Origin of the sequence: Halorubrum xinjiangense, assembly GCF_900102375.1 — an archaeon.
Taxonomy (GTDB): domain Archaea; phylum Halobacteriota; class Halobacteria; order Halobacteriales; family Haloferacaceae; genus Halorubrum; species Halorubrum xinjiangense.
Window position 1 is genome coordinate 53,088 of sequence record NZ_FNBO01000011.1, and the last position, 57,671, is coordinate 110,758.

Annotated in this window: 52 protein-coding genes and 1 pseudogene; 19 read left to right on the forward strand and 34 right to left on the reverse strand. The window is 52.7% G+C overall.

Translation table 11 applies throughout. The features are described 5' to 3' along the window. Positions 1–221: 221 nt before the first annotated feature. Complete coding sequence (gene fer / locus F3H13_RS12420; RefSeq protein WP_149799335.1) at positions 222–611, forward strand: ferredoxin Fer; 390 nt, start codon at positions 222–224, stop codon at positions 609–611. A 382-nt stretch (positions 612–993) separates the two neighbouring features. Here fer and F3H13_RS12425 read toward each other — a convergent pair whose 3' ends face one another. Continuing rightward, positions 994–1,902, reverse strand: coding sequence for an ADP-ribosylglycohydrolase family protein (locus F3H13_RS12425; protein ID WP_149799336.1), 909 nt, complete (start codon positions 1,900–1,902; stop codon positions 994–996). A 201-nt stretch (positions 1,903–2,103) separates the two neighbouring features. On the opposite strand from F3H13_RS12425, the gene F3H13_RS16395 reads away from it, so the two are divergent. Next, positions 2,104–2,319 carry a hypothetical protein gene (locus F3H13_RS16395; protein ID WP_149799337.1) on the forward strand — a complete coding sequence of 72 codons (216 nt, stop codon included), beginning with the start codon at positions 2,104–2,106 and terminating at the stop codon, positions 2,317–2,319. Between the two features lie 23 nt (positions 2,320–2,342). Here F3H13_RS16395 and F3H13_RS12435 read toward each other — a convergent pair whose 3' ends face one another. After that, a complete protein-coding gene (locus F3H13_RS12435) occupies positions 2,343–2,639 on the reverse strand; it encodes an AbrB/MazE/SpoVT family DNA-binding domain-containing protein (protein WP_149799338.1) in 297 nt (98 codons plus the stop codon). Between the two features lie 43 nt (positions 2,640–2,682). On the opposite strand from F3H13_RS12435, the gene F3H13_RS12440 reads away from it, so the two are divergent. Further along, on the forward strand, positions 2,683–2,877 hold the full coding sequence (locus F3H13_RS12440) for a hypothetical protein (RefSeq protein WP_149799339.1): 195 nt from the start codon (positions 2,683–2,685) through the stop codon (positions 2,875–2,877). Positions 2,878–2,957: 80 nt separating this feature from the next. On the opposite strand, the gene F3H13_RS12445 is transcribed toward F3H13_RS12440, so the two are convergent. From F3H13_RS12445 to F3H13_RS12455, 3 genes are all read right to left on the reverse strand, one after another. Further along, the gene (locus F3H13_RS12445; protein WP_149799340.1) at positions 2,958–3,581 is read right to left on the reverse strand and encodes a peptide-methionine (S)-S-oxide reductase MsrA; all 624 of its coding nucleotides are present in this window, start codon (positions 3,579–3,581) and stop codon (positions 2,958–2,960) included. Positions 3,582–3,875: 294 nt separating this feature from the next. Beyond that, positions 3,876–4,280 (reverse strand): HVO_A0114 family putative DNA-binding protein, encoded by a 405-nt coding sequence (locus F3H13_RS12450; protein ID WP_149799341.1) that lies wholly within the window; start codon positions 4,278–4,280, stop codon positions 3,876–3,878. Positions 4,281–4,303: 23 nt separating this feature from the next. Next, entirely contained in the window at positions 4,304–4,609 is a 306-nt protein-coding gene (locus F3H13_RS12455) for a toxin-antitoxin system TumE family protein (protein WP_149799342.1), read from the reverse strand. Positions 4,610–4,818: 209 nt separating this feature from the next. Here F3H13_RS12455 and F3H13_RS12460 point away from each other — a divergent pair, with 209 nt between their 5' ends. After that, positions 4,819–5,136 carry a hypothetical protein gene (locus tag F3H13_RS12460; protein WP_149799343.1) on the forward strand — a complete coding sequence of 106 codons (318 nt, stop codon included), beginning with the start codon at positions 4,819–4,821 and terminating at the stop codon, positions 5,134–5,136. 222 nt (positions 5,137–5,358) lie between these two features. Here the strand turns inward: F3H13_RS12460 and F3H13_RS12465 are convergent, their stop codons facing one another. The 8 genes from F3H13_RS12465 to F3H13_RS16405 all read right to left on the reverse strand — a co-directional run bounded on the left by F3H13_RS12465 (position 5,359) and on the right by F3H13_RS16405 (position 13,376). Next, a complete protein-coding gene (locus tag F3H13_RS12465) occupies positions 5,359–5,655 on the reverse strand; it encodes a DUF3006 domain-containing protein (protein WP_149799344.1) in 297 nt (98 codons plus the stop codon). Beyond that, positions 5,655–7,073 carry a lamin tail domain-containing protein gene (locus tag F3H13_RS12470; protein ID WP_149799345.1) on the reverse strand — a complete coding sequence of 473 codons (1,419 nt, stop codon included), beginning with the start codon at positions 7,071–7,073 and terminating at the stop codon, positions 5,655–5,657. Before F3H13_RS12470 ends, F3H13_RS12465 begins: the two co-directional genes overlap by 1 nt. An 80-nt stretch (positions 7,074–7,153) precedes the next feature. Beyond that, positions 7,154–7,999 carry a hypothetical protein gene (locus tag F3H13_RS12475; RefSeq protein WP_149799346.1) on the reverse strand — a complete coding sequence of 282 codons (846 nt, stop codon included), beginning with the start codon at positions 7,997–7,999 and terminating at the stop codon, positions 7,154–7,156. A 260-nt stretch (positions 8,000–8,259) separates the two neighbouring features. Then, positions 8,260–9,102 carry a uracil-DNA glycosylase family protein gene (locus F3H13_RS12480; RefSeq protein ID WP_188128063.1) on the reverse strand — a complete coding sequence of 281 codons (843 nt, stop codon included), beginning with the start codon at positions 9,100–9,102 and terminating at the stop codon, positions 8,260–8,262. A gap of 96 nt (positions 9,103–9,198) precedes the next feature. Further along, a complete protein-coding gene (locus F3H13_RS16400; RefSeq protein ID WP_094579826.1) occupies positions 9,199–9,387 on the reverse strand; it encodes a hypothetical protein in 189 nt (62 codons plus the stop codon). 375 nt (positions 9,388–9,762) lie between these two features. Beyond that, positions 9,763–9,981, reverse strand: coding sequence for an exodeoxyribonuclease VII small subunit (locus tag F3H13_RS12490; protein ID WP_149799348.1), 219 nt, complete (start codon positions 9,979–9,981; stop codon positions 9,763–9,765). 33 nt (positions 9,982–10,014) lie between these two features. Then, the gene (xseA, locus tag F3H13_RS12495; RefSeq protein ID WP_149799349.1) at positions 10,015–11,388 is read right to left on the reverse strand and encodes an exodeoxyribonuclease VII large subunit; all 1,374 of its coding nucleotides are present in this window, start codon (positions 11,386–11,388) and stop codon (positions 10,015–10,017) included. A 197-nt stretch (positions 11,389–11,585) separates the two neighbouring features. Then, entirely contained in the window at positions 11,586–13,376 is a 1,791-nt protein-coding gene (locus F3H13_RS16405) for a PGF-CTERM sorting domain-containing protein (protein ID WP_223174421.1), read from the reverse strand. Positions 13,377–13,777: 401 nt separating this feature from the next. On the opposite strand from F3H13_RS16405, the gene F3H13_RS12505 reads away from it, so the two are divergent. Further along, the gene (locus tag F3H13_RS12505; protein WP_223174423.1) at positions 13,778–14,977 is read left to right on the forward strand and encodes a glycosyltransferase; all 1,200 of its coding nucleotides are present in this window, start codon (positions 13,778–13,780) and stop codon (positions 14,975–14,977) included. A gap of 132 nt (positions 14,978–15,109) precedes the next feature. Then, positions 15,110–15,907 carry a glycoside hydrolase family 16 protein gene (locus F3H13_RS12510; protein ID WP_188128064.1) on the forward strand — a complete coding sequence of 266 codons (798 nt, stop codon included), beginning with the start codon at positions 15,110–15,112 and terminating at the stop codon, positions 15,905–15,907. A 158-nt stretch (positions 15,908–16,065) separates the two neighbouring features. Here F3H13_RS12510 and F3H13_RS12515 read toward each other — a convergent pair whose 3' ends face one another. The 8 genes from F3H13_RS12515 to F3H13_RS12555 form a co-directional block, all read right to left on the reverse strand. Next, complete coding sequence (locus F3H13_RS12515) at positions 16,066–16,257, reverse strand: hypothetical protein (protein WP_149799351.1); 192 nt, start codon at positions 16,255–16,257, stop codon at positions 16,066–16,068. 257 nt (positions 16,258–16,514) lie between these two features. After that, positions 16,515–17,612 (reverse strand): HNH endonuclease, encoded by a 1,098-nt coding sequence (locus F3H13_RS12520; RefSeq protein WP_149799352.1) that lies wholly within the window; start codon positions 17,610–17,612, stop codon positions 16,515–16,517. A gap of 126 nt (positions 17,613–17,738) precedes the next feature. After that, positions 17,739–18,398 carry a 3'-5' exonuclease family protein gene (locus tag F3H13_RS12525; RefSeq protein ID WP_149799353.1) on the reverse strand — a complete coding sequence of 220 codons (660 nt, stop codon included), beginning with the start codon at positions 18,396–18,398 and terminating at the stop codon, positions 17,739–17,741. Beyond that, a complete protein-coding gene (locus F3H13_RS12530; RefSeq protein WP_149799354.1) occupies positions 18,398–19,342 on the reverse strand; it encodes a hypothetical protein in 945 nt (314 codons plus the stop codon). Before F3H13_RS12530 ends, F3H13_RS12525 begins: the two co-directional genes overlap by 1 nt. 595 nt (positions 19,343–19,937) lie before the next feature. Then, entirely contained in the window at positions 19,938–20,765 is an 828-nt protein-coding gene (locus F3H13_RS12535) for a hypothetical protein (RefSeq protein ID WP_149799355.1), read from the reverse strand. Further along, complete coding sequence (locus tag F3H13_RS12540; protein WP_149799356.1) at positions 20,765–21,685, reverse strand: hypothetical protein; 921 nt, start codon at positions 21,683–21,685, stop codon at positions 20,765–20,767. The genes F3H13_RS12535 and F3H13_RS12540 overlap by 1 nt, the downstream gene beginning before the upstream one ends. Then, entirely contained in the window at positions 21,685–22,281 is a 597-nt protein-coding gene (locus F3H13_RS12545; protein ID WP_149799357.1) for a hypothetical protein, read from the reverse strand. Before F3H13_RS12545 ends, F3H13_RS12540 begins: the two co-directional genes overlap by 1 nt. Before the next feature lie 458 nt (positions 22,282–22,739). Next, the gene (locus F3H13_RS12555; RefSeq protein ID WP_149799359.1) at positions 22,740–24,209 is read right to left on the reverse strand and encodes an ATP-binding protein; all 1,470 of its coding nucleotides are present in this window, start codon (positions 24,207–24,209) and stop codon (positions 22,740–22,742) included. A 238-nt stretch (positions 24,210–24,447) separates the two neighbouring features. On the opposite strand from F3H13_RS12555, the gene F3H13_RS12560 reads away from it, so the two are divergent. Next, positions 24,448–25,470 carry a hypothetical protein gene (locus F3H13_RS12560; RefSeq protein WP_149799360.1) on the forward strand — a complete coding sequence of 341 codons (1,023 nt, stop codon included), beginning with the start codon at positions 24,448–24,450 and terminating at the stop codon, positions 25,468–25,470. A gap of 1 nt (position 25,471) precedes the next feature. Here the strand turns inward: F3H13_RS12560 and F3H13_RS12565 are convergent, their stop codons facing one another. The 6 genes from F3H13_RS12565 to F3H13_RS12590 all read right to left on the reverse strand — a co-directional run bounded on the left by F3H13_RS12565 (position 25,472) and on the right by F3H13_RS12590 (position 32,333). Next, entirely contained in the window at positions 25,472–26,578 is a 1,107-nt protein-coding gene (locus F3H13_RS12565) for a hypothetical protein (RefSeq protein ID WP_149799361.1), read from the reverse strand. An 81-nt stretch (positions 26,579–26,659) separates the two neighbouring features. After that, positions 26,660–27,067 carry a hypothetical protein gene (locus F3H13_RS12570; protein WP_149799362.1) on the reverse strand — a complete coding sequence of 136 codons (408 nt, stop codon included), beginning with the start codon at positions 27,065–27,067 and terminating at the stop codon, positions 26,660–26,662. After that, a complete protein-coding gene (locus F3H13_RS12575) occupies positions 27,060–29,003 on the reverse strand; it encodes a chromosome segregation protein (protein ID WP_262488608.1) in 1,944 nt (647 codons plus the stop codon). Before F3H13_RS12575 ends, F3H13_RS12570 begins: the two co-directional genes overlap by 8 nt. Positions 29,004–29,028: 25 nt before the next feature. Further along, positions 29,029–29,211 (reverse strand): hypothetical protein, encoded by a 183-nt coding sequence (locus F3H13_RS12580; protein ID WP_149799364.1) that lies wholly within the window; start codon positions 29,209–29,211, stop codon positions 29,029–29,031. 47 nt (positions 29,212–29,258) lie between these two features. Next, positions 29,259–31,280, reverse strand: a complete 2,022-nt coding sequence (locus F3H13_RS12585) for a DEAD/DEAH box helicase family protein (RefSeq protein WP_149799365.1) — start codon at positions 31,278–31,280, stop codon at positions 29,259–29,261. A gap of 186 nt (positions 31,281–31,466) precedes the next feature. After that, positions 31,467–32,333 (reverse strand): DNA adenine methylase, encoded by an 867-nt coding sequence (locus F3H13_RS12590; protein WP_149799366.1) that lies wholly within the window; start codon positions 32,331–32,333, stop codon positions 31,467–31,469. Between the two features lie 141 nt (positions 32,334–32,474). Between F3H13_RS12590 and F3H13_RS12595 the strand changes: the two genes are divergently transcribed. Then, complete coding sequence (locus tag F3H13_RS12595; protein ID WP_149799367.1) at positions 32,475–32,675, forward strand: hypothetical protein; 201 nt, start codon at positions 32,475–32,477, stop codon at positions 32,673–32,675. Between the two features lie 8 nt (positions 32,676–32,683). Here the strand turns inward: F3H13_RS12595 and F3H13_RS12600 are convergent, their stop codons facing one another. The 3 genes from F3H13_RS12600 to F3H13_RS12610 all read right to left on the reverse strand — a co-directional run bounded on the left by F3H13_RS12600 (position 32,684) and on the right by F3H13_RS12610 (position 38,736). Beyond that, positions 32,684–34,228 (reverse strand): DNA-methyltransferase, encoded by a 1,545-nt coding sequence (locus F3H13_RS12600; RefSeq protein ID WP_149799368.1) that lies wholly within the window; start codon positions 34,226–34,228, stop codon positions 32,684–32,686. Between the two features lie 128 nt (positions 34,229–34,356). Then, positions 34,357–37,263, reverse strand: a complete 2,907-nt coding sequence (locus F3H13_RS12605) for a DNA methyltransferase (protein ID WP_149799369.1) — start codon at positions 37,261–37,263, stop codon at positions 34,357–34,359. A 234-nt stretch (positions 37,264–37,497) separates the two neighbouring features. Continuing rightward, on the reverse strand, positions 37,498–38,736 hold the full coding sequence (locus F3H13_RS12610; protein WP_149799370.1) for a hypothetical protein: 1,239 nt from the start codon (positions 38,734–38,736) through the stop codon (positions 37,498–37,500). A 242-nt stretch (positions 38,737–38,978) separates the two neighbouring features. On the opposite strand from F3H13_RS12610, the gene F3H13_RS12615 reads away from it, so the two are divergent. The 5 genes from F3H13_RS12615 (at position 38,979) to F3H13_RS12635 (ending at position 42,988) form a co-directional block, all read left to right on the forward strand. After that, positions 38,979–39,581, forward strand: a complete 603-nt coding sequence (locus tag F3H13_RS12615; RefSeq protein WP_188128065.1) for a metalloprotease family protein — start codon at positions 38,979–38,981, stop codon at positions 39,579–39,581. A gap of 232 nt (positions 39,582–39,813) precedes the next feature. Then, positions 39,814–40,275 (forward strand): 6-pyruvoyl trahydropterin synthase family protein, encoded by a 462-nt coding sequence (locus tag F3H13_RS12620; protein ID WP_149799372.1) that lies wholly within the window; start codon positions 39,814–39,816, stop codon positions 40,273–40,275. Continuing rightward, positions 40,275–41,051: a 7-carboxy-7-deazaguanine synthase QueE gene (locus tag F3H13_RS12625; protein WP_149799373.1), complete on the forward strand. Its 777-nt coding sequence runs from the start codon at positions 40,275–40,277 to the stop codon at positions 41,049–41,051. Before F3H13_RS12620 ends, F3H13_RS12625 begins: the two co-directional genes overlap by 1 nt. A gap of 94 nt (positions 41,052–41,145) precedes the next feature. Next, on the forward strand, positions 41,146–41,835 hold the full coding sequence (gene queC, locus F3H13_RS12630; protein WP_149799374.1) for a 7-cyano-7-deazaguanine synthase QueC: 690 nt from the start codon (positions 41,146–41,148) through the stop codon (positions 41,833–41,835). A 280-nt stretch (positions 41,836–42,115) separates the two neighbouring features. Continuing rightward, positions 42,116–42,988 carry a hypothetical protein gene (locus tag F3H13_RS12635; protein ID WP_149799375.1) on the forward strand — a complete coding sequence of 291 codons (873 nt, stop codon included), beginning with the start codon at positions 42,116–42,118 and terminating at the stop codon, positions 42,986–42,988. 124 nt (positions 42,989–43,112) lie between these two features. On the opposite strand, the gene F3H13_RS12640 is transcribed toward F3H13_RS12635, so the two are convergent. After that, on the reverse strand, positions 43,113–44,348 hold the full coding sequence (locus F3H13_RS12640; RefSeq protein WP_149799376.1) for a competence protein CoiA family protein: 1,236 nt from the start codon (positions 44,346–44,348) through the stop codon (positions 43,113–43,115). Between the two features lie 102 nt (positions 44,349–44,450). Continuing rightward, positions 44,451–45,167, reverse strand: a complete 717-nt coding sequence (locus tag F3H13_RS12645; RefSeq protein WP_149799377.1) for a hypothetical protein — start codon at positions 45,165–45,167, stop codon at positions 44,451–44,453. A gap of 142 nt (positions 45,168–45,309) precedes the next feature. On the opposite strand from F3H13_RS12645, the gene F3H13_RS12650 reads away from it, so the two are divergent. Continuing rightward, complete coding sequence (locus tag F3H13_RS12650; protein ID WP_149799378.1) at positions 45,310–46,674, forward strand: hypothetical protein; 1,365 nt, start codon at positions 45,310–45,312, stop codon at positions 46,672–46,674. Between the two features lie 78 nt (positions 46,675–46,752). On the opposite strand, the gene F3H13_RS12655 is transcribed toward F3H13_RS12650, so the two are convergent. After that, positions 46,753–49,185 (reverse strand): MBL fold metallo-hydrolase, encoded by a 2,433-nt coding sequence (locus tag F3H13_RS12655; protein WP_149799379.1) that lies wholly within the window; start codon positions 49,183–49,185, stop codon positions 46,753–46,755. A 271-nt stretch (positions 49,186–49,456) separates the two neighbouring features. Between F3H13_RS12655 and F3H13_RS12660 the strand changes: the two genes are divergently transcribed. The 5 genes and pseudogenes from F3H13_RS12660 to F3H13_RS16410 all read left to right on the forward strand — a co-directional run. After that, a complete protein-coding gene (locus tag F3H13_RS12660; protein ID WP_188128066.1) occupies positions 49,457–50,650 on the forward strand; it encodes a DNA repair exonuclease in 1,194 nt (397 codons plus the stop codon). Further along, positions 50,647–53,955 carry an AAA family ATPase gene (locus tag F3H13_RS12665; RefSeq protein WP_149799381.1) on the forward strand — a complete coding sequence of 1,103 codons (3,309 nt, stop codon included), beginning with the start codon at positions 50,647–50,649 and terminating at the stop codon, positions 53,953–53,955. The genes F3H13_RS12660 and F3H13_RS12665 overlap by 4 nt, the downstream gene beginning before the upstream one ends. Further along, complete coding sequence (locus tag F3H13_RS12670; RefSeq protein WP_149799382.1) at positions 53,956–55,236, forward strand: DNA double-strand break repair nuclease NurA; 1,281 nt, start codon at positions 53,956–53,958, stop codon at positions 55,234–55,236. Beyond that, positions 55,229–57,112, forward strand: coding sequence for an ATP-binding protein (locus F3H13_RS12675; RefSeq protein ID WP_149799383.1), 1,884 nt, complete (start codon positions 55,229–55,231; stop codon positions 57,110–57,112). The genes F3H13_RS12670 and F3H13_RS12675 overlap by 8 nt, the downstream gene beginning before the upstream one ends. Before the next feature lie 5 nt (positions 57,113–57,117). Beyond that, positions 57,118–57,222: pseudogene (locus F3H13_RS16410) on the forward strand (7-cyano-7-deazaguanine synthase QueC); the annotation flags it as partial. Positions 57,223–57,244: 22 nt separating this feature from the next. On the opposite strand, the gene F3H13_RS12685 reads toward F3H13_RS16410, so the two are convergent. Next, the gene (locus F3H13_RS12685; RefSeq protein WP_149799384.1) at positions 57,245–57,598 is read right to left on the reverse strand and encodes a hypothetical protein; all 354 of its coding nucleotides are present in this window, start codon (positions 57,596–57,598) and stop codon (positions 57,245–57,247) included. Between the last annotated feature and the right edge of the window lie 73 nt (positions 57,599–57,671).

Genomic DNA, 57,671 nt, shown 5'->3' on the forward strand with positions numbered 1-57,671 from the left:
GCGCCGTACGCTATTTATTGTTACCCACCCCGTATCAGTCATGATAACCGTCTGTCACGCGAGCGGCCGCGGGTCGCCGGGTGGACGGGAACGATCCGAGCGTTCGACGCCGCGAAACTCGTCTGATCGGGCCGAATTTGTTCGGTCGTCGGCGCCCGTTCTCGAAGCGATCGGGTGGGGAACAGCAAAGCCTAATGAGGTGGGCTTCAAACCATCAGGTGATGCCCACAGTAGAATACCTCAACTACGAAGTGCTCGACGACCACGGCTGGTCGATGGACGACGACAACCTCTTCGAGGAGGCCGCAGACGCCGGCCTCGACGCCGAAGACTACGGTACCCTCGAAGTGAATCAGGGCGAGTACATCCTCGAATCGGCCGAGGCGCAGGGCTACGACTGGCCCTTCTCGTGCCGTGCCGGCGCGTGCGCGAACTGCGCCTCCATCGTCAAGGAAGGCGACATCGAGATGGACATGCAACAGATCCTCTCCGACGAGGAGGTCGAAGAGAAGAACGTCCGCCTCACCTGTATCGGCAGCCCGGCAACCGACGAGGTCAAGATCGTCTACAACGCGAAACACCTCGACTACCTGCAGAACCGCGTCATCTAAGCAGCAGCGTAAAACCCTCGTTAAACAATCGCGGCTCTTCGGAATCAGCTTTGATTTCGTATCCGCGACATTCACACTATAGAGCCGATCTGTAGCAGGTTCTCTAATCACTAGAGAACTCGGAGCAGAACTTTCTTTTGTAATCCACGACGTTTGGTCACCCTTGAGTCGATGTCAGATGCTCGCGCCCCAGCTTCCGATGTACTTGTACCTCCGCTCCGCTCACCCGAGATGTAGTCTCAACACAAAATCCTTTGAATAGCGCCACATCTCCCGGAAGTACACGCCGACACAGAGTGAACTACCCTTCTTTTCTCGGCAGCTACCACTAGCTCATTGAGATAGGTGTTTGATATCCGACTCGCTGATACCTACCCAGAATTCACTCTGCTTCCACAAGTTGTGTTGCCAGCGATTCGAGTTCCCCAACTTCATCGATCGCACTCAGCCACCGATCCGGAAGCTGTGACGCCCCGAACCGCGCACCTGCGACCGCACCCGCAATCGCGCCGATCGTGTCGGTATCTCCACCGCGATTGACCGCAGTCACGATTGCTTCCTCGGCATTCTCTGCGAATAACCCATCGTGGAGCGCCGTCTGTAGCGAGTGAACGACGTACCCTGACGTCTCCAACGTATCGAGAGAGTCACCACGAGCGAGCGGTTGAAGCGCCGTCACAAGCTCACCAGGCGCGTCTGAACCGACGCTGTCAAGCGCGTCCTGTAACGGCGTGTCTGTACCTTCAAGAAGGCCTGCCACCGTGAGGTTCAGCACCGCGCAGCCGTACGTACACCGCGGGTCAGCGTGCGTGATCTGCGAGGACTGGCGGCTCACCTCCACGAGTCGTTCCCGGTCTGTCGCGTACGGAATGGCGAGCGGCGCGCATCGCATCACACTCCCGTTGCCCGCATTCTGGCCTTCAGGGCTCGTCTCCCAGACGTGCTGGCCTGCTTCGTCCCACTCGTCACCGTGTTTCAGTCGGCTGAGCGACTTCATCGTCATCCGTCCGATGTCGAACGGGTTACTGTCATACCACGCGACGAACCGCTCGGCAATGTCTGCCGGATCGAACTCGTGTTGCTCAACGAGACTCCGCGCAATACACAGCGCTTGCTCGGTGTCGTCTGTGATCGTCCCAGCGGGCTGGTTCCACGTTCCGTGCCCAATCATCTCGTCGAGCTGCCCGTGCTCAGCCCGAATCTCGGACGCAGACACAAACTCAACCGGCCGGCCAAGCGCATCTCCACAGGCGATCCCACAGAGAACACCACGAGCTCGATCGGTATCCATACGTCACACTACATGATCCTCGACGAAAAGTGTCGGGTGAGAAGTACTGCTTCGGTTGTCTCTGTATCGCAGCTGAAGGTTCTGGTGGACTCCGACTACAGCGGTCCCATTTCGGCGTCTGCGATCGGGTCAGATAGCTTTCTCAACAGAAACCGGAATCGGAATTCAAATGGCCGAATGGTTGTAACACGGGATGTCCGAATGTCAGAAGATAGCAGTTCTACCCACGTACCCAGCCAGCCCGTTGTCGTCCAAGAAGATACCCATCAAAACGAAATTCCGGAGAATATCGACTCAGAGCTGTATTCGGCAGATAGCCCCACTAACTCGTTCCATGAGTTCACAATCGAGCGTGGGGATGAGCTTGTTGAAGCACTTCGCAATAACGGCTACACAGTAGAATTCAGAGACCAGTAACGTCTCGACATCCAAGATGGACGTCATCTATCTTGCTCTGATAGCCCACCCTTCTCATCGGTCTTCTGTTTGTCTCGATCTCGCTCGTCACAGAGTTCCATCGTGGCTGATCTCTCTTCTTTTTCGCTCTCAGACGCAAGTCCACCGCGAATATCGGACGGGCGCTTGACCGATTGAATCACCACCTCTCCTTCCTCAGTTTCAATAAACCGGACTCGTCCCGGCGTGTCGATGTTGAGCTTCTCACGAAAGTCTTGGGGGATCGTCACCTCCCCCTGGCTCGTGACAGTGAAGACCGTTGCGTCGTGAGAATCGCTCATGAGTACTGAAATTGGTTTAGTGCTACTTTGATCTTTGGCCCTGTTGGAATTCTTTCTCGTCGTACAAGAGGAATTGTCAGACGACGATTTCCAAGATTCCGCGAGCTATTATGGTATCGAGGACATCGTGACGGAACTCATAGAACTTCTTCGCTCAGAAGGAGAGACCGCATCGGACAACACACCACGATGGGAAGAGTTCGAGACACTGGCTTCCGAGTACGAGGTAGCTCTCTGAGCTAGGAATCAACGTTCCTCGTCCGCGCTCCGCCAGCAGTTCTGTGAACTTGTGAGTCTCATGGGGGACGACCTGACAGTCTAGGCTGTCCCGCGATCGGTTGTCGGAAGTTCCTCGTCAATGCCGACATCGTGCCCAGCGGCGTACCCGTTCAGCTTGGCAGCGATTGGCGACTCACGCAACTCGTCGTCGCCGTATCCCGCCGTCTCAAACGCGTCCATGAGCGAGGAGACGGACCGCAGCTTGTACTTCTGGTGATAATCCTCAGCAGGATAGAAGCGTGAGAGCTGCTCGATGCGTGTTCCGATCCCATCGGCAGTGAGCCCTCGCGTCGTGAGAAATTCGTCGAGGACTGCTCGTTGGTCTTCCGTCCCAGCGAACACGATGTTCTGATACTGTGTTTTTCTGGTCTGGTGCTGCGGATTGTGTGATTCAAACACCCGATTCAGAAGGTCTCGATACGCTACCGTGTCGGGATCGAACTCAACTTGGAACACTTCCGTGTGGTCGCCTAACGCGTGATACGTCGGATCGTGTTTTGTACCGCCGGCGTAGCCGACCCGGGTACGAACGACGCCGTCCATCGCACCGAACTGGGCATCAGGTCCCCAGAAGCAGCCGATTCCGAACGTCGCCGTGGCAGTCTCCGCACTATCCATCGCACGGCGGTCGTACTCGCGTATCTGTGTTTGTGTGAGCGTCATTGGAGTCACCAGCCTCGAGAGTCGCCGGAGCGCGGGTCGTGGATCCCACCGCATCTATCACCAGTTAGGCTCGCAGCCGTATATGCTGAGCGTCGATATCCATGCGCAGTCGGCAGCGAAAAGACACTCTCGGCGTCGTGAGCTGCTGTGGAGTGCGGTCGACGGTTCGGGTCATCGAATACTCGACCTACTGAGTTTGCCCATCTCCTAATTGTACTAAGTTAGCTCGCGGCCGATCTGGTGAGATACGGGAAGGAAGCAGCGACGATTGACCAACCCGGGTGCGGGTGGCCGTTAGGGCGCTGCCGCGCCGATGTCCCCGTTAGATCTCGCAAAGGGAATGTCGATTTCGAGGCCGTCGTAGGTCAGTTTCGGTTTCTTCGCGTGACCTGCTCCGCCACCTTCGAACTCGATAACGCCGATATCGTCGAGTTCAGAGAGGTTTCGGTGAACCTGTTTGTAGTCCCGGTCCACCAGTTCGGCAGCTTCGCGGATACTTTCGGGTTCGTGTTCAGATATTGCCTCTAACAACTCCAAGTTCTTCGGACTGAGGAGTCGGCTGAGTTCAGCGTACGAGCCGAAGTTCAGTACCGGCTGGGCGTCGTCGAGATCCTCACCCTCCTGAGCGGCCTTGATGCGACTGCGCGTGCGCTGATCGAGGCGGTCGCGTTCGCCGACGGTGACTTTGAGTGTGGGCATGGTATGTCTCTCCCGGAGGCGTCCTACTCTGACCAGTCCCACGAAACGGGAGTCATTTCTTCAACGTCACGCTTGAAGCGGTCGTAAAGCGTCAGCATTTCTGGGAACTGAATGATTTCGACATCGTCCCCGATGTGGCGCTCGTGACCTTTCCTCCGTTCGTGAGCGTTGTCGTAGCGGAGGATGGTGTCGCCACCGACTTCCCCGAGGTGTAGACCGTAGTCCCACCCGCTCGGGTACTTCTCATCCTCCGTCTGCCGGATGGTCACACTGACAACGTAGCCATCTTTGACATCCTTCCAATCTTCGATGGTGGTGTAGGACGCCATCCGTCATCCTATGTTATCACCTCCATATGTATAAGCCTATGGACCCCACGACATAGGTATAGTCGGCTCAGACAGGTTCAGGTGGTTCTGTTGAGCCCTGAAAAGGTGATCTGTTTTGCTCCGATCTGGTCAATACAGAGGACGCACGGATTGTTTTGTGTAGTTGTTTCACCGACAATTCTTAGTTACGGGATATGTTATTAGCCCACATGTTCGATCTGTTCGGCGGCGACGATGACCATGATGATCGTGTAGAGTCCCAGGCAGACTTGTTCAGAGATCTCGGCTATTCAGACATTCGAGCCGATCACACATCAGAATACCCGGACCCAAAGAAACGAAACGGCCGGATCCCCGATGTGACCGCTGATAATCCGTTTGGGCGTGACCCTGTAGTTGAAATCGATACTGGGAAAGATACCTCAAAAAGAGACCAGCGTCAACTTAATGATCTCTCATCAGGACTTGATCCGAATGAGACTCTAATTCAGGTTGACGAAGATGATCGGCTTGTTGACGGCTGGTAAGACCATCTGAATACTCGCGCGATTAGCAGTCTTTAGCCACCGGCTGTTTCACCATATTGTATATCTGAAGAATAGATTTCAACAGAGCCGCTCACTCATATTGTTGGGTTCCGTGACGAACCGCTGTATATGCCGCGTGGAGCGCGTCGAATAGGGTGGGATCGTGTTATCATCTCCACACACTTCGGTGACTCGAAAACACCAGAACTCGGTCAACCCTGGTCAGGTATCGTCATCAGACGGTGGTCGTTTTGACAGTCGATCGAACCGATCTTGCGCTGCCGAGGATCGTTCCGCTGTCTCTTCAGGCTCGTATACTGCTTCCTCAATATCTCCATCACGAAGCGTTACTGTGAGGATTGCGTCGGCGTGCTGCGCATCTGTAGGAAACTGTGCTGCGTCGATCACAGCGTTCCCAACTTCGTCTCCATCGCGTTCGAAAAACACGGTTGCGTAGCCGTCTTCGACGCTGTCGATAACAGCCGTGTACGTGCCGTCAGGTAGCTCAACTGGCGACATTAGTATTGCTCCTCCACGACACGCTCACCATCATCTGTTGTGACTATCACTGTATCGCCATTATTGTTCCATATTGGAGAGCCCGACCCCCAGTACAGTTCGGTTTCCGTATTGGTCCCGCTCCCAGTTCGAAGCGTTAGGGTTGCTTCTGGGCCGATCGTGACGTCATCAGGGATCGTGTAGGTGTGCCCAGCGTCATCAGCGACGGTCCATCCGGAGACATCAAGCGGGTCGTCTCCCGTGTTCTCGAAGACGATGTACTCGTCATTGAGGTTCTCCCGATCATCGCCTTCTGCATCGGCGTTGATTTCTGCGACTGCGAGCGTCACGTTCTCAGTCGACGTCTCGTCATCATCGTCTTCTGTAGAATCGTCACTCCCGCCCGAATCAATCGCCCCAGTCCCAGCTCCGCCAAGCCGGTCGCGTTCAGTCACTGTGCCGGTCGTCCCTGGTTCGACAGCATCCCCATCACGAAGCGCACCGGGGTCTGTCGGGGCAGCCACCTGGGTTTGAACGGAGACTGCGCTCCCGTCGCTCACAAGCACGATGTCACCGTGCGTCGCGGTCCAATACGTCGGGATCGACCGATCCGACAATCGCTGTAGCACCTCATCGTTCGGGTGCTCGTACTGCGAATCATACGCGCTTGACACCACGACTGCTTCCGGCTGTACCGCATCAAGGAACGCTTCACTCGATGAGCTCGCAGAGCCGTGGTGTCCGGCTTTCAGCACCGTGGATTGTAACTGCTCGCCGTACCTCTCAACGAGGTATGCTTCCTGGTCGTCTTCGGCATCACCAGACAACAGAAAGCTTGTCTCTCCGTACGTGAGCTTCAACACGATGCTGTTCTCGTTGCGCCCTTCATTCTCTAGATACGGCTCCGGTGGCCCTAACACATCAACGGTGACCGCACCGAACGCAAGCGAGTCACCTTCTCGTGTCTCGTACAGCGTCACATCGTGCTCCTCGATCGCATCAAGGTACTCCCCGTACGTTTGTGTGCTCGCGGCGATCCCGGGATCGTACACCGCACCGACCCCGTCTGCCTCCGTCTCGTAGTAGTCGATGATCGCTGCGTTCCCACCAATGTGGTCAGCATCGTTGTGTGACGTGACGAGATGGTCGATCCGCGTGATGTCGTGGCGTTGTAGATAGTCGATGACGTACTCGCCGTCATCGTTGTAGTGTCCGGTATCAACGAGCATCGTCTCCCCATCCGGCTCGATAATGAGCGTGCTCACTGATTGCCCGACATTGATATAGTGGACTTCGACGGTCCCGTTTGTCGTCGCTACAGATTCTGTGTTATTCTCTGGTGTGGACTCTCCTGGTGTCGAATCACCAGGGGCCGTACCCGCACAACCAGCGAGCACGACCATTACCCCGACGACAACCAACAGCACCCCGCGTCTCATACACACCAGTCTGGCGGAAGCGTGTTGAGCGTTCGGATGGCGTACTCATCGTCGAATCAACCCGCACAGTCTGTGGAGCTCTAGTTTCGGTCACCCAGTGCTCTCCTGCCCCAGATGACTCCAAGCGTCACCAGCATCCCAGTCGTGAATCCTGTGCCATGCGCAACGACGTTCACGAAGCGACGGCTCGCATCGAGTTCAACTTGGAATAGCACAGCAATCAGGGCCACCACGACAACCCATCCGACACCCACACGCACCCCCGCATCACGACCGTGGGCCCAGGCACGTCGCACCCGTTGAATCAGAGGTCTGTGATGCGCCCCGATTCCGAACAGAATTACACTCGTCACCCCAAGGGCGATTCCCGCGATTTCCGGCAGCACATCGGATGTGACCGACAGCACGGTGAGTGACGCAACTGTTACTGTCCCTACCGTGACCATGCCAGCCGCATACCCGTACCACGCCGTCACTGATCCAAGCAGTACCACGTACAACATCCCACCAAACGCGCTCACCACCCCAGAAAATCCGCTTGCCGTCGTCACCTCCGCAACGACTTCCCACTGAAGCAGGAGGACCCAGTAATCAACGAGCTTCGTCACTGGCGGCGCAACCACAACGCACCCAGCGGTAGCGAGCCAAAACGTGCGTCGACGTCCTCGCTTGGCGAGCAGTGCGTATATCGAACCGACCACAACAGCGTACCACGCAACGTTCGACACGAGGTGCGACCAACTGTCGTGGACCGCTGCCGCTGTCCATGCTGACACCAGCGACGGCTCCCCATACGTGAACACAAGCTCTGTCCGGAGTGACTCAGGGAACAACAGATGGATCGCAACAAGGAGACCACCCACCCCAGCCAGTATCGTCGCCTCTACCGACTGTTTGAGTGTAGATACAGGTGGGACTCCACTCATTGCCGTGGCGTAGCCGAGTCAGATGGAAAAACATCAAGAAGTGGCTCTGTTGAAATCCTCAACCGGTGATATGTTCTTAGCGTTCTGCTGAATACAGAGCGCAAATCTTGTACGATGCTAGCCGTTTGAGACAAGTTGATCCTAGTCAGTGTAGGGAGTATACACCTCAACGGGAGACTGCCTATCGAAAATCCACTAGACACGCTGTGACCGATTCAGAGCGTGTGTGTGAAATTTAGCGATGATCCGTCGCTTGTCTGTTACAGTAAGTTCTCTATCCTCTGTCTCAGGAGGTTAAAATACGCTTCACGGGCAGCACTTCCATTGAAATCTCCTAGGTCCTTGATTTTCCCCTGTTCAGCATACGAATTGAGTATCGGCTCTATCAACGCCGACTTCTGAAACTGATTAAATCGAACATTCGTATTAGTTGGATGGATAGCTGGGATCAATGTCCAATCCGGTGTCTCAAACTTGTCAAAAAACCCTTCCTCAAGTTTTGGAGCGTTTGATTTTGGAGGTAACGAGTCAAATCGTGAGAATACTGCCTTGGTTGCTGGACTACCAAGGGTCACAACTATCTTCGGTTTGATCAGTTTCAACTCCTCTGATAGATACTCAGTGCAGTGATCTGCTGCTTCGGAATAGTCGCCTTCGTCCGGCAAAAAAGGTTCGTCTAAGTCATCGTATGTCTCGTGACACTTTTTAGCGTTAGTAAGATAATATTTGTAAGACGGGGAATCACTTGGCTCCTTTAGAGGCGCTTTTTTACCTACTGCTATCTCAAGAAGATGGTCACTGAACATAGCAGAATTGTCTCTTGGGAATTCAGATGGACTCCAATCTCTGGTGGCCATTCGTTTCTTAGCCTCTGTTAATGATATCCCTTCTCTATGCCACTCAGTAGGTGGTTTATCTGTATTTGTGCCAGGTTCTTTACCAATGAAAACAACATCTGCATCGAGGTTACCTTCCCGGCTTGCAGCAAAAAAGGGGCGACTAAATCCGCCTGTTGCCCAGTGTGGACAGGTCTTACAGGGCTGTTGACTTTGGTGCCAATTTGACTCTATTTGTTGGAGATACGAGTGTAAGTCTTCACTCATTATCATTGGCAAGTAAGTCAATACAAAAATAAGTGGCTCTGTTGAAATCCTCAACAGTTGATATTTTCACAACTCTGATCGCTCAGTACCGGATCTCTATGGATCGATGTGGTGTACCGCTTCAGGAGACAGGAGTCGGTCGGTGGGCAACGCAACCCACCCGTTCGGGAGAACACGAACCTTGCCTTGGTGAAGCACCTTCTCTTGTTCTAAATCCCCATACACGGTCGCGTTTTCGTAATCAACTAAGAGTTGATCCGGGAGTTCATCAGGTACGAAGACCATATTTGACGGACCGTTCCTGCGAGCATAGTTCTTGTCACAAGCCGAGATACGGTCGCTTTGGGGCTCGCATCAACCGGCTGTTTCATGCGAAAAAATATTTGAAGAATAGGATTTCAACAAAGCCAAATAAGTATTCATCATAGTATACCATTTTAATAAGAAGCAGAATCAGTAAAACCGGTGATGAATACATCCTCTGTATCTCGCACACTGACCCTCTCAGTTCTTAAGAATTTCAACAGAGCCAAAGAAGTCTGTCAGGCCCGGCTATCTGAATTCTATCCTCCGTAGGATACCACCGGCACGATCTTGGGGGTTATGGTACAGACTCGTGAGAACTGTTCAGTCCTGTCTCACGCGAGGTCGTATACGAGGTCACTCCGCAGTCTCCCCATCGAGTTCGTCGCTGTCGATCTCGATGATGTCACCGTCACCGACATCAAGCGTATCTCGAAGCACCGTAAGCTTCTCATCTGCCTCCTCACGCAGTTCTTTGGCCGTCTCGAGTCCGACTTCACCGTCTTCAAGCGTTTCAGCGATTTCTTCAAGGCGATCAATTGTGCCGCCAATATCGACGTCGTCGTGCTGACTCATACCTGTGTGATTACCGCCCAGCCTTTTCAACCCTCAGAGAACACCCACGGCGAGTGCCAGCAACGTAAGCCCCAGCACGACAAGCAATACAATAACGGCAACTCGGAGGCGTCGAGCCTCACTCTGCCCGGCTTGTACGCGGGCGTCGGTTTCGATCTCGCGGTACCCATCCTCGATTCGAGCTTCGAGCGCCCCCAGCTCACGGGCAACGCGTGTCTGATACGCCGTGTCGATCCGCGATTCGAGCCCCGCTACTCGACGCTGCGCGGCCCGAACAGTCACCGCATCCGTCTCCACAGCATGTTCGAGGGCCTGGTACGCGTCATTCAGTTGGGTTTCGATCGCAGTCAGCCGCGACGTGACAAGCGCCTCGTACGCGACCGTGATCCGGTGTTCAAGATCAGCGGTGCGCTGCCGTGTCGCCTCCCGAGCCTGCGCTCGCTGTTGAAGCGTTTGGAGCCCAGCGTCAAGCCGTTGGGTGAGTGCCGCCACGCGGTCGGTGACGACCGAGGTGTAGGCACGATCCACTCGGTGTTCAATATCGGCGACGCGCTGGCGAACTGAAGCGAGGTCCGGGGCGACCGCCACACCAGCGTCGGTTGGCGTCATCGACCGGTGATCCGCTACCGCCTCCGCAAGTGTCTCGTCATCTTCGTGCCCAACCGCAACGACCGTCGGTGTCGCACAATCAGCGATCGCTCGAACGACCGGTTCCTCATTGAAACACCACAGATCCGCGTCAGCGCCCCCACCACGCGTCACCACAATCACATCGATTGCCGAGTCCTGCTCTAGTCGTCGCACCGCAGTAACGAGTGAGGCGACTGCGGCCTCGCCTTGGACTGTCGCGCCACAGACTGTGATCGGAACCCCCGGATGTCGCGCCCGGACCGCTTCCTCGAAGTCACGGCGAGCGGACCCAGACAGCGACGTCACAACCCCGATATGGCGCGGATACTCCGGGAGCCGTTGGGTCGCCTCCTCATCAAGCAATCCATCTTCCGCCAGCTCGGCCCGAAGCGCAGCGAGATTCTCTGACCGGTCTGACTCACCGACCGGCCAGAAGTTCTTCACCGCGAGCTGTGTGCGGCCATCATCGTGATAGAAATCAACGGTTGCGCGAACAATCGTCTCAGTTCCTTCCTCCAACTCATGGGTAACCGCCTCGCGCTGGTGGGCCCACATGATACACGAAATGGTAGCGTCGTCGTCTAAATCGCGCAAATCGAAGAACGTCCCGAAGTCATACCGGTTAATGTCTGAGACCTCACCGACGACATATGACGGAAGCCGATCCTGCGCCGCATCCAACACCGACCCAATCTCTGCGTTCAGATCCCCAACTGACCACACATTCCCTTCCGGAACTGATGGATCCTCTGGGCGCGGATCGTGCGTATCGGCCATCTGGTCTGCGGTTTCATCTCTCACGGCTTGAGTCTGGCTCTCTTCTGCAGATCTCTCTCGGAGTAGAGTTGCGTGTTCGCTGATGTAGTCAACTTAGGACCGCCCGGGTCTGCTGATGTTCTCTGGTGCTGGTAAGAACCGTTTGCTGAATGTAGAGCTTGTATACAGCATGAGCTGACTTTCCCGTCACAGCTATTTTAGTTGTTATTCGAGAGGCGTCGTTTGATCAAATACCCGACCCCTCCCACCGCTGCGAGTGCCTGTACGACCCCGAACCCAGGTTGTTCGTCAGCTGTCGCTTCATCTTGATCCATGGTTGAGTTATCTTCTTCAGAATCAGCATCTGTGGGAGCGTCTTGGGTATCCGTCTCAGTACTTTCCTCGTCATCTACCACAACTGGGTCTTCAATAGTTGTTCCATTCACACTCAGGATGAATTCTCCTGTCTCCTCAAACGTCGTTTCCAATTCAACAGTTTCTCTACTATTCGGATCTACCTGGACCTCCGTTGCTTCAACTTCGGTTCCATCAACAGCGAGAGAGATGGTTGTTGATGATCCGACATCAGTCCGATTTGTTGCCACTACGCTTACCGTTACAGTGTCTCCAACATGTGCTTCGCTAGCGAATTCCTGAAGGGCCACATGAACTAACTCGAAGTCTTCTTCGATCTGTTCTTTGTGGAACTCGACTGCCTCTACCCTGTATTCCCAATCTGGTGAGTGAGGTTGTCCCTCAAATGTCCTGAACGTCGCAGGAACGTCGAGATGATCGTACATTTCGCGGCTGGTTTCAAACCGTTCGTCAACCTGTAACGTCCCAAAAATCTCTTCGATCGCTTGGCTGATCTCTCGGTGATCGCCTCTGAATCGTTTGTAAGTATAATTATCGGGATCGTCAGGGTCTTGATCTTCACCACCGATCCACCGGAACTGCTCAATGTCCATCCACGCTTCTTTGTTGAACGCCTCTCCGGTGAGTTCTTCCAAATTCCCCGCTCCTATCGGAAATGGAACCGTTGTTCGTTCTGGGTCGCCATGAACTGGGAGGTCATCAGTGACCTCTTCGACCGGAAGGAAGGAGTATCCATTCGCACCAGCAGACAAAGCGTTGATATATTCCGGATGAAGTGGGGCGACTCTTTCGATAAAATCGGCAGCAGCGGATCCTCCGTCGTAATGGACTTGATCTGCTATCGTGAATATTCCTTCGTTAAGTCGGGATTGGGCATCCTCAATCATCGCTATGAATTGGCGATCAACACGCTCACGTCGCGGATCAGTGATCTCAATTTCGTGAGCTAAGGTCAACTCATGCGGCTCCAATCCGAGAAACCCTTCTGTCAATGTGAGAGGGACACTCACCACGGGACAGTTCATTGCATTAGCAATGCGCCCCGTCGTACCGCCATCAGGCCGTCGGGCCCCCTCGACCCGTTCTTCAAACTCACCCCAGGGAGACGCTGTAACCACCAGCGGCCGCTCCCGAGAGTCATTCACAGATTCTTCAATTGAACGGATATCTGGTGTATAGAGGAAATATGGGGAATGGAACCCGGCGTCAGGATCTGCTTCGATCTTTTGGACTCCCGGTTCAGTTCCATACGGGGGTCCAAAGGGGTTGGCACCGTCAACGGTCTCAGAAATACGAACCTCAGCGCTCACTGTATCATACGATTGGCCACCACCTATCGGGTACAGTGATGTCCTTACAGATTGAGACTCAGGGATAGGGTCATCGAGTTCAACCTCCCAGTTGGTGGATTCTGTTCCTGCCTCGATCTCCATCGCCTTATACACTGGTCGTTCATCCGTATCTTGAAATATCTGAAATACTCCGTCAACATCGGTTTCAAACGATTCTATTACGACAGATTCCCCATCCGATACTTGATCGGGAACTTCGATAGTAACGTTCGTGTCTTCTTCTTCTTGGGCCAGAGTTCGTTCGCTGAACCCGACGATACCTGCTGTAGAAATCCCTGTCATTTGGAGTATTCGTCGTCGCTGTACTTCGGTAGGTCGTGAATCCATTGTCATGTTGCTTCTTTTTGAAGACAAAAAAGTGAGGGGATGTCGAAGTTAGATCATCGGCTCTGTGGAAATCCTCAGCAAGTGATATGTTCTGTTCGGATTGCGGTCAATACAGGTTACACACTTACTGAGACCAGCAACTATTCCTTAGAAATCTGTCAGAAACGCGGTACAAGATACAGGGGGTGTAGTCATCATCAGCGACGAGGTCGTCATCGAAGGAAGCTCAATATTGGAGCTAATAACAATATCGTGTCCAATTCTGAACGAGTTTGCTTCGGCACATTCATACTTACTCATTAGTTACATTTGGTATATCCGTGTTCACACTTGTCGCACTAACTCTTGTTTGGAGTGTGTTCGTTCTGTACTCACTGTCTGTTCTATTTTGGCTATACGAAGTCCTCATTCTCGCTCGCAACCAGTTAGTCTCGTCTGATGAGCTGGTATACGGTCACGACGACGTACAGGTGCGGATATTGACGATTGGTGCTGAAGCCGTCGTTCAAGCAACAGTCAACTCGGTCCCAGATGGGGTCGATGATATTCGAGTTATTGCCGAAGAAGATATCCAAATTAGCGGGGCAACGGTACACGTAGTCCCTGATGAATTCGAGTGTAAGGCCCGACATAAGGGACGCGCGCTCGAATGGGCTCGTCGAAACGTTCCATGCTCTCATGAGTTTATTCTGTATTTAGACGAAGATACTATCGTTCAGCAATTCCGGGGCTTGCCCGACGCGGACGTTGTCCAAATCACCGAGATGCCGCTGTACACCGGCTCGTGGATCGCGTATTTATCGGAAACATTCCGTATCGGCTACCAGTACGAGCAACGTGCCTTCGGCCGGTTCAAATATCCACTCTACGCATGGGGCGGTGGGATTGCCATTCGAAAATCGTTAGAAGATGCGATTACGTGGGATACAGAGACGATCACAGAGGATACGAATTTTATTTGGCGCGCAGCGCAGACAGGCGAGCTTGATTTCCGGGTTCTCAATCTGAAGTTTCGGAATCAGGCTCCGCCATCGCTTCGCGGAATGTTTCGACAGCGGCGACGATGGTTCGCCGGCACCCAGAACTCTTCAGACTTGCTTCCACAAAAGTACCGTCTCTTTCTCGGCTTCCGGATGGTTGCGTGGTCGTTGTCTCCACTGATCCCCGTCATGTCGTTGCTGCTGTTTTTATTCCCGCAGTTTCTCCCACAACCGCTATTTTATCAATTCGGCTCATTGGCCATGTTTCTCGTCTTATTTGTGATCACGCTCGTCGGCGTGTTCGTGTATATCCGGCGCGAGCGGGTTCCACTGTTGGCTATCCCGTTGACGCCTCTGTTAGTCGTTTTAAATACTGTTGGCGCACTGTGGGGGTGGGTTTCTCCCGTACAGACTTTTGCTGTGACTGAAAAAGTCGCACCAAATACTGAGAAGGTCTCACCGGAAACGATAGAAGGCAAAAACCCGTGGCTTGAGGAAGGCGGTCTCAAAAACCACGATGGCGAAAAATTACTTATTGAAGACGGTGGTTTTGAGGATGTAGTGTTCGATGATTAATTGGTAGCATGGATCAAATACCATCGGTCAAAATTACAGATGGTGGAATCAGATCAGTTTCGGCGAAGAGATGTACTCGCTACCGTCGGAGCTGTGAGTCTCACTGGCTGTCTCAGTTCTGGGTTTGACGAGATGCTCTCACAGGATTCACAATCTGGTGGCGGTCTAGATGGGGAGTGGCAACTCGTCGTCGACGAACAGTGGGGGTCATTTGATACGGATCGATGGGGAGTCGGGTTCATTGACCCTGAAGAGTGGATCCCAAATGATGATGCAACGGTGAGTGCGGACAACGTGACAATCAACGACGGGATATGTGAGCTGACAATCGAATCTCAAGGAACTGGCCCGAGTGGTTGTTCTCAAGGTGTGATTAATTCAAGTACCGGCGGGGAGCCTCATCACCCGACAGAGGGTATTCCGATCGACCCAACAGTAGGGCAGTACGTTGAAGCACGACTCAAACTCCCCGGGAGAACCGGCATCTTGCCTGCTTTTTGGATGCAGCCCGCAAATATGAATTGGCCACCGGAGATTGACATTATTGAATTGTTCCAACCGGGAGAGAATCCGGAATCCGAACGCCAGCAACTTCACGTGAATGTTCACTGGAGCGAGTCGGGAGAGCCAAATGATAGGGAGACCCACACGGATAACCCGTTCTCAATGGATAGTGGCACCGATCTCACTGAGAGTTTCAATACGTACGGTTGTGCGCTGTTTGAGGACCGAGTCGAATGGTACTTCAACGGAAACCATGTGGTGACGCGTTCAACGCCACCAGCGATGGTCCAATCACTGACTGCTCCTGAGACCCGTCCGTTCGGGCTAATTTTCTCAAACCACGTTAATCGGGTCGGCCAAGCAAATCTTAATGAGCGATGGACGGAACGCCTCGCTATCGATTGGGTTCGGGTATGGGAGCGATAATTGGCCGGACGGAGGACTCGAATTGAACTGGTTCACCGCCATCCATTACACCCTCGAACAGTACATCAACTAGTTGCTAATCTACAGATGAGCGGCTTTGTTAAAATCCCATTCATCAGACACAAAATAGGATGAAACAGCCGGTCGCTGAAGAGTGCTTACACCGCAGTCAGTTGGTCTCGTTTTGTGTAGACAATGAGGGCGATGTAACCACCAAAAACTGTGTGTGCGGCATACAGCGTATTTCTCTCAATCATGCCGGAATACCGTGTGACTGCTAAGACAAAGAATACGCCATATAGGAGACAAGGGAGCGTAATGTATACTGAAATAGCCTTCTTCGGGGTCATGTTGCTTCGTTTTCAACAACAGTATTAAAACCGTCAGATACGGGTGATTTCCACTTCGTCTGTACTGAGCGATCACTCTCTCCCGTAGACCGGCCTCGGTTCGTACCACATTCGCGCCCTGTATCTCGCACAGGTACCAGATCAAGTCGTTCATCAGTCAAATTTCGCAATTGTCGGTATCGTTACCTAGAAACACGCCCCACACAAGCTCCCCGCGTCACCACGACCACACCATAAAAAAGCCGCCCGAAAGCGGGTTACGCCTCGACGTCGTCGTCCCGCAACGCCTCAAGCGCCTCCTCTAACAGCATTTGAACGCTCTCCGCAGCAGCCTCTCCACGTGTCTCGTCCTGCTCCGCCTCACCCACTGGTTCATCCGCATCTGACACGATCTCCGCGGCAGACTCGTCATCCTCATCGGCAGTCACCTCGCTTGCCCGCGCCGCCGCGTTCCGTATCACCTCTGCTTCGTCCGGTCCTCTCGCTGCCGTCGACGAGTCCTCCTCATCCGACCCGTCCTTCGAGACCCGCGGCCGACCGCCCCTGCTGAACGCGTCGAGCGGGAAGTCATACATTTTCGAGCGCTTCTCCTTGTAGAATGTGCCGCGCCGCGAGACATCGAAGACCTCCATCACTGTCTGGCGGTCACACCCCCGATCGAGCGCCCGCCGTACGAGCTCGTCTTCTGTCCGTTGGACGAGCAGTTTGGGATCGTCTGGGATGTGGCCGCGAGCGGTCGTCACGATATCATCGAGTAAACCCCACTCTTGGGTGGCGATATCTTTTGTCACAAGCGGCTCTGTCCGCTCAGTCACTTCATTATCGAGTCCGCCCAAATGCCACAACCGCTCTCGAACAGCCGTGCGGGTCATCTCAACTGTTAATTTGTCCACAATCTCCTTTGTGCGGAGTGGGCCGTTGTCATAGAGGATCCGCAAAATCTCGTACTCGTGGGACTTCAATTCCTTGTCATCGGCCTCCGTCAGCCGGATGGGTATATCGCTGGGCGTCGATCTCATGTGATGCCACGAGTGGCAACTCCGACACAACGTGAGGAGGTTCGCTGGGTCGTGTTCGTCGAAATCATCCGGATCCCGATCTGCGTGGTGGACCTCGAGGTCGGCCAGGCCGCCAGCGGCTGGCGCTTTCGCGTTACATGCCCGGCAGCGATACCGATCGCGTTGTAGCACTTTCTTCTGCGTTGCCTGATCCACCGTTTCGTTCCGCTCCGCGCCCGAGCCCATCGATGCCGTCTCTAACTGGTCCGATGGCGTCTCGGCATCGGCTGGCTCCTCGTCCGCTGTTGGTTCGTCGTCTGTTCCGTCAGCCGTGTCCTCGTCTTCTGAATCTCTCATGTATATCGTTCTGTGTCCGGCTTCGCACGCACTGTGACCGCCAGCATCGCTCATCCTCCTGGTGTATCGCTTCAATCAGCAGCCCCGCTGCTGGGGAACGCGCCGCAACCGCTCACCGAGCCAGACTCACGCGTCTCGTGTCGGTGAGAGCGATTTCACGTTGAACTCCGCCTTCCCGCAGTACCGCTCAGCAACCCGGCCGAGCGCCTGCGTCCGCAGGATATCCGCTACGTTATGTAGGACGAGCTCGTCGAATCGCCCCTCCTCGAAGGCGGTCACCGCCACCGCACTGTCCGCGAACGGATCGATATCACTGTGGGACCCGTCGCCGAGCAGCTCGTACACAGCCGCCAACCCCCGCTGTTCCTCACCGTCAACCGTCGTGTTGAACCGATCCGAAACCACCGGCAACACGTCCGCGTACGCCACATCGAATGGCCACGCCATCTCACAGGCCGCGTACCGACTCCGCAGAAACGGCAGATCGAAGCCACCGCTCCACACCTCACCGTTGAACGCGATGAGAAGCGTTTCGGCGTCCTGTATCCGATCTCTGACGAACGTCGCCACAGCCGCCAGCAGCGCGGCCTCATCGGTGTGTGTCGAGACGTTCACGAGTGTCTCCGACAGCCGCGCTTTCACGCTGGCCTCGACGTCACCGGCTGTCCGCCCGGCAGTTTGGACGAACACCTGAACCCCCATCGGCATCGCAAACCCGACGACAGTTACCTCATCGTCGACGTCGAAGCCGGTCGTCTCGATATCGAAGGCTACCTGCTCGAGCATTACCTCACCTCACCCCGCCCCGGCACACGATCGTGGCTGGCCGGTCGCACCCGCAGTTCACCGAAACCGAACCGCGCGTGTGTCCCGATTCGCAACACGCCATTTTTCGCCGTCTGTATTGGGTCGCTTCCGGCGTAGCCAACGAGTTGTCCGTGGTCGACCGTCGCTAGTTCGTATACAGATTCCCCAACGAGTCGCTCCTCCCGGCGACGTAACCGGCGGTCTCGCGTTGGCGCATCGCTCCCCAGGCCCGTCACCGACGTGTCCCACCACCAGGGCACTGACTGAGTGTCCGCGTCCGGGGCCTCACTTTGGAGGACATAGGGCGTCACCAGCTCGATCGTGTACTGGTCGTAGCCTCGCAACCCATCGAACGACAGTGCGTCGAGCTCGACGACTTGTGAGTCCACGAGCGACACTTCCCCGAACCCGTAGTTCCGATTGCCACCCAGCTGAATCCCATCGAACACAGTCTCCTCAAGCGGCAGCACGCCTTCGCGCTCGCTGTGGAGATACGCGTGGACGTACCATTCCACTCGGCGTTTCGAGTTCCGCTGGTGCTCGGGCACGCCGAAGAACGATTCCGGCGCGACTGTGAGCCGCCCGCCATGCGACTGGCGATCCATCGTGTTCTGCGCATCGCGCGGCCGCGACGCCTGTAGCCACCGCTGGGCCGCATCCCGAAACAGGAACAGGTCCTCGTACGACTCAACCGGTGGAAGCGACCCGCCGAGTTTGCCGGCGTACCCATTTTGTGAGTGTGCCTCCGGGTAGGAGCCGTACTCTGACGGCGCGAACATCGCATGGCTCACCTGTAGTTCGCGTCGCGTCCGGTCGTCGACGTCTGCCGCGACCGCCTTAAACAGCGCGTTGCCCGACACGTGGTACGGCCGTCCCGCATACGGGGTCGACAGTTCGAACACCAGCTGTTGGATCGTCGTCACGCCACACCCCCGCCGCTTCGAGTGGAGATTGTAACACGTTCACGTACCACACGGTCGGTAGCTGTGGTGGATCGACCTGCCCACAGCAGGCAGTCACGATCGGTTGGGGCGTACAGTAGCGTGGCCCCCCATCGGTACGCACGCACCGGTCCGACATGCTGGCTCGCAGCGCGTCCCGCGTATTCACGGCCCGACCATTCCGCTGGGGCGCTGGGGTGTGAGTTCGCTTGGCTTCGCCCGAGTGTGAGATGGTCTGCGCCCCCAGCTGTCGTCGGAGTTCGTCGAGCCGGCAGTGTTGCGGGCGCTCCCGGGCGGGCCAGCGGATGTCGACGCCCACCCACTAGCGACGCCGGCGGACCGGCAGCCCGACTCACAGACTCACCGCTTGACCATATCGGACAGTCTGTCGTGTCTGGCGTCCCAGCCGTGGCGTGCTCGGGCGTTGACGGTGCGTGCGCTCCCGGGCAGGCCGGCAGTCGTCGAGACCCACTCACTAGCGACGCCGGCGGACAGGCAGTCCGACCCACGGGCTCACTGCCCGACCATATCGCATGGGTGGGGTCGGCGGTCCGCCAGTCACGATCGTGTCGGCGGGTCATCCGCTCACCTCCACTGTGCCGCGCCTGTCCTTGGCGACAGCATCCTCGATATACTGTAGCGCCGTCGACCACGACCTGATTCGTCGCAACTGCGCATCCACGTGACGCCACCACTGCGCTTCACGGCCCAAGGGCGACCCAGACACTCGGTTCCATACATCAGCAAACGATTCAACCGGGGCTGGGCCGATCCACGCCGCTGGTCCGTCTGGTGACGCTGACAGCCGCATCGTCATCGCCTCCGTCCACAACACCGTTCGGTGTGGCACCACGCAGTCCGCGTCGAGTGCTGCCTGCTGTCTCGCTTTTCGATCCGCGTTCCGAGGTGGTGATTCCGACGTCGGCTCGGCAACCAAGTACAGGTCGTCAAATGTGTGGCCCGCCCGATATGCGTCGAGCAACGCGGCCACCAGCAACACGTGGTACTTGAGTGACGAGTATGGGAGATACACCGACTCGTTCACTAACGCTGCAGTCTCGCTCGTCAACCACGCTGCGTGGAGTTCGTCTGGGGAGCCATCGATCAACGGCTCAATTGCGGTTTCTTGTACGGGAACCGCCCCCGTTTCGAGCACCGAGCCCGTCAGCAGCGACAGCCGGGCCGGCGACGAATGATTCGCTACCGTTTGTTCGGGTTCACCGTCCGGTCGGCTCAGTAACGCCGCATCTCGATCCGTCTGCATCGGGACTGAGTCGTTCACCGGCACTTCGAACAGCTCGTCACGTCCCGACCCGTGCTGGCGACCGCGAAGTTTGTGGACGTCATGTCGGTACGCGATCGCCATGTCTACGTTCGCGGCCTCATCCGTTGCCGCCGGGGGCATTATGTCGCCCCCGCATCGCCGTTAACCCGCTCTTGGAGCGGCACCACGAACTGCTGGCGCACCGACTCTCGCCACAGGTCATCCTTCCACGCCATCCCCGACGTCGCGTCTTGGGCGCGATTGTACACTCGCTTGATCTCGGCATCCGTGTACAGCGGGTTGATGATACGCGCATCAACCATGCCCGCCCCGAAATTCCGCGCCCCACCGAGCTGCAACTCGAACTCATCGCTATGCGCGTCGAGGTAATCGACCGCCTCAACCAGGAGCCCGACGTACTCCGGTTTCAGCTCTCGCAGCGAGAGTTTCCACGTCCCCACCAGGTTGCCGACGACGTCTCGGGACGCCATCCGCAGTGGTTGCCCGTCGTCCTCGCTGTTCCGCGACCGCACCTGCGTGTTTAGCTGGCGGTAGTGCGCTTCCGCTTCGCCTTGCAAGACGTCGACTTGCCGGCGAATCGGCGAGAACCGGAGTGGTCGGCGCACCAGTCGCCCCGCCCGGTCGTTGAATCCGCCAAAGAGGTCGTAGATTACGCAGCCGGCGTCCCCATCGACGCACGAGCCTTTCTCGTGGTACCCGGCGTCGAGGTCGCGCTCGTACACGTCCTCAAGCATGTAATCCCCGTTTGCTGCGCCCGGATGGCACGCCGTGCCGCCCGCGACCTGTATCACGCGTTCACAGCCGTGACGGAGCCAGCCGGAGAGTGGGAACGGAGACACCATCCCGCCGATTTGGTTTTGTGGGTCGTCCGCTTCGTACCGGTCCGCCGAGGCATGGTGGCGGTCCGTCACGATCCCATCGCCCGGTGCGAGCAGCGGGATTTCGAGCCCCACATACAGGTCCGGGAGTGTGAGGTTCTCGATGTCCTCTGGGAGTGACATCTCGTGGTCGAGGTGCGATGTCTCGAATTCGGGGGGCATTACTCCTCACCCCCTTGGTTGGTCGCGTGTTGGTGGGTCTGCTCGTTGTGTTCGGCCTGGTGTGTTCCGTCTCTCTGGGAGTAATCAGCCGTGTGCTCAGTAGTCCCTTCAAGTTGCGTGGACCCGCGCTCGTGGATGTCTTCGAACGGTTGTGTCGGGTCAGCCTCGGTGGCCTGGTGCGTGTGGAGAGGGTCGCTCTCGCGTGTCGTTTCCTCACCGATCGTGTAGGCGTCGGTCGACGTCGGTCGGCTCGCCACGATTGGTTCCGGCGCGAGGAGCACCAGCCAGGATGACTGGGTCGCCACATCGGTACACAGGCCAATTCGGCCTGTCACGACGAGTTCGTGGACGCCCCTCATGAACTCTGTCGGGTGCGCGTGCTCGTCCGCCCGGCACATCACGTATCCAATTTCAAAAATGGGGTTGCCAGCCGCCCGGAAGGCATACGCGGTCAGCTCGTCGCCTTCCCGGAGCTCACGGCCGCAGATTTGACATGCTGCCGGCCCTTCCCCGAGCGCAATATATTGTATTTTTGATATATCTTCAATTAGCTCATCACCGGTACCGTCTTCAGTTTGCGGATTGTTGTGTTCCATGGCTATCTCACAGCCCGTGAGAAGCCTGGTCCGAGTGTTCCTGCACTCGGGCGTTTTCGTACGCCCCTAGAGACCAGACCTCTTCACCATCACCTACACTATGTAATGGTATAAACCTTCGCCATCTCTTATGGAGGTGATGGACCAAGTCAAACCAACCAATAAATAAGATGTGTACGCTAAACAACTCCTGTGCCGGGCAAAGATCGTGAAGAAGAATCTGGGAAATACACCACTAGCTATCAAGATTCTGAATTTATACATGCTATCAAGCAACTTGATGGTCTGGGTGGGACCTCCGAAATAGCGGACACAGTTGGGTGTACAAGGCGAACAGCATACACCCGGTTACAGAAACTAGAAAATGAAAATCAGGTGACCAGCCGTAAGATCGGAAATTCGTTAGTGTGGAGTGTTTCTGACTGATTTTAGAGTTGTAAAATCTGTATTATTCTAGCTTATTCATCCGGATAATCAACCCCCTCATTTTGCCAAGTCTTTTTGACGAAATTATACTCATTTCCTTCATTATCTGTCTTTGAGTTGAGTTCCTCTAGCAAAATTTCAACACCAGGTGAAAATTCTGAAGCAATAAGTACACCTGTATCTGGGGGATTACCGTCGGCTGTAGCACCGTCCCAATACATCAGTAACTGGTAGACACTCTGAGCACCCGCAGTATTCTTTTTCGCTTCATAAATGGTAACCTCGTGACCATCAAAGACGTAGAGATCAACAGGTACCGGAGAGTCAATCGTGTCATAGACTTCAAATTCTGTCTCTACACGTGATGTCTGCGGCAAGTGTGTCTCTTTCTTATCTGAAAGCTCTCGAACCAATTCTTTTTCTGAAATTGAACCAGTCAATTTCTTTTGCGGTTGAGGGTGGATATTTCGAATCCACTCAAACAGCTGTTCAAGCTTTTCGTCCCCACTTCTAATACCATTTTTAGCGGTTCTTGTTGTCGGGAGCCGTTCTAATCTATCACTTTTAAGATTGATTATCGCAAGGAAGTGGTTATACAGGTTGTGGCGTTCTTTACGCCAAATTTCCGGAAATAAATTTGTAGCTAACACTCGCCCATTAACTCGGATTTCTACCCCAGATGTCGACATATTTCTTTGATAATATTTTGCGTAGTCACTCTCCTTCATCTCACCAAATTCGTACTCGACTTCAACTTGTCCACCTCCCAGATCGAGAGTTTCTGTACCAACCTTTGGATCATAGTAACCCTCCCAAATCGGCTCAACAGCTTCTACGCGCTTATTCTGCCCATCAAATTGTAATGATATACTAACACGTCCGTCTTGAATAACGCCCGCATATGTATGACCGAGATCTTCTCTGAGGTACTCAATACACCGGCTGAACCCGGCACTACCACGAACACCCTGTTGGATTGTGTTGAAGAAGCTCATAGACGACGTAAACCGGATAAAGGTCCCAGATCCGTTGAATTGTCCGGGCCAGGTTTCATTTCCGGTAGATGACGTTTGGGATGAGAGATTGAAATGGTAAGGAGAGGTCACCTTCCTAAATTGTCCATCATCAAATTCTTCCTCAGTCCTAGTGTATATCTCCCAAGAGTTATTATCCGGATCTGCGGAAGCTAATGCGTGTTTTAGGCCGAATCCATGCTCGTTTAGCGGAGCATCACCTACACTTCGATCTCCCAGTCGGAGTGCCGGCTCGAAATCGACAATCCCCGTGCCTGTATCCTCTATCCCGACAATAACTTCATCTTCGTTGACTTTGTCAAAGGTGACAACCACTTGTGTTCCTGTTGTCTCATTACCCTCAAAATTAGCAACGCTATTATCAACAAATTCACAAATAACTTGCGTGAAGGAATCAAAATGGCCTCCAATACCTTCCCACAGCTGTTGCTCATCAGGAGTTACATCTAAGCCGGTTTGACTTGGCATAGATTGATGCTGAACTTATCATTACTTTATTTTATTGATAGAGGAATACAGATAATATATTCTCGAATTATGGCATAGCAGAATTAATTTAGTGGATATATTTTTAACTGATAAGATACTTGATGTGATATGAACCGGAGTTGAGTTCTCTAATCAAACCATCTCCGAACCTAGTCTAGTATCAAGGTTGATTTCAGCTCAGAAAGAATAACATAGCAACACAGTATTTGTTAGTAATATGGAACAGACCGAGAACGGTCTCCCGTTAGATTATATTGGGGGCTTGTTGGACATGTGTAGTCGAATATCATATAATTTGGAATTACCCGAATCGCCAGAAGAATCTCCCTATGCTCGGAAAGATCTCAGTGTGTCCGTTGATCATGATGAGATACGAGCTGGCCTTCTAGAGGAGTACTTTGAATCAATTGGCATCCAAACCCGATTTCGTGAGGGTAGCTCCTATCGAACTAATATTCGTAAAAATGAAGACTTTGAGCGATTGGAATCCTCATTAGACGGCCACTCTATAGAGCTAATGAGAGGTCTGAAATTTTTTAATAATAGGAAATTCACTAACGATGACGTAACTAAGAACGATGAATCTGTACTCCGTCTAGCAAAAACGATGCTTGATATTAGACCTGCCAAACGGTCCTCAGACTTGTTGAAATTCTCACCTCGTGAGCTGGCCAGGCAGTTGAGTGTTTTTGAGGAAGACGTCAATTCCTTTGATATTCCATCGATGTCCAATGATGGAACACTCAGTACCGAATATATCGGTGGAGTATTTGATGCCTGCGGCAGGCACAATCTAATTGTTTCTAAACAATCTACGTACGATATTGGATACTCGATACATCCGAAAATCTCTGTGAACAGAGCTTCTCTCCACCCGGTTACTGTGTCACTCATTCAGGACACGTTCACCCAGTATAATGTTCCGCACAATAACAACTCACAATCAGATGTCTACTCACTTAATATAGGTATACATGGTTCAGATCGGATTAGAAAGTTCTTCAAAGAATTCGGTGACGGAATACATGTTTTGCTACCAGAAATGGAGATATTCAATAGAGAGATACTACCTCGATTTGACGAAGGTCTTCACCAAACCAAGCAGGGCCTGTTTGACATTTTATATATTGCAGAAGTAGAACTAGACTTGTTTAAACGTGAGAGAAAATACGATCTATCATATTTCGCTGAAAAGTGGAATACTGAAGTCGACACTTATGATTATAACTCAGATCAATGATCTAATCTTTCAATTCGTGTCGTAACCGGTCGTCTGCATCGGTGGTTAGGCTAACATCATATTCTTTTTCAATTTCTAAGATTCGATTGATATGAGTCCTTGCAGCTTCAAGTTCGCCACGTTGTTTGTATACACGCGCTTTGCGCCGGTTAACCTTCGCTAGTAACTTTTTGCCAGCAAACCACGGCAAGACATCTTCTGCATAGGATTCAGCAATTCCGAGATGGTCGAAAAACTCCGTAATTTGACCTTGACCACGGTACTCCTTTCCTAGACGATAATGTGCGTCGCTTAGTTGAGCGGCGACTGCTTTGGAGTGTGGGTCTGAAAACTGTTCATGTGCGTGTTCAAGGACTTCGATTATTGATTTGAGGCGTTTACTGTCTGTGACATGTGCAAGTGACCCATCATCGAAGACTTCTGCCACTCGTTTGCGGACATAGTCTGATGATGCCCCAGTATACTGTTGGCATAGCTCTGGCACAGCTATGCCCCAATCAGTTGTATTATCTAAATCAAATGACTCGATGTATTGAATTCTTTTAGCGTCATCACTTAAAGAGTAGATTTCTCCTGTAAGACCTATGCTATACTCGATTATTGGGGGTTCGTCACGAGCGCGGAGGTAGACTCGGTCATTTTCACCAGGCTTTGTCACAGGGATCAGTCGATCGCCAAACAGAGCCGAATGCTGTGCCTGTAGTGAGAAATCAGTCGAATCGTATATATCCACCTTCCCATCGTAATTTGTTATAGCAAATGTCGTCCCGTCCGGGGTGATAGCGACAAGTGGTGCGGAGTATTCCACATTGAACGAACGAGAGGTTCGATTAGGAATATCTAATAGATGAATCTCTGAGTTTGTTCGTTGTCCGTATTTTATCCAATCGGCGATGATCGCAGTTCCATCCGGTGTAAGATCGCCTGCGTTTGGGGCACCGAGAGTCATCTCGTAAACAACGGATTCGTTTTGATAACAGACGAGTCGATCCATATCCTCATCGAAGTCAGGAAAAACGATGACAGACCACCCATTGCTTGTGCTCAAAAGACGTCCGGAGGTCTCTTCGCCCTGATATTCGACTGTTTTCCATTCGAAGGATGTCATTGTAGGTTTCGGACTTTGGTTGGTAGGATAATTTACTCCACCACACTGTAGCTTCGACTCGAAAGTATTCTACAGCGGTAATTAGGTATCCGCGAGGTCCATCACATCATCAGTTAGTTCAATAAATAGATCTCCTGTTCCAACGTACTTTTGATAGAGACGTTCTATGCCACCATTTGCGTACTCGCGCGAAATCGTGTCAATAGCACTGCCGTCGTCCAAGACCTCGTGGTCCTCTTGTTCTTTGACAGCGATTGATTTGAGAATCCAATCCTGTGAATCACTCAATTGGTTCCATTGGAAAAGCGCATGACCCGCGCTGTCCATTTCAGTACGTAGACCTTGGTCAAACCCGTAGGCAGCGGCGTACACGAATAATTCGTTACTTTCCCAATCACGGAATGGAGAATCGCTACTCTCAGTCAATTCCTCAAACTTGGGCCGTTTTTCATCTGGGATTCGTGCGTCACGAGGGCGTCCATCACTCATACGACGTCACCTCTGTGGTGCCGTCTGCGTAGTGTAACTGATATTCATTTGCGACTCGGTGTTTCATTAACCCCTGAACTTCATCTGTGTACTCTTCGTCGGTCATTAGGAATGTCATTTGTGTGTCCTCAAGATAATCCGGTAGATTCTGAGCGATGAGCTTTTTTGGGTTGCCTGAAATACGACCTAATGGTGTGTCTATTACAATTGGGGCCGTAAATCCACTTATATCAGATAAGGCAGCCATGAACGAAAGGGCAAGTACCTGTTTCTCGCCGGCTGAAAGCGACCCAATTCGATTATCCGGTGAGTCAGGCCCTTGAACCTCAACGCTGTAATCCTCGTCGAGCGAGATTGTGTATTTGTCATCTTTCCAAATCAGATCATTAAAGTATTTATTAAGATTCTCTTCTGTTTCGGTCCTTATCTGACTGAGAATCTTTTCTTTAATATTTTTCATATCGTCAACTGCCCGGGTTGCAAAGTCTTTTTGTGTAACAATATCTGAGTGGCGATCTTCTTTTCGAAGTTCCTCGTCAAGTTGACTCTCAGCAGATCTAATATCCTTATTCTTGTCTTCAATTTTCGCATCCTGGCGTCCGATTTCTTGGATGAGATCCTCTTTATCTTCCTCTAAGTCATCTAGTTGTGAAGTAAGCTCACCAACATCAACATCGTCAGGGATGTCTGTACCTTTGAGCTTGTTTTTCACTTCTGAGAGATCCTGATCTTTCGATTCAAGCTTCTCCTTCAGCTCATGAAGCCGACGACGATACTCCCGTATCGTTTCAGCTCCTTGATTTCCATCTTGTATGATATGTGGTATTTCAGTCTTTCCCTCCACATTATCTGTCGATACGTTAGACATGGTGCTCTTCAGTTCTTTGAGGTGTTCATGCGTCTCACCGCCTTCTGTAATGTCTGCACCACAGATACATTCACCCTGCTCAATTAGCTCATCAATAAACCAATCTTGGATCTTAGGTGGAAGTTTTCCTTTACTTTCGAGCGTTTTGAGCTGGTCAACAGTATAATCAAGCGCATCCATGGCGTAGACAGCTGGCCCGGCTTGTCGAAGCTCATTTAGAATGTCTTGCTTCGTTGTTTCTATTCGAGAATCGAAGTCGTCGATATCTTCTCGAAGATCATCACGTTGTTGAATTAGATCTTGGACCCCCTGATCGCTCGCACCTCGAAGCTTCTTTTCTAAACGTGCAATTTCGTTTTCCACTTCGGTCTTTTCTGTCTCAAGTGTGGCCTTTTTACCTTCTAAATTCGACAGTTCGTTTTCGAGGGTTTCGATCCGCTCCTGAATCTCCGCAGCCTCACCTTCCACATTTTTAGCCTTACGTTGTATCTCGTCTCGGACCTTCTCAACGTGATCAATACCGCTGTTTAAAACTCCAATATGTGAAACGTCAATAATTCCATTTCTGACCCTGTCCTTATACCCGCCTTCGAAAAACTCGGTGAGAGCCTCACCGTCAAATATGAAGTAGTCTCGAACCTCGGCCGGGAGCAGTTGGTTGAGAGTTGTCTGTGGGTCGGTTACGATTTCGTACTGGTTTCCAACCCGTCGGCTAAGCTCGATATCGTACGTCTGGTCGTTGTGCCCGTTTGGGACTTTAAACGTCTCAAATTCGCGTTTGAAGATGTAATCTGGGTTGTCTTCCCCAAGATGAACTTCGACGTATCCACGTGCAGAATCCCCTGTAGAGAGTCCTTCAACAACTGATTCAGAAACGTACGATAGGGTTTCAAGCTCCTCACCTGTCGCCTCCTGATGAATCTCCTCATCATAGAAACACAGGGTTATTGCATTGAGAATATTTGATTTACCAGCTCCATTTTGCCCTTCGATAATGTTGACATTTTTCTCCGGGGTAGTGCGGAGGTCGATTGTGGTTTCACCCTCGTACTGCCGGTAATTCTTCAAATGTAATTCCAATATCTGAACCATATTAGTCCTCTGTACCGGTTGCTTCCTTTATCATGTCCTTGTATTCAGACTTGTATCCAAAGTTCTCAAGATCGATGTGCTTGCGTTCATGTGAGAGAACACTTCTGATGAACTGTTTTCTCTCTGAGTCGTCTATCTTTTCCACCTCGTCGGTAATGAGCCGATTGACCGTTTCTTCTTCCATCTATACGATCTAACTATAGACCTAATGTTATCTCTTGTGGTGAACTCTTACACTTGATATTCGGTCCGGATTCTTTGGATAGCCATGCGAGCCGATCGCTCATTTTTAGCATTCTCAACGAATTCTTCGAACCGATCTAGTTCTTTTCTAATAATATTTCTCTCAGATTCAAGCAACTCTGCGTCTGGGTTCATTGTGGGTACAACAATCATATCATATATCTCTGCGTAATCGACATTCGAATCCGGATCTTTTCGGAGAACTCTGCCACGCCGCTGTACAAACTGCATCGGATTCTTACTATTAGACATTAAGATAGCCTGTCTCGTGGACGGAACATCGACCCCTTCGTCAAGGCACTTCATGGCAACAAGCGCGTCATACCTTCCACCTGCGAACGAATTTAGTAGCTGCTCGCGTTCGTCATCGCCCTCTGTAGCGGTGAATCGATGCTGAATGATGCCCTCGTCGGTCAATATTTTTTGGACTTCGTCAATTTGCTCGTGATTTGTATATACCAACAGATGATCTACATCGATAGATCTCGTTATGTCTTGTAATTCCGAAAACTTGTTTTCAGCACTTTTCAATATCTGAGCCCGTTTTTGAAGGAGTCTTTCAAGTACCTCCTCGTCATCTTCATCGTCATTCTGTAGTTTAATGATTCGATGAGTGTACTCTCGGTATTCCTCGAGTTCTTCAGGCATCATTTCAACAATTCGTGGGTAATACTTGTACTCTGAGAGATACTCCGGGATCGCGTCGGCAAGTGTGTACTTGTAGACTGTCCCGTCAAAATACCTCAGTAGGAATTTTGATCCCTCCTCGTCGTAATATCGCTCTGGTGTCGCTGAGAGGCCAAGCCGAAAGTCATAGGCAGGCATGAGGCCTTTTTTTAGATATTCTGAACCGAGGTTGTGAACTTCATCTGCTAAAATGAGTGTTTGCCCGTCGATATTGGAGACTTGCGATCGGAATTTTTCTTTTGCACCGGTGACATGCGTTGTGATAATGATCTCTAAATTAGAAAACCCATGCTCAAAGCTAGAGACCGCATTTTGGAGATCCTCATACCAGTTGGGATTTCTCGATCCATAACAGTAGGTCGGACTCTTTAACCCAAAGTCAGCTAGACTATCGGCCCATTGCGGTGCTAAGTGCCGCATAGGGACCGAAATAACAATGAAAATTGGTTCATCATTAGTGGAAAGGAGTTCATCTAGGGCACCAAGAGCGGTGAACGTCTTTCCGGTTCCCGTTGCCATCTCAAACAGACCACGCTTCCCGTTGGCAAACCACGAATCTACGGCTTCTCGTTGATAGTCGCGCAGAACGATTGAGTTGCTCTCATTACCAGCTCCATCGGAGAGCTCATAAGGTCGATCGTCTGTAGTTCGAAGATCAATTAATTCTCGGCGTATCCCTGAGGGGATACTGTAGACGGAGACATTGGGCATTTCTCCGGCCCACATGCGATCAAACCGTTCTTCGTGTTTTTCGACACGTTCGGCATCAGTATCATTTCGCCAGTCGCAGAACACGTCGTACGATTCGTAGTTTCGCTGAGCGTGAAGACTGTCATTCTGCGACCCATGAAAAGCAACCTTGTTCCCATCAGCATCATAAAATATACCCCATTTATCATGGAATTCACCGGAGAGACCATTATCGGGAACGGCAAAACGAAGTTCAATCAATCCGTCAGCGATTAACCAGGCTAGAGCGTTCTGTGTTTCCTCGGCTAGTGATTGTTCAAGGTCATCGATAGAGCTCTCTAGACTTTCTTTGAGCTTTTCATCTCGCTTTGCCTCGTCACCTTTTTTGAGGCCTTCCAAGGACGTCTCATCTAGGATCGGACTAGTCAACCATTTTGACTTTCCTCCGTTCTCTGCTAATTCTGCGATGCCTCTAGCTGCTGACTCCACCCAGGAGCTCGAAAAGAATCCCACACCGCGTTTGTACGTTGTCGAGCGTGAAAGCATCGGGACGTAGAATTCGTCGATGAAATTCGTGGAAGCGGTGTCGATAACTCCTGGTAGATCAAGATCTTTGAACGAAGGTGAGGCCATGGGTGGACTTCTTTCTGTTGTATCTTAAGTTATCCGGCATGTCAAATAGCACTCGTTTCTATGAAAACCAAAATTAACAATTTCTTATGTATATATGCTATTGCTTGGTTAGCTGATGCTCTGAGTTCCTAATACGTAGAATGAGACACTCACTATGTTGGACGTGATATAAATGGGTAGATCATATTACACATAGTCTTGGAGATTCTGCTGTTGCTGCTGTTTCGTAGGTACGTTGGTTATGATGACTTCAGCGACGTCACCGCGGCTATCTGCGTCGCTGTTAATCATTCTCGCCGCATCAACGTAATTAACCGAAAAATCGGGGAGGTCTTTGTATAACTCCCATACTGGCGGGGAATTCGAAATTACTACGTGGATTCCGGCATCATTTAATTGAGCTCCAATGTCTCGGAGTCGCTCTTGATCGGACTTATCAAATCCTTCCGATTGATATTGAGTAAAGTCCGCGGTTTTTGAGACCGGTTCGTACGGAGGATCGAAATAAACAAGATCGTTTGATGTGGCCCGATCTATGATATAACTGAAATCAGTATTGCTTATACCAATATCCTCAAGAATAGCACTTGCAGCCCGAATTTGCCGTTCACGGATGTAATCTGGGTTGCTATGTTCTCCGAATGGCACATTAAATTCTCCCGACTGATTTTCCCGGTAGAGGCCGTTGTAGCCGGTGCGATTGAGATACAACATGAGACTAGCTTCTTCGATCTCTTGGTTTACAGTACGTTCCTCAAGTGTGTGTAATTCGTTAAATCGATCGCGTGCTTCGTAATAATACTCTTCTTCGTACGTGTGAATTTCGTTCTCCTCAATAAGCCGTTCAGGATAGTCACGGATAGTTTTGTAAAAATTGATGAGACGTCGATTTAGGTCGTTGATCGATCCACTCGCGGGTTCTAGTTCGAAGAAAACAGCGCCACCACCTATAAACGGTTCATGATACTGGTCGTATTCAATTGGAAAGTGGGAACGGATATCAGAGAGCAGTTGTCGTTTCCCACCTACCCATTTGAGAATTGGGTCGGCCATTTACTCAACTCTACTATCCCCACCGAATAAACCTAAGGTTCTGGTGATTGTTCCAAACAGGCTAATATCATCACAATCCGGAGGAATGGCGTTTACATCACCCGCTACTATTTTGCGGATGCCCACGTAGTATGATGTAATATGAGTGAATCAAAACACGCTACGATGGACATGTACGAAGAAAAAGCCATGATGCTTGTTGAACAGCTAATTGAGAAAGAGCTCGTCGAAATGCCCTCTAATGAGCCTGTGTTAGTACACGTCCCGACAGGTACTCAGTTTAGTTCAGTGCAAAACCTTGCCTATTATCATCTTGGTTGGAAGGCAGGAACTACAGAATAACAACGATACTACTCGAACGAATTTAGGCCCACTTGGTTGCCTATTTGCTCCTGTTCACGCTTGTCCATCGGATTCTCTACTTGGATGTTAAGATTCGAGACAAGTGGGGGGCGAGTTTTGGACCAGTACTGTAACCAATCATTACTGGCGACACAGTCGATCCACTCCTCAAGCACCATGTCGGATTCGGCCCAGTTGTGTTTGCCTTGGTAGAGATACACTTCTTCATCAAGTAACGAGGGTGGGCTAGTACGAAGTTTATCGAGATATTCAGAGACCGTACTAGATGTACATTCGAAATCAACTCCATAGTAGTCGCCAGATCCTTTGTCTTCTGAGAGCATTCCCTCCTTCGCTGCTTCCATTGACTCATCACTGATTCTCACACCTGACTCACAGATGAACTCAAGGTTAGCATCCGGATCCGACTCCTGATCAAACTGTGCGGGATCACTGGTAGCCTGTATAAATTCGATTTGACCTTCACGAAGACTGTTTCTATCAGTTGCGATCAGTTCCTTGTAGAGTTCATAAGCGTACTTGTGGATGCGTAACGCGTAGATTCGATCTTGTAGAAGCGCTTGCTCATCTTGGAGTGTCGATTGGACACTACCAACTTCGCGCCGTGCGGTAGGAAGGACGTGATCTTCGTAATATTCAATATATTCTTCATTAAGTTCAAATCCCAATGGTTTTCGACCAAGTGCTTCTGCGATAGCGAGCGTTGTACCAATTCCCGCGAAGGGGTCGAAGACAACGTCACCGGGATCAGAAGCGAGGTGGACAATCCGCCGAACAAGTCCCTCGGGAAACGGGCTGGGATGGTAGCTGACTTTCGGTCCCCACTGACCTTGTTTCGGAATAGGGAACTCCCAGACGTTACTCGGAACAATTCCTTTCGGACTGTATCTTTCTGGGTAGTTCACCCACCACTTTTTGAATTCATCGGGATCGGTGATCCGAATTGCGTCTTTGTTGTACGTAAACTCATCCGTTTTTGAGTACATTGTAACGTGCTCGTACACATTCCGTAACCGGCCTTTCTGGTGCCACGGACGTGTGCGAAGTTTGTCCCAGATGATGTTATCTTCCATACGCCAAGACTCAGGCAGTGGATCATGAACTTCACCACACGCTTGACACACGAGGGTTCCGTTACCTCGGTTCCGATGGAGGGCCCCATCACAGTCAGGTTCAAGACACGTTTCATGATTTTGTAGATTTTCGAGTTCGTCGGCAATATCGAATGGCAAACGAACGACCCGACCATTTGTTTTGTATGTATCAGTGACTATCCATAGCGTACAGTCGTCAGCAGCGATTTCGTAACATTGCTTGTATATCGATCTGATGTCCTCAAGAAATGATTCGTAGTTCTGCTGCCCGACCTGTTCGTCGTGATCGCCATAATCGATCAAGTCTGCGTACGGCGGAGATGTAATGATTGTATCGACGAGGCCATTTACGTCATCAAATTCAGATTTCAGGCGTGATTTCAGCTCCCGTGAATCGTGCTGATAAATACGAAAACGAGAGTCTGGCTCGTCGGTCATTTGCTCGTCAGTGACGATGGCAGGACCACTGATAAATGAGTTGGTACTCGGGCCATGCGATGCTTATGATGACGTTGTATACTGAGTAAAACGGTCAAGAACTACGACACTACTTGGATTCTCCCTAGCTATAATGATTCAATCACTGACTCGAGTGATTTAGTGGACGGCTTAGTGAGCCGAAATTCATGATTGCCGGACAACGGTCGAGAAATAGTATCCATCGAGTGTTTCGGATGATTCACCTCAAGACCGATGTTTGTGACAATCGGGGGAGTTTCATCGTCTGTATATCGTTGTGTCCACTCTGTACCTGACTGTGTCATAGATTTCCACTTTGAGAATGTGATTGTCTCCGTGTACACGTAATGTCGTCCATCTTCATACACGAACAGATCTTCTGGTAAGTGCGTGTATGTACCGTCTGTGACCTCTGTTGTGAATTCGTCGGTCGTCAATATAATGGGACGGGCCTTAACACCAAACCCGGAGCAAGGTCGCATTGTTGTTACTTCTTCGGCAGTCTCATGATACGTGAGTGCATCACGAGCTGTTGTTTCCTCATCGACAATTAACACGATGTCGACTTGCCCGTGCGTATCAGGCGCAACCGATTGATATCCGATATCTCGACTTACCAGAAAGATTGTGTGTACATCGAGCTGAGCCGGGCTCGAGAGTCCGAGTTCCCCCGCAAGTGACCGAATTAGTTCGCGCGCATACTTCGTCTGACGCAACCCACAGATAATCCGATCTAAATCGTCCTGTGTTACAGATGTCTCTTCACCCTTTTGCTGAGACCTGAGGTGCTCCCGGAGTTTTGGGTATGCGTCACAGTACTTTTTATTGAGCTCAATTCCAATCCCATTTCGATCCATGAGTTCAGCCTGTGCGATAGTGACGCCCGACCCAGCAAACGGATCCAACACTACATCATTTGGATCTGTTGAGAGTGTTAGAATTCGCTCAACGAGTGCAGGTGGGAATGCAGCCGGATGGTCAAACACGTCTACGTCACCGGTGAAAGAACCGCGTGTTGGTGGTTCAAACTCCCAGATATTTTCGGGGAGCTTGCCACGTGGATGATACCGCTCAGGAAAGTCCGCCCACCATTGTTTGAATTCATCTGGGTGTGATTCGCGGATCCTATCCATCTTCAAATCAAAATCAGGGTTTTTGCTGAAACAAAGAATATATTCAAACACATTTCGAAGCCGTCCTTTCTTCGTGTACGGGAGCGCTTTGTTTTTGTTCCAAACGACGATATCTTGAAGGATCCACGATTCGCTATTCTGTATAGGATGATCACAGTGTGGACAATTCATTTTGCGCCCCTCTACCATATCTACACCTCGTAAGAGGGTACTCTCACAACTTGGACATTCTATGCCGTGATCGAGATTTTGGCAGACTCTGGCGATATCAAACGGGAGCTGAACAATTTCTCGATTCCGTCTAAATGTATTAACAACGATCCACAGCGATCCGTCCTGTTTCGTCAGTTCATATACATCTCCGAATACCTCCCGGAGTTCATTAAGATATTCCACATACGAGCCGTGTTGTCCCACTTCGTCGCCGTCATCCGAGCCATACTCTTTCAAATCGTAGTACGGTGGTGACGTAACGGTCGTATCTAGGAGTTGCTCGTCACTCTCTGTCGTATTTTCTTCGTAGGTACGGAGCTCGGAGATGGCACTCCGTGCATCTGCATTATGGAGCCCGAATACGTCCGAATCGCTATCAATCGTTGTGGACTGATTACGGGCTTCTGTCGTCTCATCTTCCTCTTGCGTATTATTTTCCCCCGATGCCCCACCAGTCGAAATCCGTTTCCCGTACTCACGCCCTTCAGGAAGGAATTCCTCCCTAGACAGTTCAGCTTGAATCTCTCTCCATAATTCGCTGTTCGTATCTATCCGAGTTTTCTTATTATCTGTTGGCACCTCTTTGGTGTCGCCTATCGGTATGATTTGGAGGGTTCCTCCAAAGTAATTATACTGATTATTTCGTGTGAGATCAAACACGTCCTCAAATACAGAGGTCATTAAGACCCGACCGTTCGCATATATGTCGACGCCCTGCCTGTTTTGACTCGGACGGTATCGGTACCGGAATTTCCCGCTTTGCGTGAGTAATCCCGGATACTCCTCTTCAGCACGGTCCGTCATCGCATCAATGTCTAGCGATCCTGATTCGTACTCTATCCTGTATTGTTCACCTCTCGGTGTTGTTACCTCGAATTTATGGCTCTTTTTTTCGGTCTCATCAGAATATCTCGGCCAGATTGGAACCGTATCGAAGCAATCTCGCTCATTTGTTTCGAGATCGTGATAGCTCACCACGATTCGGTTATCTTCACGCGCGGACAATAACCGGCGGAATAGTGTGCCTAGTCGCTCACGGATATATTGGATTTTCTTGCCGAGTGACTCCGCTGAGGGCCACACATCACTATCGAACTGCGATCTAGCACAGGTAGCATGTACACGTGTCCCGTGATCTGCTTGATTTAACTCAGAAATTTTGTCAGGGACTCCGATTTCCCAATCGTTGTCACTCCCACTAGAAATGGGAAGATCTCCCGTAATAGGCCCATCTACACGCAAGCAGTCGCTTGTATCCGTCTGTGTTATGAGTGTGAATTGATTTGTATCATTCTGAAGTTCGCGCTGTTTGAGAGACTCCTCAAACCATGCGAGGCTGGCTTTGAGACCCCATCCGACATTATTCAGAATACCTTCCGAAATCTCCTTATTTCCGGTCCGAAACACGTGATTTTGGAGTTGCTCACGAGTGATCCCCGGTCCATTGTCGGATATATAGGTGGTGACTGTATCTTCGCCCCGCACAAAAGTTAGAGAGATGGTCACTTGTTCATGTGGGTCCTCAAAATATGATTCATCAGCTACAGATGCAGCAACTGAGTTATCAATTAGTTCTTGTAACGCGTCTAAATATGTCTCATGTTGCTTCGCCATTCCTGAAGCAAGCATTTCTAGTTCAACAGCTGATTCACATGTCTCACTACCCATGTATCGAAACACACCTACTGAGATGAATGTTAGATACCATTCTACGTTCTTGTCGACACCTGTGACTGAGAGATCTTTAATCTATGTGATTACGATTTATTTCTGAGTGAAACCAATCTGATAGAGAAACGGTGGTATGGTTCGTTTGATATAATCACATAGAAATTCTCCCAAGAACCATTTTTGTGCTGATGTTCTGTTAGCTACTTTGTTTCGCAATATCATATAGACTGTTCAAGATAGTGTATCAACAGCCTGCTCCAACCGCCATTCGTTGCTCAACACCTCTCCTTTGTCGTCGGTCCCACCAGTGGTGAGAATCCCGAGGTGGTAGAGCTGATACTTGAATTGGAAGTGGATACCGGACTTGTACACTGTCGGGTCTGTGAGCACGGGCTGGTGAATATCACCGTCAGCGGTGAGAACGTCGTCCCGTCGGTTCTGGGTGAAGAATACCTCGACGGCCAGCGGCTGGTTGATGTGTGTGGCTTCGAGCGCGACGTCGGCGAGCGACACATCACGGACGCCACTGTCGTGGAGGCGTTCAAGCGCGGTGACGATGAGCCTCGTGGGCTCATATTGAATGGCGACGGAGCGTGCGAGCTGTGCCCATCTCGGAGCGAGTTCGGTGAATCGCGTTCGGCTACCAGTCCACGTATCAAACTCTGTGAGCGCAGCCGTGACACTCCCATGCTGATCGCGGGCGAAGCGAACGACTTCTGCGCCGAGATGTGTGAGCGAATCGCCGGTGGGCTGATCGTCGACAAGACTCAACAGGATCGCGCCGCGCCGGCCACCCGAAATAGCGTTGATGACGTTGTCGGCGTAGACGGCGTCAGTGTCTCCATCAGCAGCAAGCGCAAGCGCATACCCCAGGTAATTCTTCGGATGATTCACCGGGAAGCTGCCGTCGGTGAGCCGATGCGTCGTGGCTTGGAGTCGCACCGCGTCGATCGTGGTTGAGAACTCACCGGCACCAGTGACGCGAGCGGGCTCGACGACGCGTGCCGTGTCGGTGGTGTCGACAGCAATAAGACCGACGTTGAGGTTCCGGGCTTGTGCGCGCGCCGCGTCGGTAACACTGGGAGCCGGCGCAGCGACGTACCCCAAGTTGACCTCTGGGAGGTGTGCGTGGGCCTGGGTGATGCCGCGAGCGACGTCCGCACCGCTCGGGTCAGTGCTGTGGCCTTTCGCCTCGATCACCGTGACTGGTGTCGTGGCTGCGTCACCGTTTAGCACATCGGTAGCGGGCATGCCGACGCCGAGTAAGTCGGGCTCGCCGGCAGCGAGCCGGATCGTGTTGTACGGCGCGAGCCGGTCACGGAGCGCATCAGGAATGGTCCATCCACCCCATGTGGATTGTGTGAACTGCGTTTCCGTGACCGCGTACTGATCGGGGGTCGTGTCGATATCAGGATACAGTGTGTCCTTCGCGGCAGCAAGCACCGTTGGCTCGGCGAGCGTGACTGCCATTGTCCTGTCCATTGATGGATAGCTGATATAGTTGGGGGGATCGGGATACCAACAGCACACAATGTGCTTATACGCACTCCATCGTGTCTCTACCAACCGGTTTGACCGATTGATGTTACTGGTGAATCGGACCTGAGAACTGTTCTATTAGAGCGTCATAACAAAACCAATTCTATCTGGCTTGGAGTAACAATATAGTCAATGAACATTCATTAATGTGTCCACCAGAACAGAATTATATCATGCGTCGGCCTGACTCGGTGCCTTCCGGATACACACAGCCCGTAAAGATTAGTCAACCAAATTGGTTGTTAAACTTAATAAGTCTCGTTTTCCTTGTCGGAGCAACAGTCGTTGTGGTGTTGGTTTCTTCAGGGATCATCTCACGGGTGGCAGCTGATCCATTGATAATTCTCGGATATAGCACCCGTCAGAGTGGGTACCTCGTTGTTTTGCTATTGGCAGTCTCTTTGGCAACCTTCGAGATACATGAGCAGTTACATCGGTTGTTTGCGAAAGGACTGGGTTTAGAACCGATCTACTACCGACTGAAGGGGCATGTTGTGGTGCGGGAGACGTGGATATCCCGTCGAGAGCTCAATCTGATGACTGCTGCACCGATTTTTATGATTCAGTTACCTGCGCTACTGATTCTCATTATCGCTTCTGGCACGTTAGGGGATATTGCTGAGCTTGCGTTCATAATGAATGCAGGATTTATTGCGAAAGATGCCACTGACATCATCTTCCATTTCCGATTACCAGAAGAGACGCAATTTTGGATGTCTGACCTTGGAGAGGAGACTGTTGGGTACTTTTCAGCAATGTACCAAAATTCAGACTGACCGATATTGAGGGCTTTATATAATCCGTCACAAGGAATTTTTCCGTTGAGGTGATTATAACAGAGCTGTTGGGGTAACCCTGAGACGTTATCTGGGCTGTCGGGCGCAAAAATGTCGTTATCTGTAGGAATGCTATATTGATCGGAGCTGAGTCAGAGTTCGTCATGTTATGAGAATTTCAGCAAAGCCGGTGAAACTCAATACTTATATTTGCTCATAATATTCTTTGAGTATGTCTCAGAGCATACCTCAAGATGACTCTATAGCAGTGGATTTGGCAGAAGCAGGCCAACGAACCCTCCACATCGGAGCAGACAACCCCATCCGAATCAGCTCGGGCCATCGAATTCTTCATCACAACGGGAAGTGCTCGCGGCCACACGGTCACAACTACGAGATCACCGTCGAAGTGACCGGGGAACTCACCGAGGAAGGGTGGGTCGTCGACAAAGGCGACGTCACGGACGTCATCGACGCCTGGGACCACCGGTTCCTCGTTGAGGAAGGCGACCCGCTCGTTGACGCGTTCGAGCAGGCCGGCGACGGCGACGCCCTCGTCGTCCTCGATCACCCACCAACGGCAGAGGTGATGAGCGTCCTCCTCGAACAACGGATGCTTGAGGCGTTCCCAGACACCGTCTCGGACGTGTCGGTGTCGGTGAGCGAAACCGGCGAGCTCTGTGCGACTTACTGATGCCGGTCGCAAGTGACGTCGAGGAGCCCACAGCAGACGCTGACGCGGCTGATGAGGGCCTCCCGATCAACGAGGTGTTCTACTCGTTGCAGGGCGAGGGAACGCTTGCTGGCGTCCCCTCTGTCTTTGTGCGGACCTCTGGGTGTAACCTGCGGTGTTGGTTCTGTGATTCGTACCATACGTCGTGGGAGCCGACCGGAGCGTGGCGCGACGTCGACTCGATCTTGGAGGAAGTCCGCTCCCACGAGCAGGCGAACCACGTCGTACTCACGGGCGGCGAGCCACTCATCCACGAGGAGTCCGTCGAACTCCTCGAACGGCTCGACGAAGAGGGGTATCACACAACAATCGAGACGAACGGGACGATCTACCGGGATGCGCCGATCGATCTGGCGAGTATCAGCCCAAAGCTGGCGAGCAGCACGCCGACACCGGAACGTGACCCGAAGGGGGAGGGCGAGTGGGAGGAGAAACACGAACAGAATCGGATCGACATGGATGCGCTCTCCCAGATGGTCGATGCGTACGAGACACAACTCAAGTTCGTCGTGACCGACGAATCGGATCTTCCGGAGATCACGGACCTAGTTGACCGAGTGCGAGAAGCGACGGCGACGACCGTCGCCGATGATGACGTGTTGTTGATGCCGGAGGGCATGACTCGGGAGCAACTCGACGGGACGCGAAGCGAGGTCGCCGAGTTAGCGATGGAGTACGGCTACCGGTACACGCCGCGACTGCACGTGGACCTGTGGAACGACGCCCCGGGAACATGAGCGTCGCCCAGAGACAGCCTGGTCGAGATCGTGTGGTGGCGGGAGTGCGGTGTGGTGAACAGAGCGATAATCGATTCGACACAACTGAGCAGATATGAGCAACAAAAGCGCGGTCATTCTGGTGTCCGGCGGGATGGATAGTGCGACGGCTGTCTACGAGGCGATCGAGCAGGGGTACGAGCCGTACTTCCTCCACACGTCGTACGGGCAGCGCACGGAAGACAAAGAGTACGAGTGTGCACAGGCGCTTGCTGAGGAGGTCGATGCGGCTGATTTCTTCCATATCGAGACGGGGCACCTCTCGCAGATCGGGGCATCGAGTCTGACGGACGAAGAGATGGATGTGGCTGACGCGGATATGGAAAGCGACGAAATTCCGACATCGTACGTCCCCTTCCGGAACGCGAACCTGTTGTCGATGGCGACGTCGTACGCGGAGGCGACTGATTCCGAGGCGCTGTTCATTGGGGCGCACTCCGAGGATTTCTCCGGGTATCCCGACTGCCGCCCCGCCTTTTTCGACGCCTTTCAGAACGTGATCGATGTCGGCACGAAACCAGAGACGGAGATTGAGTTGAAAGCGCCGTTCGTCGAGTGGTCGAAGACGGAGATTGCGGAGCGGGGATTGGAGCTCGGGGTGCCGTACGAGATGACGTGGTCGTGTTACCGAGACGAGGAACCGGCGTGTGGAACGTGTGATGCCTGTGCGTTCCGGCTTGAGGCGTTCCGGAACGCTGGGTCACGCGATCCCATCGAGTATGCTGAGCGGCCGGAGTTTTCGTGATGCGCTTCTACTGAGTAGTCACCCGCAGTGCCGTAATTCACGTTGTGTGGTGCCTGCGTACTTCGGAAGTACAGAGATGGAATATAGTGCCGGACACTGTAGAAGGTCTGTGAATGTTCCTCAATACGACACTAATCAGAGTCAAGTTATGCCGTGGCACGATTTTGTTTTTGATAATCTGTACATCACTATTATCAATATATTATTTGAAAAACAAGTCGGTGTATTCAAAATGAAAGCAGCATGTGCTTGCTTGGCATGTAGTGGAGGCGGTGAGCGTATGGCTGAGTTCTTTGACCGGGGTTGGATTGTCGGTCACTACGATAACAAAGCAAGCTACGATAGTGAGGACTACAAGCAGCGTGGCGCAAATCAGCTTGAGTTGATGCGTGACTGTGCAGAATCTTCTGAGCCACAGCTGTGCTCCCTCCGAGTGGCAAAGAAAATCAACATTCCTAATAAGAAGACATCGGAAGGACATCCGATTACATCTGAACACCGAAAAATTGCGGTTGTAGAACCCGGAACGACTCCATTATATGGGTTCCACGCCGACGAAGGCGGCTATAGGACATTCCCTGTTGGGCAGGAATCGGAAGCGCAAGATGCGTTCGATCAATCAGCAGCAGATTATCTGTACAAGATCGTTCCAATGAGTGGTGAGCCTCAAGTGATCTCGGGCTCCGAATACCGACTTAACGAGTACGAGACACCAAACACGTTCTCGCCTTGGAATACCTTTGCTCCTCAGCTTGAGGCACTATACAATGGAGACGATCTGCCTGAGTTGAGTCCTACATCATACACTAGTGACCAGACAGAATTACTGTGCGAGGAGTATATTCGAGAAGTCATCCCGGAATTTTTCCCGCTAATTCAGACTGGTGGGAGTACAGGGACAAACCAAGGTGTCGATATACTGGGAGAAGCATCGGGCAAGACCATAATTGGAGAAGTTAAAAACAAGAGTCAAATCGAAGATGCTGTCCTTACGACGCTTCGGAACTATACCGCAGATGAAGTCGATGCATATTATTTCGTCAGAGGGGGTGGCTCTGCTGATGGTGTAAATGTCATATCGATTGAGACAGTTCTAGAGGAACTTTCGAACAAATACAACGGCCAAATGCTTGAGCGAATGACAACGTACTGAGTTCGATTCAACGGTACCTCCTCGGGTATCCCTGCCGCTGGTGGATTCAATAACGCGGGCATCAATTCTCAAAACTCAGATACCTCAGCCGGAAAGTTCACACCGTATATTTTAGCAGAGCTACTCAGTTATGCCAGACCATTACTTTCGCACAGAATTTGAGCAATTCTGGTGTATTTGATGAGTGAAATCGAACAGACATTGGTTTCTCTTTTGAATAAGTCGTTAAAACAACTACATTAGATTGGGCCCGAGAAAGTGTGTACGAGAGTGTGCCGAGTGTGCTGTTTAGAACGGTGTCTATTTCTGAGTGACATGGGGGTGTTCCTCGGGAATTCGATAGTTCATAGCAGATTTCTTTGACGAGCATCCTCAGTTCGGCTACATTGTCGTCGTTGAACCGGGTTGAATGTGTATGCGTTTCGTCGGCAAATTTTTTGAGCATGAGTGAACCATTATTCAGAGGATTTGACCTGAATACCATATCGAACATCGCACCGGGAACGGTTCGAAATGACTGACTGATGTATGATGGTCGACTCTCTATTCGTGCATCTTTCCGTTGAGCCAGCACATTATCAGCGAACTCGTCCATATGCTTGCTAATCTGGCCATCAACCCACCCATGATAGAGTTTGCGAGAACCAGGCGTGTCTAGCGAAATATTAAGATGAATCTCCCGATTAAGCTCCCAGTCTGGCGTTGTAGATTGTGAAGTAGTATCTGGATCGGGGAATTCGGTCAATGAGAGTTGACCGTCGGTGTGATTCGGAAGCTGAGAAATGATCTCTTCTTCGCTCAGATCAAGCCGGGTGGCGGCTGAGGCTAGCTCATCTGCTGTGTCGCCATGGGGGACACCGTATGGCCAGACTGGGATCGGTGTTGGGAGGTCAACGTCGTCGTAGTCGGGATGTGTCCCTTCGTAATTTGTTTCGAACAACCAGAGAACGCTGACACCGCCAGTAAGGTAACGGGCGCTTGTCTCAGTCAAGTCCTTACTGTCGTTTCGGTACTGAACCTCAACAGCGATACCTTTGCCCAGCGGATATGACGGCTGATCAAATTCGACGAAGACATCAGCACGACGGGGTACATCGTCCGTTTTAAATTCAATGTGTACGTCCGCGTCGGGATATACCTGCTGTAGCTTATCGACAGCAATCGACTTCATGGCGAGGTGAAGCGCAGATTCGCCGCCGCACGATGACTCTGGTGGATGGTAGAAATGTCGTGCGATATCAGGTCCATCGCGGACGTGAAGTGGTTCATTACAGACCGGACATTTCACTTTTTCATCGTCACCGACGCTGACAGGGATCCGTGGTCGGTTATCATGAGGATCGACCGCAATGAAGGGCATCGTACTGCAAGTTGTACCACGTGATCACATAATCTTCCTGACTACCGAAGTCGAGGTATTCAGATAGGACCCTGGCCCAGCAGAGAATTACTCTGTTAATTTCTAGAGGAAAGATCCACCGTCGTCGTATGGATGGAACTCAAAGGAGAGTTGATCGGAAACCTCAGCAAACGCCTTCATAATCGGTATCTTCGTTTCAGCTGCTTTCGCTGCACTCGCCCAACCCTCGCCGAAGCCATGGGTAATCTCCCACTCATCAACTCCGGGTGAACTGGCGGCTTCTATTCGATGAGATATTTCCATTCCATCAGTAAATAACGCGGCCAAAGGTTCAATTTCTATATTGATTGTTGCGTTTCCGTATCCACCATCACTTCCTTCTACCCGAGAAATTTCTACTTCGACCGATCTTTCGAGTTCGTCCTCAATAGCATCAGTGAGAATCTCGGCATCATCTTTGCTCCCACCGATTTGAGAACGGAGGTGCTCAATTACACGATCGTCGATATCACCGCGTCCGTCCAAATACGCAAGTAATTTATCCCGTTCTAGATTGGACATCGATGCTAATTTCGAGGGGTCCAACTCAGGAATATCCTCGTTGTCCTCCGCCACTCCTTGCTGATTCGTGTATATCAGGCCTGCCACACGGAGGGGTTTGACAACGCCCCAGGGTAATTCGTCTTCATGTTCATAGCCGAGTTTGAGAATGAAGTCCGCGGCTTCAGTGTCAACTTGGTAGGTCATATTGCCGACCTCAGATGGTCGAGCATTGATATAGTATCCCTGCTTGTTGACATACGTCTTGAAAGTCGGCACAGTACGATTCAGTAGCTAACCGTATTTGAACAGTCGGTTCCAATACCTCTCGACTCGGTCTGTTAGAGTCGAAATTAAATGGAATCTCACAATATAACCACAAACACTTATCCGATACTTGTCGGTACTCATACCAGTACTAATGACTCAGTTTGGGCCCCGCCACGAGAAACTCCTCGACGCATGGGCAACCACTATTGAGACAAATGGGCGGGGAAATGGCTTCGACTTTACATCGCCAACCCGGACCAAGGTGCTTGAACAGAAAGTAGAGGCCTTTCTTGACTCGCCGTCTGAAGACGAGTTTAGGGATGTGTGGCAGAGCGAGCTGATCCGGGGTGTAGCGTTTGGTGGATCAAATGCGGTCCTGAATAATTGGAATCAGCCGATAGATGCGTTGGCTGAGTTCATTCGAGAAATTAGGGATGCCACCTCATATGATCCAAGTTGGGAACGGCAGATTCCGGAATACGTTATCCCAGCAGTGCGCGAATTTTACGGCAGATGTGATCCTGGGACGAGACCGATCCTTAGCTCAGCTGCGCAACGAGGATTGTCAACGTTCGGATTTGGGACCGTCGAATCCTTTTCCGATACAGCGGGGGCACTGAGGGATTTTCAGGAGCAGTACTGCGAGCAGATTGGCCATGTGACTGCGGGAACCGAGCACGAAGTGGCACTTTCTGATGAGATCGAGCAGTTCCTCCACCTTGTGTCTACGTCCGACGAGGCAGAGCTCCGCAAAACACTCGACATGGCTGCGCCGACGTATGAGACGTTTGCCGGATGGGATGCCCTCCAAACTCACGGCAACCCTATCGAACTTCACGGTCTTTCCACCGTACTCGATTCCTTTTCGGCGGCCTCGAATAGTGCGGCATACGAACGGGATACGGCGCTTGAACAGTGGGGCGATGATCACTGGGAGACGTGGAAAGACGAATATTGCGCATACGTTTCCGGCGAGGTCCTGTCGAAATACGATCTAACCGAACTACAGGCCGCCGATGTAGAACCGTTCTTGGACGACCTGTCGGTCGCCGAACCACTTTCTAATGTGATTCCAATCTACCTGCTTGGCGGCCGGTGGCAGCCGTGGGACACCTTCCAACAGCTATCGACGACGAAACCGGACAAAGCCGCGACTGTGCTCTCAAATTTGCTGAATGAGGATGCTGGCCCACTGGTGGACCGGCTTGAATCGTTCAACGACTTGTACAGTGAACTCTCCGATTCGGGAAGCGAGCGGATGTCTGTTGCAACGATGTTACTGATGATCGTACACCCGGATCAGTACGTCATGTATCGGTACCAGATGTTCGATGATTTCTTTTCTGAATTTAGTGACTACAGTGTCCCATACGGGTTCAACCCCGGTGATTACGTACTAATGCTTGACGCGCTCCGGGGCGTACAAGCCGATCTTGATACCACAACCGATCACGACGTCCGAATGTTGGACGTCCACTCTCTCCTGTGGCTCGTTCATCGAAAAGGTCCGCCATGAGTACACTCTGAGAATCATCGCTCGACGCGATTGGCAGGTCTAACTTTCAACCAGGAGTTCAAAAAACTCAGATACTGACTATGTGTCGGCCCCTGCGTACCATAGAACCGCGGTAGCGACGACATCATCACGTGATTGAGTAGGCGACGCAGGATGTTCGGTAACGGCGTCGACGAGGGCTGGGTCGACGCGGATCGTTACACTTGGTGTCTGATCGTCTTTGTCGAGTCCGACAAAATCTCCAAGGAGCTCTCCGTAGGCCGTGGATTTGAACGAATCAAGATCACTGAACTCATCGGAATCCGCAACTACGCCAGCTAAGGCCTGATCCACTATCGACGAGTGTGAGGAGACATTGGTCTCCGGTTCAGTCTCTGTTCCACGAAGTCGGTCACCAAGGTATGCTGTCGTCGCGTCGGTAGCAACATCAGCGATGGTCATCGGACCTTCGTCAGTCTCTGCTATGAGGTGAGTGGCAAGTGCAGTTGTTAGCGGCTCTAACACAACGGAGAATGCCCGGTGGTCTTCCTGCTCAGGCGATGTAGTGGGGGATTCTGGTGCGGGTTGAGTTTCGGTTGTTTCTGTTTCCGGATTCTCCGATGTGGATTGAGTTTCGGTTGTTTCTGTTTCCGGATTCTCCGATGTGGATTGAGTTTCGGTTGTTTCTGTTTCCGGCTTCGAATCCGACGACACGGATGGAGCATCAGGAGAATCCACATCATCATCACTGTCTGCCGGCGTAGTAGCGTCCGAATCATCAGACTCAGCGGTTGAACGAGCTGAATCAGATTGTGATGTATTGTGATCGGCATCACCAGCGCTATCGGTATTTTCATCATCAGGTGACTCGGTTTCGTCTGCCGATGTCGCTGGCTGCTGACTACGCCGTACGATTTCTTTGAGATCTCCTTTTGAGAGCTCCCCGGATTGTATTGCGGACACAACCCAGTCATCAAGTTGGTTGAATGATGCGCCAGTGGTGCGAACAAGCCCTACGGATTCGGCAGGTGAGCCTTGCGAGTCGGGTTTAGTATCGTCCTGATCGTCATCTGAGGTTGTCATGCTGGGTGAGTCTGATTTGCGGGCAGTTGCCGTCGAGGAGCTGGGAGCGCTATCAGAAGCCTCTGTTGTGGTCGGGCCGGTATACGCCGTCTCCTGGGCCAGTACCTGTTTCACGTGATCGATGTCAATGCCTTCAGCGGGAAGATCGACCGTTGGGGAACGTGATAGACTGGGCAAATCAACATCGGAAAAGAGATCTGTTTCAGTTAATGCACCGACGCTTTGCGTCGTGGCTTGTGTTGGGGTCCGACCGCCGTTGGGAGCCCACGGCGGTGCGCGCCACTGTCCATTCGCGTACAGCGTGTACTCGCCAGCATCCGATGGTGACCAAACGTTACTATCGAGATAATTGAATTGGTTACCAGCCCCGCGATGCGTATGCGTGATAACGGTGTGCTGTGGGTTAGCCGACTCATGTACCGATTCTAGCGCGTCGTACTCCGGATGGTTCACGATGCGGAAGTCATGAACGGTACACTGTCCACTCCGAATCGGAGATTGACCGGACCCAATCAGCTGTACGACACACGCGTCTGGCTGATCCCGTAACACGCCATATAGTCGGCCAGAACTACGTTCACTCGGAACATCTGGGCCAGCGATCGTGATTATCCCGCGTCCTAAGGCCTCATCGGTATGCGAAAACTCCGGGACAGGTTGGACAGTGTCTGCCTCGTATCCCAATCGCTCATACAGCTTTGCGGCCTGCCCAACGACGCGTACTTGGACTCCAAGTTCAAATTGCTCAATCAACGCGCCCAATAGATACGCAACGTGAACACCCACAATACCGCTTGTCGTGACGAGTGTCTGCATTCCGCTATGTGCTTGCTGTAGCGCAATACCTAGCCCCTCAGACAACTCTGAAGAGAAGTTGCTGCTCGTCGCCACGGTGAGAAACAGAACATCTACTTCTTGAATCGACTCAAGTGGGAGTCCCGGATAGCCGCCCGCCCGGGTGAGTGTAAAATCACCCGTCGCAAGAATATACCCGGTGTCGACACCCTGATCCTTCTCAAATCGGAATAGGTACCCCACTGCCCCTGGGACGTGGCCGGCAGGAACCGGATGAAACGCTACTTCTGATCCGACCGACGTCCACTCGTCGACCGGTTCGATCGCCGCTACCATCGAATCATCCGCTTCAACGCCTGTCTGTTGTGTGGCGATATCGAACACGTCGCCGATGATTTTCGCCGTTGCTGGCGAGGTGTATACTGACGTGTCGGGGTCTACACACTGATTTAGAGACTGGTAATGATCCGAGTGCGCGTGAGTGAGACAGACAGCGTCAATTGTTTCGCCGGGATTCAGTATCCGATCAACCTCAAGTTCTGCCCCGGCATCGACTAAGATGGTTGTTGGACTATCGGTGTTCGCAGATTGAAATCGCAAGAGGAAGGACTCATTTCCCCCGCGCGGGTTCGCATGATGATAAGAGAGATTCACCTGAAATACTACTCTATTCGCAGGTCATAATGATGTGTCGGTTTACATATGCTCCCATAGATGGTTATTCATTGAAACAAGAGGGATTCCAAATACAATTTCATCGAACAAACGCCGTCAACGAGTAATCTAGAGCGTAGAAATTCCCGCTGTGAAGAGTATAACAAGTCACTCTACACTCCACTGCGATCACGACGGTAGAGTCGCCGCAGTCGTCCACTTTCACTCCGGTTACTCGACTTTTATATAGCCACGCTAACATCTACTGGTAGTGCCTAGAACACGTATCCTCCACATCAGTGACACCCATCTGGGGAAGCGACAGTATGGATCGGATATTCGGCGTGAGGACTTTGCAAAAGCCTTCGAGCAGGCGATCGAGGTTGCGGTCGAGCGTGACGTTGATGCCGTGATTCATACGGGAGACTTGTTTGACGATCCGGTTCCGTCGCTCCCGACGGTGATGCGGGCCGCTGATGCGTTAAAGCCGCTTGAAGAGCACGGAATTCCGTTTTACGGGATCGTGGGGAATCACGAACGGAAAAACGATGAGCAGTGGCTTGATCTCTTGCGACGCACGAGCGCTGCTGCTCGACTCGGCAAAGAGCCGACGATGGTCGGTGAGGTTGCGCTGTACGGAATCGATGCCGTGCGACCGAGTGTGTGGGACAATATCGACTTGGAACTCGAAGAACCGCCCGCGGAGGCGGCGTGGACGACTCTGTGTATGCACGAACTCCTCACGCCGCTTGTTCACGGCACGGAGCGTGTCTACCCCGCTTCCGAGGTTATTGACCGAGCCGGGATCGATCTTGATGGGCTTGCGCTGGGTGACCTCCACCAGCCGGCGAGTTCGGTCGTGGACGGAACTGATGTCTGGTACGCCAGTGCGACAGAGCGTGGCGGGAAAGACCAGGAAGAGACGGGCGTCGTACAGCTGCTCGATATCGATAACAGCGGGATTCACCGTCGACAGATTGAGTTGGAGACGCGACCGTTCGCGGTGTTTGAGATCGTATTCGGTGAAGATGACGGGGCGACCCACGCCCGCGACGTGCTTGAGAGACACGACCTCGAGGGGGCGGTGGCGAAGATCGAGTTGGGTGGTGAGCGGGCCGCGGTCACTGCCAACGAGGTGACGCAGATGGCACGCGAAGCCGGTGCTGCTGTCGTGAGCGTCGACGACAATCGTGGGCGCGTCGATCTTGACGTCGAGTCAATCGAGGCCATGTCGCTACAGGGACTCGACGGGGCTATCGAGGAGAAACTCGCGGATGAGGACTTTTCGACGGTTGCGCTCGACGTCGATCAGCAGGTTCGAAAAGCGGACGAACTCGACACGAACGTGAATCGTGTCGCGGACACTTTCGCTGAGCCGCTCCGTGATGCCCAGCGCGAAGCGTTTGACGATGCCGGACCGGAAGAAACGCCGGAGGGCGTCGAATCGATGGAGGTTGACGAATGAAAGTCACTGATCTAGACCTACAGAACATCCGGAGCTACGAGGACGAGTCGATCGCTTTCCCCGAGGGAACGATGCTCGTCCACGGGGAGAACGGTGCCGGGAAGACGACACTGCTCATGGGGATTTTCGGCGGACTCTTTCTCTCGAATATCCGGAACGTCGGGTCGAACGATTTCAATCTCGACGATATCGTCAGGCGAGGTGCGAGAGAAGGCGAGATTGTGTTGACATTCGAGGTGGCAGAGACACCGTACACCGTCACGTGGTCGATCGATACCGAGGGGCAAAACAGCGCAGAGCTTGACTCGCCCGCACTCTCGGAGCCCATCTCAGGGATTCGTGATGTCAGCTCTGAAGTCGTCGATGTGGTCGGGATGGACGAGGACAGTTTCTCCCGGTCGGTGTACGTTCAGCAGGGCGAGGTCGATAGTTTGTTTGACGACGACGCTCGGGCGGAACTCATCGATGACCTGCTCGGACTCGATCGGATCGATCGCTACGAACGCCGGGCGAAGGGTGCCAGTCGTGCGATGGGTCGCATTGCGAGGGACAATGAGCAATCAGCCGAGAACCATCGTGAGACCATTGACGATCAGTTCGATCATGATATCGACGGCTACGAGGCTGTAATCGCCGAAAAAGAGACGGAGATCTCAGAGCAACAGGCAGAAATCGAGGAGATAGAGGAGTTCCTACAGGAGCTCCGAGACGCGAAAGAGGATGTCGAGCAACGGCTTGAGAATCACGACGAGTTGCAGACCGAACTTGAGGAAGCAGAAGAGGAGCGCGAGGAACTCATCGAAGAGCGAGCAACGAAACAACGCGAAATTGAGGAGGCCGAGACGGCAATTGCGGAGGCTGAAGCGGAGATCGACACGTGCCGCGATGATATCGACGAGAAGCAGGAGGCACTCAACCAGCTCGATGACCCATCGACGACAGAGCCGATAGATTCCGATCTGTCGACGGAGGAGCGTGCTGAGGAGGCGCTGAGTGCCGCACAAGACGCGGTCGAGACGGCACAGATCGAGCAGACAGATCGGGAGGGAACGCTCGACCAGGCGGAGACGGAGCGAGACCGGCTCATCGACGAACGAGATGCGTTACGCGAGGAGGCCGAAGAGCTCGAAGCGGACCTCGACCACCTCCTCGCGGAAAAAGAAGACATCGCGGATGACGTTGAGGCTGCGGAGGAAGAAGTTACAGCTGCCGTCGAGACGCGAGACGCTGTAACCACCGAGTTCCTCCCAGATGAGTCCTGCCCGGACACAATTACTGACGAGACGCGAGAGACTGTCGACACACGCGTTGAGGCGTTGACGACTGAGAAAAATGAACTGTCAGAGGAGCGTGCCGCTGCTGAGGCGTCTCTCGACGCAGCCGAAACGACACGCGAGGAAGCGCAAGCGGCCGTCACGGACGCACGTGACGAGATAGACCAGTTGTCGGACGACCTCGCGGAGGCGGAGTCGGAACTCGAAGACGCCCGTGAGGCGAAAACGGAGGCAGAAAATCAATTCGAGGAATATCTTGAGAGTCTCGATGCCGACCTCGATACCGTTGATTTGAACGTATCCGGCGACACGCTACAGAGCCTCATCGACGAACGGATCCCAGAAGCGAAAGGGGAAGTACAGGACGCAATCGAGACGGCGAACACGACGGTCACCGAACTCGAGGCCCGTCAAACGACGCTTGAGGAGGACCGCGAGGAGCTACAGGCACTCGATGGAGTAGCGACGTGCCCGAAGTGTGGCCAAGACGTCGATCCATCTCACGTTGAGTCCGAACTCGCGGACATCGAAGCCGAACTCACTGAGGTAGAAGCCGAACTTGCCGAGGCGAGAGAAGAACGCGATGCGCTTGTCGACCGGCGGGACGCTCTCGACGAGTGTCGTGAAGATGCGATCGAACTTCGGGGCTTCCGTGACGACACAGTTGAGGTGAAAGCTGAGCGCGTGAGTACGCTCGAAGACGAGCGTGAGTCGTTACAAGACGATCATTCGGAGGCCGAGTCCGACCTCGCCGACGCTGAGGTCAAGCTCGAATCTGCGGAGTCGGAGGTTGAGGATCTCGAAACCACGATCGCTGACGTCAAGTCAGACATCGAGTCGCTCGAAGCGGAGATTGAGGACGGCAAAGAGGTCGTGGCGACCTTCGAAACGGTCGAGCAACGTCGGCAGGAACGGAATGACCTTGCGGACGAGCTCGCTGATCTCGAAGCTGAACAAGAAGAGCTCGAAGCAGAAATCGCTGACACGAACGCAGAGATCGACGAGCACGACGAGCAGATTGAAGCGCAACGTGACACGGTTGCTGAGGCCGACGCAGCCCTCGAAGACGCTCAGCAAGCAGTTGACACCGCGACGGAACAGCGCGAGCTCGTTGCTGACGTGGTTGACGCATACGAAGCAATCGCTGAGTTAGAGACAGCGATCGCAGGCCACCAGAAGGATATCGGGCACGCACAGGACACGATCGAGACTCTCAACGAGCAGATTGCTGACGTTGAGGAGGACATCGATGAGATCAGCGATGAACTCGGGTCGATCGACGTCGAAGCGCAGCGAGAACAGTTGGAAACGGCGACGCAGAAAATAGAGGACCGCGAGGACACGATAGAGGATCTGACCGCGGAACTAGACTCGCTCAAGGAAGCGCGAACAGTGCTTGTAAACGACCTTGAGAATCTAGAGTACTTCCGCGACCAGCTCGCACTCGAAGAGGAAAAACGCAAGTGGGCCGAAGAGCGCTCGGACGAGTTCGATCGCATGATCGCGGTGTATCGGAGTACGAAGGCGGACCTCCGCGAGCAGTACCTCGCCTACATCAACCAGTACACGAACGACATCTTCAGCGACATCTACAAGAACAGTAGCTACCAGCAGGTGCGCATTCTTGAGGAGGGGCCCGATGGCACACCATACGCGATTCAATTGCTTCGTGATGACGGGACGCTCGAACACCCGAGTAACGCCAGTGGCGGGGAACGTGCCATCGTCAACCTCGCGCTCCGAGCCGGCATCTACAAACTCATCGCCGAGATGCGCGAGGGCGACAGCGGTCGTCTTCCGCCATTCATCCTCGATGAGCCGACGACGTTCCTCGATAAGGGCCACATCGGGCGTCTCGAACAGATGCTTGACAGCATCTCCGAGTGGGATGTGCCGCAAGTGATCGTCGTCTCCCATGACGAGCGACTCATTCAGGGCGCTGAACACGAGATTGAAGTCTCAATCGACGAAGACACGAACGCCAGTAGAGTTGACGTGCATCGAGGTGGACGCATCCCAGGTGACGAGTAAATGGACGAACGCGCTTTCGACGTGGTGCGACAACTCGCCGAACGCGTTGATGCTGGCATCCCGCGCGAAGTGGATGATCAGGCCGCACACGCCCGCGACCTGTTCGGCCTCCTCACCCATGACGGTGGAACGGTCGAACCGATCGGCGAGCCGGAGTACTTCAAAACGCGCAAGGCGGAGCTCGGGACGTGGACTGACGACCCGTGGACGGAACCGACATACGGCGTTGATGCCAGTACGACACGGCCGTTGGAATACAACAACGGACTCGTCGTCGACACAGCACACGCAAAACTCGGGGTGAGCGGCGCTGACAGCGATCGAAGTGCCGAACGACGAGGGACTGTGGTCACTGGGGTGTACCTCGAAGACGATGATGTGACGCTCCATCATGAACAGACCGAGCGCGGGAGTGTCAAAGGCGAGATTATTCGCATTCCCGAGATGCGTCAGCGGGCGAACGTCACCTCGATTCTCACGTCCACCGTACAGCGGCTCGCAGAAGGGAAACACGCACGACGCTGTCTCGACGTGGTCGACGGGCCACTGTTCCTCGACGGCTCTGTGTACCCGCTCAGCGTCATCTATTGGACGCTGCTCGACCGTGCCGGACGAGGCGCACCGATCGGCAACTGGGATCTTCCCACTGACGTCATCGAGAACTACGTCGCAGTGGTCGATGCGTGTTTTGAACGCGATGTGCCCGTGTTGGGCGTCGTGAAGACCTCCTCAATGGGTGAGCTCACAGACTCACTCAGAACGAAGATCACACAACACGATCTCCGAGGCCCACATGGGACGCTTCACGACGTTCCTTGGCTCCGCGACCACCAGTTCATCGGTGAAGTACTCCGTGATGACAGCCTCGACCACCTCACGTACACCTCCTGGTTCGTCCAAACTGACGTCGAACTCCGAGGCAACGCATTCGATCTGCTGACAGCCGTGTCTGATGAGCTCAGCCACGGTCAACCGGATGCGTACCGGCGTGCGTTCGCGTATGTTCGCACACCAAAAACAGGGAACGTGTTCCGAATCGAGACGCCCGTACTGTTCCTCACTGACGACGAGCGTCGAGAGCAGATCCTCCTGAAAGCGCTCAAAGAAATTGCCCGTCAAAGCGACGTGCCGCGAGCCGTCGCGCGCGCCGACCGCATCGCACGCATCAGTCCCGACAACCGCGAAACGATCCGCGACGCGCTCCAAACGGTCGAGTCGGCGTTCGACTACAACCGCGACGGTCGTTGGAGCCACCTCGAAGATTCCCGAAGCTATGAGTGACAACATCGACGACATTCTCAACAACGACCCGGTCGCAGACGACTCCGAAGAGTCCGAACAGACACCAACCGACGAATCGGGTGTGACGGACACCGAGCCTGACGGTACTGAAGTGCCGGAGCGAACGGTCCCGAGTGGCGCGTCCACACCCGCTGATGACGAACTCGGCCACGTCCTCGCAAGTGAGGAGATCCACGTCAGCAGACGGGACTATCAGGTGAACGCGTTTATTCGAACGGGCGCGAGAGAGGGAATTCGCCTGGGCGATTACGTACAGATTCCATACCCGGACGAGGGTAGCGAGCTGTTCGCAGTAACCGATTCGCTGCGCTACGAGCCGTACACCGATCTCGACGACAAATCCGACGCTCACAACCAGATCAGCGCGCATGTTGAACTCGACGAGTCAGAGTATGTCCAAGTCGCAGAATTAGAACCGCTAGCGATTCTCAAGAACGTGGGGTCGGATGACATTGAGAGCGGCATTGTCAATCGAATTCCGAAGCCAAACTCCCCAGCACGGCTTGCTCGTGACGAAGACTGCCTCCGAACCGGGCTGAACATTCCGGGCGAGGGGATCTTCACCGGGTGGCTCTCTGTGGGTGGCGAGCCGATGACGGTGAACAACGAGAACTTCCCATACTACCTCAGCAACCCCGGGATCGATCGGGAGACGGGGGCGGTTGAAGATGGTGAGCCTGCCGTGTTCAGACACGCTCTCGTTGCGGGATCGACCGGGAAGGGGAAGACCCACTTCACGAAGAACGTCTTGCGACAGTTCGTCTCTGAGAAGCGCTATCCAATTCGCCACCACGACACAGGTGAAGAGGAACAGCGCCGGCTCAATCTCGTTATCATCGACCCCGAAAACGAGTACTGGGAGATGCGCGAGGACAACGACGCCGTCGTGGACAATGACGCGGTACAGCAGGAACTTCGCCGGCACAACATCAAGCACGGTGGCGTCGACGACCTGAATGTGTTCGTCCCGCAGGTTGCCGGCACGAATGCGCCTTCGACGATGGAGAGCCGTGAGCTCTCGATTCCCTTTGAGATCGTCCGTGGTCGGCCAGAAATGCTGATGCCGTACACGCCGACCGAGGTTACGCGTGGCGCAATCGAAGACTGCATCAACGCATACTTTTCGTGTTTCGATTCGCAGGGCGGCTACCCGGATCGCTCTGTGAACCGCCCGAAGTACGCTGATTTCCTCGAGTTCCTTGAGGAGCACGATGACGACGAGAGCCGGCTACGCGAGGAGAACAACATTGCTGGGGGAACGTGGAGCGCAGTGAACCGGCGTGTTGACCGTGACACGTTCCGACAGGTATTCGATCAGGGAACAGCGTTCCTTCCGGACATCTCCGATACGGTGTTCCGCGAAGGGCAGGTGACGGTGATCCCAACGAGTCACCTCAACGGCGGGAAAGAGAGCCTCACTGTACTGTCGATCCTCTCGTACATCATCGAGAACAAAATCGATGATTATCAGGTCGACCCGGCGGTCCGTGACACGCCGATGCTCGTCGCGGTTGACGAGGCGCACAATTACTTAGCGAGTGCGAGCAGTCTCCGCGAAGAATACATTCTCCGACGGGCGCGCGTCGCCGTCAAGCAGGGCCGGAAATACAAGCTTGGACTGTGTCTCATCACACAGAACCCAGATGACGTCGATGACGACGTAATCAAGCAAATCAATACGAACATCTTCCTCGGCCTGAAGGCGGAGGTCGTCGATGACGTGCCCTCGATCCCTTCCGAGTTCAAGAAAGATCTTCCGAACTTCGGCAAAGGACAAGCCGTCGTGAAAGCACCGGATGTAGAGGCCGTTGAAGTGAAAGGCCTCCCATACTGCGTCACCAGACACGGTAACTGATGATTCCGGCGTGTGGGACGTGCGATGCCTGTGCGTTCCGGCTTGAGGCGTTTCGGAATGCTGGGTCACACGATCCGGTCGGGTATGCTGAGCGGCCGGAGTTCTCGTAACATCTCCCCTCTGCTGAATGGGTTAGAACTCGTCCTGTAATTTGTCCATCTTACATTGGACACAGAGGTCATCGAAAAAGCAGGAGATGTTATCGTACGGGCAGTCGCGGTCCTCAACGTTGACTGATAGGCGACGCTTTTCGTTTTTCCAAATCGACTCCCAGACGTCGATGTCCATGTCGGCTGAGCTGAAGACCACTTCTTGCTCTCGGTCGATGATTTTCGCGGTGGTGACTTCGTGTTGATGTTCCTTGACGAGTGTTATCGCCTCCGTGTAGGATGAACACGGGATCACTCGTGTACCGGCATGGTCATCAAGGAGTTTCACTCTGATTCGCCCGTCATACTCCTCGGTGGGCTCTATGTAATTTGTCATGGCGCGTGAATTCTCAAACCCCACGCAAAAGCATTCGTGTCTGGGTCCTTACCGGTCACATCAACCTCCTCTC

Coding starts and splice junctions, on each gene's coding strand:
- F3H13_RS12455 (WP_149799342.1), bottom strand. CDS start 4,609: ATGGCGTCCTACACCACCATCGAAGATTGGAAGGATGTCAAAGATGGC.
- F3H13_RS12620 (WP_149799372.1), top strand. CDS start 39,814: ATGTCTCAGAGCATACCTCAAGATGACTCTATAGCAGTGGATTTGGCA.
- F3H13_RS12670 (WP_149799382.1), top strand. CDS start 53,956: ATGGACGAACGCGCTTTCGACGTGGTGCGACAACTCGCCGAACGCGTT.
- F3H13_RS12595 (WP_149799367.1), top strand. CDS start 32,475: ATGAGTGAATCAAAACACGCTACGATGGACATGTACGAAGAAAAAGCC.
- F3H13_RS12425 (WP_149799336.1), bottom strand. CDS start 1,902: ATGGATACCGATCGAGCTCGTGGTGTTCTCTGTGGGATCGCCTGTGGA.
- F3H13_RS12650 (WP_149799378.1), top strand. CDS start 45,310: ATGACTCAGTTTGGGCCCCGCCACGAGAAACTCCTCGACGCATGGGCA.
- F3H13_RS12585 (WP_149799365.1), bottom strand. CDS start 31,280: ATGGCCTCACCTTCGTTCAAAGATCTTGATCTACCAGGAGTTATCGAC.
- F3H13_RS12635 (WP_149799375.1), top strand. CDS start 42,116: ATGGCTGAGTTCTTTGACCGGGGTTGGATTGTCGGTCACTACGATAAC.
- F3H13_RS12490 (WP_149799348.1), bottom strand. CDS start 9,981: ATGAGTCAGCACGACGACGTCGATATTGGCGGCACAATTGATCGCCTT.
- F3H13_RS12435 (WP_149799338.1), bottom strand. CDS start 2,639: ATGAGCGATTCTCACGACGCAACGGTCTTCACTGTCACGAGCCAGGGG.
- F3H13_RS12570 (WP_149799362.1), bottom strand. CDS start 27,067: ATGAGTGATGGACGCCCTCGTGACGCACGAATCCCAGATGAAAAACGG.
- F3H13_RS12535 (WP_149799355.1), bottom strand. CDS start 20,765: ATGCCCCCGGCGGCAACGGATGAGGCCGCGAACGTAGACATGGCGATC.
- F3H13_RS12470 (WP_149799345.1), bottom strand. CDS start 7,073: ATGAGACGCGGGGTGCTGTTGGTTGTCGTCGGGGTAATGGTCGTGCTC.
- F3H13_RS12515 (WP_149799351.1), bottom strand. CDS start 16,257: ATGACCCCGAAGAAGGCTATTTCAGTATACATTACGCTCCCTTGTCTC.
- F3H13_RS12605 (WP_149799369.1), bottom strand. CDS start 37,263: ATGGGTAGTGAGACATGTGAATCAGCTGTTGAACTAGAAATGCTTGCT.
- F3H13_RS12625 (WP_149799373.1), top strand. CDS start 40,275: ATGCCGGTCGCAAGTGACGTCGAGGAGCCCACAGCAGACGCTGACGCG.
- F3H13_RS12540 (WP_149799356.1), bottom strand. CDS start 21,685: ATGCCCCCCGAATTCGAGACATCGCACCTCGACCACGAGATGTCACTC.
- F3H13_RS12460 (WP_149799343.1), top strand. CDS start 4,819: ATGTTCGATCTGTTCGGCGGCGACGATGACCATGATGATCGTGTAGAG.
- F3H13_RS12565 (WP_149799361.1), bottom strand. CDS start 26,578: ATGACATCCTTCGAATGGAAAACAGTCGAATATCAGGGCGAAGAGACC.
- queC (WP_149799374.1), top strand. CDS start 41,146: ATGAGCAACAAAAGCGCGGTCATTCTGGTGTCCGGCGGGATGGATAGT.
- F3H13_RS12590 (WP_149799366.1), bottom strand. CDS start 32,333: ATGGCCGACCCAATTCTCAAATGGGTAGGTGGGAAACGACAACTGCTC.
- F3H13_RS12560 (WP_149799360.1), top strand. CDS start 24,448: ATGGAACAGACCGAGAACGGTCTCCCGTTAGATTATATTGGGGGCTTG.
- F3H13_RS12675 (WP_149799383.1), top strand. CDS start 55,229: ATGAGTGACAACATCGACGACATTCTCAACAACGACCCGGTCGCAGAC.
- F3H13_RS12640 (WP_149799376.1), bottom strand. CDS start 44,348: ATGCCCTTCATTGCGGTCGATCCTCATGATAACCGACCACGGATCCCT.
- F3H13_RS16395 (WP_149799337.1), top strand. CDS start 2,104: ATGTCAGAAGATAGCAGTTCTACCCACGTACCCAGCCAGCCCGTTGTC.
- F3H13_RS12555 (WP_149799359.1), bottom strand. CDS start 24,209: ATGCCAAGTCAAACCGGCTTAGATGTAACTCCTGATGAGCAACAGCTG.
- fer (WP_149799335.1), top strand. CDS start 222: ATGCCCACAGTAGAATACCTCAACTACGAAGTGCTCGACGACCACGGC.
- F3H13_RS12450 (WP_149799341.1), bottom strand. CDS start 4,280: ATGCCCACACTCAAAGTCACCGTCGGCGAACGCGACCGCCTCGATCAG.
- F3H13_RS12510 (WP_188128064.1), top strand. CDS start 15,110: ATGCTCTCACAGGATTCACAATCTGGTGGCGGTCTAGATGGGGAGTGG.
- xseA (WP_149799349.1), bottom strand. CDS start 11,388: ATGGCCGATACGCACGATCCGCGCCCAGAGGATCCATCAGTTCCGGAA.
- F3H13_RS12615 (WP_188128065.1), top strand. CDS start 38,979: ATGCGTCGGCCTGACTCGGTGCCTTCCGGATACACACAGCCCGTAAAG.
- F3H13_RS12545 (WP_149799357.1), bottom strand. CDS start 22,281: ATGGAACACAACAATCCGCAAACTGAAGACGGTACCGGTGATGAGCTA.
- F3H13_RS12665 (WP_149799381.1), top strand. CDS start 50,647: ATGAAAGTCACTGATCTAGACCTACAGAACATCCGGAGCTACGAGGAC.
- F3H13_RS12685 (WP_149799384.1), bottom strand. CDS start 57,598: ATGACAAATTACATAGAGCCCACCGAGGAGTATGACGGGCGAATCAGA.
- F3H13_RS12610 (WP_149799370.1), bottom strand. CDS start 38,736: ATGGCAGTCACGCTCGCCGAGCCAACGGTGCTTGCTGCCGCGAAGGAC.
- F3H13_RS12600 (WP_149799368.1), bottom strand. CDS start 34,228: ATGACCGACGAGCCAGACTCTCGTTTTCGTATTTATCAGCACGATTCA.
- F3H13_RS12445 (WP_149799340.1), bottom strand. CDS start 3,581: ATGACGCTCACACAAACACAGATACGCGAGTACGACCGCCGTGCGATG.
- F3H13_RS12465 (WP_149799344.1), bottom strand. CDS start 5,655: ATGTCGCCAGTTGAGCTACCTGACGGCACGTACACGGCTGTTATCGAC.
- F3H13_RS12520 (WP_149799352.1), bottom strand. CDS start 17,612: ATGAGAGATTCAGAAGACGAGGACACGGCTGACGGAACAGACGACGAA.
- F3H13_RS16405 (WP_223174421.1), bottom strand. CDS start 13,376: ATGACAGGGATTTCTACAGCAGGTATCGTCGGGTTCAGCGAACGAACT.
- F3H13_RS12480 (WP_188128063.1), bottom strand. CDS start 9,102: ATGAGTGAAGACTTACACTCGTATCTCCAACAAATAGAGTCAAATTGG.
- F3H13_RS12580 (WP_149799364.1), bottom strand. CDS start 29,211: ATGGAAGAAGAAACGGTCAATCGGCTCATTACCGACGAGGTGGAAAAG.
- F3H13_RS16400 (WP_094579826.1), bottom strand. CDS start 9,387: ATGGTCTTCGTACCTGATGAACTCCCGGATCAACTCTTAGTTGATTAC.
- F3H13_RS12475 (WP_149799346.1), bottom strand. CDS start 7,999: ATGAGTGGAGTCCCACCTGTATCTACACTCAAACAGTCGGTAGAGGCG.
- F3H13_RS12525 (WP_149799353.1), bottom strand. CDS start 18,398: ATGCTCGAGCAGGTAGCCTTCGATATCGAGACGACCGGCTTCGACGTC.